This window comes from Paenarthrobacter sp. TYUT067, assembly GCF_023656375.1.
Classification (GTDB): Bacteria; Actinomycetota; Actinomycetes; order Actinomycetales; family Micrococcaceae; genus Arthrobacter.
This window is the reverse complement of record NZ_JAMOIT010000022.1, coordinates 1-57,527: the sequence shown is the minus strand read 5'-3', so window position 1 is coordinate 57,527 and position 57,527 is coordinate 1. Positions and strand designations below refer to the sequence as shown.

Below are 57,527 nucleotides of genomic sequence, written 5' to 3'. Positions count from 1 at the left end.
TCAGCGCAGCACCGGCACCCTTGCCCACCGGTCCGGCCACGGGCATGATGATGTCCGCGCCCTGGTCCAACAGGTTGATGGTGACCTGCTTGCCGGTGTCCTGCTTCTCGAAGTCGCCCGTGAAGGAGCCATCCTGGGTGGTCTTGTCCCAGCCGACTACCTGGACAGTCTTGTTTTTGGCCTTGTTGTAGGCCTGAACACCGTCGTAGAAGCCATCCATGAAGATGGTGACCGTGGGGATCTTAATGCCGCCGAAGGTACCTACCTTGCCGGTCTTGGTGGTGGCCGCGGCCGCATATCCTGCGAGGTAGGCCGCCTGTGCCGTGTCATAGACAATCGGCTTGACGTTGGCGATCGGGGTCTCGTACGTGTAGTCCACGATCGCGAAGTGCTTGTCCGTGTTCTTCTCCGCGGCGGCCTTGGTGGCGTCGCCCAGGAGGAAGCCCACCGTCACGGTGAGGTTGCAACCGGCCGAGATCATGCCGTTCAGGTTGGTCTCGAAATCGCTGTTGGCCTTGGATTCGGCCGACTTTACGGTGATGCCGAGGTCGGTTTCAGCCTTCTTGAGGCCCTCGAAGGAGGACTGGTTGAAGGACTGGTCATCGAATCCGCCGGAGTCAGAGACGATGCAACCCACAAAGTCGCTCTTGGTGGCCGCGCCGGATCCGGCGTCGGGAGCCTGGCCACAGCTGGTCAGCAGGAGCGCGGCTGCACCGAGGGTGGCAACACCGGCCATTGAACCGCGCTTCAGGGTGGCACGCAGTGGTTTCTTCAATTTTCCTCCAGGAAGAAAGTGATGGCGCTACGACGGATGGTCAATGAGTGTCCGTTTCCTATACCTGAGGCAGAAACTCTGTTTTCACTGATGCTCGCAGCTGCGCCGAAGCGCATTGATGAAACCAACACTAGTGGCCTGGAACACACCCAGCTACCACAAATGATCCCTCCAGGTCAGATTGTTGACCTTTTGTTACCAAGCAGTAGCCGGGTGCGCAAGTCACGTGGCGCTGGGCTCTAAATTAGAGCCGGACCAGCATCTTGCCGGTGTTGGCACCGTCCAGAAGGTCCATGAATGCCTGCGGCGCATTCTCCAGACCGTCAACGATCGTCTCGTCATAGCTCACTGAGCCATCGGCCAACCAGCCGGCCATCTTCTGGGCGAACTCGGCAGCGTGCTGACGCTGGCCGCCCACCAGGAATCCGCGCATGGTCAGCTGCTTGCCGATTGCCTGCATGAGGTTGCGGGGAGCTGCGGGAGGCTCGGTGGAGTTGTACTGTGCGATCGCACCGCACATGGCAATGCGCCCGCCCACAGTCAAGGTTGCCAACGCAGCCTCAAGGTGCTCGCCACCAACGTTGTCGAAGTACACGTCGATCCCGCGCTCCCCTGCTGCTTCACGCAGCTGGTCAAGGACCGGACCATCGTTGTAGTTGAAGGCGGCGTCGAAGCCGAGCTCCAGCAGGCGGGCAACCTTTTCCGGCGATCCGGCACTGCCGATGACCCTGGAAGCGCCCATGGCCTTGGCAATCTGGCCCACCATGGAACCCACGGCACCTGCGGCGCCGGAGACGAACACAACTTCGCCTTCCTTGAACTCCGCCACTTTGAGCAGACCGGAGTAGGCAGTGAGGCCGGTCATGCCCAAGGCGCCAAGGAACGCGGAGGTGGGAGCAAGCCCACTGGGGACCGGGGTGGTGGCTGCGGCATCCACTACTGCGTGCTCGCGCCATCCGAGTGAATGCACGACGACGTCACCCACCTCGTGCGCGTCCGAACGGGACGCGATCACCTCGCCCACCGCACCGCCGTCGAGCGCTGCATCGATCTGGAACGGAGCCGAGTACGACTTGACGTCGTTCATGCGCCCACGCATGTAGGGGTCAACGGACATGAATTGGTTCTTGACCAGGATCTGTCCGTCGCCGAGCTCAGGCAGCTGGGCCTGGGTGAGCCGGAAGTTATCTGCCACCGGGCGGCCCTTGGGGCGGGAAGCGAGCTGGATTTCGCGGGTTTCTACGGGCATGGAAACGGCGCTCATGCTGCGAACTCCACGAGCTTGAGGTCTACGGCCATGTTGCCGCGGGTGGCGTTGGAGTAAGGGCACACCTGGTGCGCTTTGTGCATGAGTTGCTCAGCCGTTTCGCGGTCCAGGGCAGGCAGGGCGATTTCCAGTTCGGCAGCGAGGCCGAAGCCTTCGCTGTCGGTCAGCGGGCCGATGTGGATCCTGGCGGCGACGGCCGAATCGGTCAGGTCAACGCGCTCCTTGCGCCCTACCAACCGCAAGGCGGAGTGGAAGCAGGCTGCGTAACCGGCGGCGAAGAGCTGCTCCGGATTGGTGCCTTCGCCGTTTCCGCCGAGCTCCTTGGGGCTGGCAAGTGCGACATCCAGCTTGCCATCATTGGTGCGGGCGTTGCCGTCGCGGCCTTCGCCGGAGGCCAGTGCCTCAGCAGTGTAGAGAGTCTTCATGGTGTTTCCGTTCTCTTAGGGAAGGGATGTCCCGGGATTTTCCGGGAGGTCTGTTCAGAGTGAGCTGTTCAGCGCTGCCGTGAGCTTGCCGAGCGTGGCGTGCAGCTGCCCGATTTCCTCGGCCGAGAGGCCGGCAGCGTCAGCGAGGCGCTGGGGTACAGCCTGGGCGTTGGCGCTCAAGGCGGTGCCTGCGTCGGTCAGGACTACATCCACCCGGCGCTCATCCTCGGCCGAGCGGTGGCGTTCCACCAGTCCCATGGCCTCCAGGCGCTTGAGCAGGGGGGACAACGTTCCGGAATCCAAGCCCAGTTCCGAACCAAGGTCACGGACACTCCGTGGCTCCTGCTCCCAGAGGACCAGCATCACCAGGTACTGCGGATAGGTCAGGCCGAGCTCCTCCAGCACGGGGCGGTAGACCGCCGTCGCCGCTTTGGACGCCGAGTACAGCGCAAAGCAGACCTGGTGGCGGAGGCGGGGTGCATCACTCATGACTAAAACGATAGTGCACAATTCAATTGTGCACAACTCATCCCATCCACAAGAACCCAACTGAGTCGCAGTTAAGCGCGTTTTGAGGGGTCAAAACGCGCTTAACTGCGGACTTAGTTGGGTTTACTGCTCGAGGTCGCGGATGGTGCGGAGGGCGGCGGCGGTCAGGACGCGGATGGCGTATCCGAGGGCGCGCTCGTCAACAATGAAGTCACCGCGGTGGAGGTCGTACTCTTCGCCGCCAGGAGTGTGCGTGCCCAGGCGCATCATGGCACCCGGAATGTCGGCAAGGAACCAGGCGAAGTCCTCGCCACCCATGGACTGCGGCGTGAGGACCACTGCGTTCTCACCCAGCTCAGCGCGGGCAGAGGCTTCAATGAGGGCGGTCTCATGCTCAGAGTTCACCACGGGCGGCACACCGCGGGTGTGTTCCAGGTGCACATCAACGCCGTAGGGCGCGGCAACCTGCCGGACCACGTCGTCCAGCAACTCCCCCGCGCTATGCCAGGCATCACGGTCCAGGCAGCGCATGGTCCCGGCCATATAGCCGGAGCCCGGTATGGCATTCGGCGCGGAACCAGCGGAAATTTGGCCCCACACCACCGACACACCGCTGCGGACATCCACCCGGCGGGAAAGCACTGCCGGCACATTGACCGCAATCTGGGCCAACGCGAACACAAGGTCCTCGGTCAGATGCGGCCGTGATGTGTGGCCGCCGCGGCCGGAAAGCTCAATTTTGATGGTGTCCGAGGCCGAAGTGATGGCACCAATGCGGGTGCCGATCTGCCCCACATTAATCCTCGGATCGCAGTGCAGCGCAAGGATGCGCGGCACGCCCTCAAGCACACCCTGCTCAATGCAGGACAGGGCGCCGCCCGGCATGGTTTCCTCGGCCGGCTGGAAGATGATCCGTACCGTGCCACCCAGCGGGTTGTTCTTGTGCATCCGCTGCAGCGTCAAGGCGATGCCCAGCATGGCGGTGGTGTGGACGTCATGCCCGCACGCATGCGTAACGCCATGGTTCTTCGACGCGAAGGGCAGGCCGGTTTCCTCAATGATCGGCAATGCGTCGATGTCCCCGCGAAGGGCAGTGGCAATGGGGCCCTCACCCACGTCAACCGTCAGTCCGGTCTCATCCAGACGCCGCGGCTTCAGCCCGGCTGCTTCCAGCCGCTCCACGAGCTTGTCCGTGGTGCGGAATTCCTTGAAGGACAACTCCGGGTGCGCGTGGAGGTCCCTCCTGAACTCGATCAGTCCGGGGAGCAGTTCATCAACCCAAGGACTCACAACGGGAGCGGGCTCGGTTTCAGTCGTGTAATTGCGCACGTCACAACTCTAGCCATGCGCGGCACCTGAAGAACGAAAGCCACCTCTTGGTTACGCTGCGTTCAGACGCAGGACAACCAAAGAGGTGGCTCACGGTATAAGCAGATGTACTACAGCACGTCCGTATCGCCGCTGGCCTTCAGGGCGTCAACAGTGCCCTTGACCAGTTGCGCGTGTTCCTTGGTGGTGACAAGGAGCGCGTCCGGCGTGTCCACAATGACCACGTCCTTGATGCCGATCAAGGCAATAACGCGCTTGGTATCGGAGACCACCACGCCGCTGGCGTTCTCGGCGAACACACGGGCCCCCTCACCCAGCACCGTCACTTCGTCGACGTCGCCTGCGTTGTTAAGGCGGCCGATCGCGGCGAAGTCGCCAACGTCGTCCCATCGGAAAGTACCAGGCACGACGGCGACATCGCCGGCTTCCGCTGCTGGCTCCGCCACAGCGTAATCAATGGCGATTTTCGGCAGTGTTGGCCACACGCGCGAGGTCACTTCGGCGCGCTGCGGCGTATCCCAGGCCTCAGCGATTTCCTGAAGGCCCTTGAACAGTTCAGGCTGATTGGCCTCAAGGTGCCGGAGCATAAGCGCCACGGGGGCAACGAACATGCCCGCGTTCCAGACGTAATCCCCTGCCTCGACGTATTTGTTGGCCACTTCCTGGCTGGGCTTTTCCACGAATTCCGCAACAGCAAGCGCGTTCGGGGCGCCTTCCACGTTCAGGGCCGCACCGGAGCGGATGTAACCGAATCCGGTAGAGGGGTGGGTGGGCTTGATGCCGATGGTGACGATCTTGCCAGTGGCCGCGGTAAAGATTGCCTCGCGCACGGTCTCCAGGAAGAGATCGTCCGGGCTGATGACCTGGTCTGCAGCGAACGAACCCATGATGGTGTCAGGATCGCGGCGGTAAAGGATGGCGGCGGCAAGGCCGATTGCAGCGCCGGAGTCCTTCGGCTCGCTCTCCAGCACCAGTTCGTCGTCACCTATTTCGGGGAGTTGGCGGCACACGGCGGCGCGGTGCGCCTCACCGGTAACAACAAGGACCCGTTTACCGGCCAGCGGTTCCAGGCGGTCATAGGTAGCCCTCAACAACGTGCTGCCGGAACCGGTCAGGTCGTGGAGGAACTTGGGCGCAGCGGCACGCGAGAGTGGCCATAGCCGGGTCCCCACACCGCCCGCCGGAATAACCGCATGGAAGCGGTTCAATGGCGATTCCGGGTATTTCGCGTCTTCTGTACTCACCGCAACACTTTATCCTGTGCCGGCGGGAAGCCCTGCAGCAGGACACACGTGTGGCGTTCGTCTCAGCCAGTTCCCAAAAATCGCCTGAATATCGGCAGGAAACATGGAATTAACAAGGAGAGAAGCCCGTCCTAAATTGAATATGCTGTTAGCGAAGCCTAGATTTAGGCGTGAGCTACGAGTGCTCTCGCAGCAGGCGTTCCCCCCGCGTGGATCCCATGCCAGCGCCGCTGTGTTGCAGGAAGGTTTAATCAGTGCCGACAAAACCAGCTGGCACCTTGTACCGCGGCCGTGAAGGCATGTGGTCCTGGGTTGGACACCGCATTACAGGTGTAGTGATCTTTTTCTTCTTGTTGGTCCATGTGCTGGACACCTCATTGGTGCGCGTGTCCCCTGAGGCCTACACCGCCGTCATTGGCGCCTACAAGAACCCCCTCATGGCCCTGGGTGAAACGGGCCTGGTCGCCGCGATCATCTTCCACGCCTTCAACGGCCTGCGTGTGATTGCCATCGACTTCTGGAAGAAGGGCGCGAAGTACCAGCGCCAGCTGCTGTGGGTCGTGCTTGCACTGTGGCTTGTCACGTTCGCAGGCTTCGCTATCCGCCACCTTTCCCTCGCGCTGGGAGGCCACTAAGCCATGACAACCATCGAATCCCCACGCAGTGGAAAAATCGGGAGCGGCAAGATCGCACCGAAGTACAACCGCACCGGCACCAGCCGTGGCAACTTCGAAATGATCGCCTGGCTCTTCATGCGCCTCTCCGGCATCGTCCTGGTGGTGCTGATCTTCGGCCACCTGTTCGTGAACCTGCTGGTAGGCGAGGGCATCCATGCGATCGACTTCGGTTTCGTAGCCGGCAAGTGGGCCGATCCTTTCTGGCAGTTCTGGGACCTGGCCATGCTGTGGCTTGCCATGCTGCACGGCACCAACGGTGTCCGCACCATCATCAACGACTACGCCGAGAAGGATTCCACGCGCTTCTGGCTGAAGATGGTCCTCTACGCGGCCACCTTGGTCATCATCATCCTTGGCACGCTGGTGATCTTCACCTTCAACCCGTGCCCCGTCGTCGACGGCGTTCAGTTGCCTGGCGGTTTCTGCCCGGCCCCGTAGCGGCGCCTTCCGGGTTACTCCCCCGAGTGAACCGGTTCGCCTGACGTAGCGGAGCAGCCTCCGCCGACCATCTGAATTTTTGAAAGAGAGAGCATCTGGTATGCAGGTCCATAAGTACGACGTCGTCATTGTCGGTGCAGGTGGCGCCGGCATGCGCGCCGCGATCGAATCCGGTCAGCGAGCACGCACCGCGGTACTGACCAAGCTCTATCCCACCCGCTCGCACACAGGTGCAGCCCAGGGTGGAATGTGCGCAGCACTGGCCAACGTCGAAGAGGACAACTGGGAGTGGCACACCTTTGACACCATCAAGGGTGGCGACTACCTGGTTGACCAGGATGCCGCCGAGGTCATGGCGAAGGAAGCCATTGACGCCGTGTTGGACCTGGAAAAGATGGGCCTTCCGTTCAACCGCACGCCCGAGGGCCGGATTGACCAGCGCCGCTTCGGTGGCCACACCCGTGACCACGGCAAGGCTCCAGTCCGCCGTGCATGTTACGCAGCTGACCGTACCGGTCACATGATCCTCCAGACGCTGTACCAAAACTGCGTCAAGCACAACGTTGAGTTCTACAACGAGTACTACGTCCTTGACCTGCTGATCGTCGAAGAAGACGCAGTGCGCGAAGACGGTACCCCGTACAAGCAGAAGCGTGTTGCCGGCGTTGTCTCCTATGACCTGGCCTCCGGTGAACTGCACGTCTTCCAGGCCAAGTCCGTAGTGTTCGCCTCCGGCGGCGCCGGCAAGGTCTTCAAGACCACGTCCAACGCCCACACCCTCACGGGCGACGGCATGGGCATTGCGTTCCGCCGCGGTATCCCCCTGGAAGACATGGAGTTCTTCCAGTTCCACCCGACCGGCCTTGCCGGCCTGGGCATCCTCCTGACCGAGGGTGCACGTGGTGAAGGTGCCATCCTGCGTAACTCCGAGGGTGAGCGCTTCATGGAGCGCTACGCCCCCACCATCAAGGACCTTGCACCCCGTGACATCGTGGCCCGCGCCATGGCCAACGAAGTGCGTGAAGGCCGCGGTTGTGGCCCTAACAAGGACTACGTCCTCCTGGACCTGACGCACCTTGAGCCTGCCCACATCGAGGCCAAACTTCCGGACATTACGGAGTTCGCCCGCACCTACCTTGGTGTGGAACCGTTCACGGATCCCGTCCCCGTGTTCCCCACCGCGCACTACGCCATGGGCGGCATCCCCACCAACATCACCACTGAGGTGCTCCAGGACAACGACACCATCGTCCCGGGCCTCTACGCAGCCGGTGAAGTTGCTTGTGTCTCCGTACACGGTTCCAACCGCCTCGGCACCAACTCGCTCCTGGACATCAACGTCTTCGGTAAGCGCGCCGGTATCGCCGCTGCGGAGTACTCCAAGACAGCTGACTTTGTTGAGCTCCCCGAGGACCCCGAGGCAATGACCCGTGGCATCCTCAGCGGCTTGCTGGAAGGCAACGGCACCGAGCGTGTGGCGCAGATCCGCAAGGAACTGCAGGACACCATGGACGCCAACATGCAGGTGTTCCGCACCAAGGAATCCCTGGAACAGGTCCTCCGCGACATCGCTTCCTTCGAAGAGCGGTACAAGCACGTCACGGTTCAGGACAAGGGCAAGCGCTTCAACCTGGATCTCCTGGAAGCAGTGGAGCTGGGCTTCCTCCTGGACATGGCCAAGGTCATGACCGTTGGTGCACTGCACCGTGAAGAGTCACGTGGTGGCCACTACCGCGAGGACTTCCCGGACCGCAATGACGAAAAGTTCATGAAGCACTCCATGGCTTACCTGGACACTTCCGTCACCGTCGACTCCTCGGCGGAATCTGTTGCGGGCATCCGTCTTGAGACGAAGCCCGTGATCTTTACCCGTTACGAGCCGATGGAGCGTAAGTACTAATGACCACCGAAATGGCAGAGCCCGCTTCCAAGATCGAGCTCCCGGCAAGCGTTGCCGGCGACGGTGAAATCCCCACATTCCACATCACGCTCCGCGTGCGTCGCTACGATCCCGAAATCTCGGAAGAGGCACGCTGGGATGATTACAAGCTGACCATGTACGGCACGGACCGCGTGTTGGATGCCCTCCACAAGGTCAAGTGGGAGATTGACGGCAGCGTTTCCTTCCGCCGTTCCTGCGCCCACGGCGTGTGTGGCTCGGATGCCATGCGCATCAATGGCCGCAACCGCCTCGCCTGCAAGACGCTGCTGAAGGACCTGGACACCTCCAAGCCCATCACCGTCGAGCCGATCAAGGGCCTCCCCGTGGAGAAGGACCTGATCGTGGACATGGAACCCTTCTTCCAGTCCTTCCGCGAAGTCATGCCGTTCCTGATCAACAAGGGCCACGAGCCCACCAAGGAACGTCTGCAGTCCGTTGAGGACCGTGAGCGCTTTGATGACACCACCAAGTGCATCCTTTGCGCTGCCTGCACCTCGTCCTGCCCGGTCTTCTGGACCGACGGCCAGTACTTTGGTCCGGCCGCGATCGTCAACGCCCACCGCTTCATCTTTGATTCGCGCGATGACGCTGGCGACATGCGCCTTGAGATCCTGAACGACAAAGAAGGCGTGTGGCGTTGCCGCACCACCTTCAACTGCTCGGAAGCATGCCCCCGCGGCATCCAGGTGACCCAGGCAATCGCCGAGGTCAAGCAGGCCATCCTGGCCCGCAAGATCTAGTTCAGCAGTTTCTTTCAAGAACAGCACGACGACGGCGCCGCTCACCACTGATGGTGAGTGGCGCCGTCGTCGTTAATCCAGTGCCGTACCAGTCCACAGACGCCCATCCACCACCGCAACCGGTGCTGGCAAGACAAGGAGACCAGCGTGTCACGCTCTGAGAAGATCAGCTTCACGGGAAGCACCGGCGACACCCTGGCCGGCATCATCGACGTCCCGGAAGGTCCTGTCCGCGGCTGGGGCTTGTACTCGCATGGCCTGACCCTTGGCAAGGACAGCCCTGCAGCATCGCGCATCTGCAAGGGCCTGGCGGACCAGGGAATCGGCATGCTTCGCTTTGACAACCTGGGGCTGGGTGGCTCTGCCGGTGAGTGGTCGGCTGGATCCTTCAGCGTCAAGGTGGCCGACACCATCCTCGCTGCCGGGTTCATGCAGGAGCAGGGCCGGGGCATTTCTTTGCTGGTTGGCCACTCGTTCGGGGGTGCCGCTGTATTGGCCGCAGCGCGCGACATTCCCGGACTCAATGCCGTGGTGACGGTTGCCGCGCCCTACGAACCCAAGCATGTGGAGCACATGTTCGACACCGAGATCGAGGACATCCTCCGGGATGGCAGCGCCGTGGTGGACCTTGGTGGACGCCCCATGGAGGTTCGGCGCCACTTTGTGGAGGACGTGGAACGCGCTGACCTGCGTGACTGCATCCGCACCCTGCACAAGCCCTTGATGGTGATGCACTCCCCCACTGACAACACCGTGGGGATCGATAACGCCAGCGAAATTTTCCAGACTGCCCGCCATCCCCGGAGTTTCATCTCCCTCGAGGGAAGCGAGCACCTCCTGACCGGTAGGGGCCAGGCAGCACGGGTAGCGCGCATCATCGGTGCATGGGCAGACCCCTACATGGAAGTCCGCGACTCCAACTAAAGGCCCGTACCCGTCCAAGTAGGTAGCAGCAGAGCGCGTTCTGAGCCCTCAAAACGCGCTCTGCTGCGACTGAGTTGGGTGCTACTTGCCGATGGCTGCCTTGCTCTCGCTGAGCCATTGGTCGGCAGCCTTTTCCGGGGAAAGCCGCTTGAAGAGAACTTCGGTATTGATGCGGGCCGTGATCTCCGATACGGCGGTGGAACCCGTAGGACCAATGAAGGTGGGAGCGAAGTCCATCTTGCCGATCTGGTCAATGTAGGCAGCTTCAACCTTTCCCTGCGGTGTCAGCAGATCCTGGATCGCCATGCGCATTCCGGCGTTGCTGGGTACGCCACGGTCACTCTGGATGATCTTGGCCGCGGCCTCGTTGTTCACCATGAAGCTGACCAGCTTGGCGGCGGCCTCCGTGTGCTTGCTGCGGGCTGAGATCGTGTAGAACTGCGAGGACTGCAGCCAGATGCCGGGGGTCGGTTTTTCACCGGGAAGCTTAAGCAGCTTCAGCTCGGCCCCGGAAGCTTTGCTGAGGGCCGTCAGGGAGTTGGTCCACGTGAGCATCATGCCCGCCTGCCCCATACCCATGAGGGTTTGCTCAGTGCTGACATTGAGCTTCTCAACTGTCTCGGAGGCGCTGGGGGCTGCGCCTGATTCACTGAGCCTCAGCGAGAAGTCGAAATATTCCTTGACGGTGTCCTTGTCCAGCCCCAGCTGACCGTCCTGGGTGTACAAGGACTTGCCGCGTTGTCGGGCGAAGGCATCCAGGGAGTCGTGCGTGAGGACGGTGGCTGTCCCATAGGTGCCCTTGGGGCTTTTTGCCGTGATGTCCGCGGCGGTCCGGGCGAAGTCGTCCCATGACCAGGTGCTGTCATCGGGAAGGGCAACACCGGCGGCCTGGAACACTGCTGGGTTTACAACGATCGCCAATGCATTGGCCCCCGTGGACACACCGTACTGCTTGCCTTGGACCTGCCCGTTTTCCAGCGCTCCCTGGTCCATTTTGGAGAGGTCCAGTGCGCCCTCCACCGTAGACAGATCCAGGAGTGCGCCACGGTTGGCGTATTCGGCAGGGTACGCACCACCCATGGTGATGACGTCGGGAGCATCGTTGGCAGCCACTTGGGTGGCCAGTTTGTCGAAGTAGCCGCCAATATCACCGTATTCCGGCTTGACCTTGATGTTGGGGTTGGCGGCCTCGAATTCCTTGATGGCCTTGTTGGTCAGTTCGGCCCGGGTGGCGTTGCCCCACCAGGAGAACCGGATCTCCACAGGGCCGTCTTCGGACTGGTTGGAGGAGGGACCCGAGCAGGCCACAGTCATGCCGAGCATGCCGACGGTGGCCAGGATAGCTATGGACTTTCGCATACGACGGAGAGATTTACGCGCCATTGGGTAAGCTTCTTTCAAATCATGAGAAAACGGTTCCTGAAACGTATCAAGGGTCATAGGAACCGTCAATAGTTTTGACCATGAACTATTTCGTAGCCCCAAGGAGTACGCCATGTCCCCACGCCTGGACGACATCCAGATCCGCGACCCGTTTGTCCTCACCCAAGCGGACTCAGGGCAATACCTCCTCTTCGGCAGCACTGATAAGAACATCTGGTCCGGACAGGCCACCGGATTCGACTGCTACCGCAGCACTGATTTGTTGAACTGGGAGGGCCCCATCGAAGCCTTCCGCCCCGCCGCCGACTTCTGGAGCCAGGAGCAGTACTGGGCACCCGAGGTCCACGAGTACCATGGCCGCTTTTACCTGTTTGCCACCTTCACTGCCCCGGGACGCCTTCGTGGAACGCAGATACTCTCCGCCGAAAAACCGGAAGGACCCTACACGCCGTGGAGCGATGGCCCCGTCACTCCAGCCCATTGGCAATGCCTGGACGGCACCCTCCACGTGGACGCGGAAGGAAACCCCTGGATGGTTTTCTGCCATGAGTGGAAGCAGGTGCACGACGGCGCCATGCTGGCCCAGCGGCTCAGCCCGGACCTTCGCACGGCCGTGGGCGTGCCGGTCTTCCTCTTCAGCGCCTCGGAGGCACCGTGGTCGCGTGCGCTGGACGCCCCCTCCGCCAGTGACCGCGAGTTCCCCGTCTACGTCACCGATGGGCCCTTCCTGTTCCGCCTCGCTAGCGGAAACCTCATCATGCTGTGGTCCAGTTTTGGCGACCATGGCTATTCCATGGGCATCGCCCGCAGTGAATCAGGAACCGTGCTTGGCCCGTGGGCCCAGGAAGCCGAACCACTGTGGGGCACTGACGGCGGCCACGGAATGATCGGACGGCACTTGGATGGCAGCCTCTTCCTAACCCTCCATCAGCCCAACAAAAGCCCCCATGAGCGCGCATCCTTCTTTCGGCTGATCGAGCGTGAGGACACGGTGACCCTGGCCCCTTGAGAGCAGGACATCCCGGACTCCGCCATGTGGGGGGGTTGACAGCCACGTACACCACGACAAGGATTGAATCGTTTCGGAAAACGGTTTCTCATGTCGGCTGACCGCTGACGGAGACCTGCACCGGACGCCATTTGACCGGATTGTCCCCAGCAGCAGTCAAAGCAGACAGCATCAGGAGGGCGTGCAGAGTGCACAGCCACAGCAAGAGTCCGCAATCCCCCGCCATCGACCGCAAAGCGCTGGTCCAACGGCACAACGTCCGCCAGCACCAGTTGGACCCGCGCAGTCCGGTGTCCGTTGGCAATGGCGAGTTCGCGTTCACCATGGACCTCACCGGGCTGCAGTCGCTGCCCGCCGAGTACCCTGTGGGTGCGCGCGACGAACTGCCACCGGGAACACTCCTGGGAACGCAGTCGCAATGGGGCTGGCATTCCGTTCCACCTCCCCGGCCCTACGATCTGGCCGGCTCTACGGTCCTCTACGATTCACCGCGCGGCCCAGTCCCCTATGTGGACATGGTGGGCGGAATCGTCAACGACAGGGAAACCGGTACCTCCCGGGCCGAAACTTGGCTGCGGGCCAACGCACACCGACTTGATCTGGGACGCATCGGCTTCCGTTGGACCGAAGAGGGAACTGACCGCCCCCTCACCGCGGCAGACATCTCCGGAACCGCGCAGACACTGGACCTCTGGACTGGAACGGTCACCAGCCGTTTCGTCCTTGCCGGGCACCAGGTCACAGTGACGACGGCGTGCCACCCCTACCGTGATGAGCTAGGCTTCCGTATCGAGTCGACGGCGGTTGGCGCCGGCTTAAGTGTCAGCATCGGCTTTCCCTACGGATCCGAAGCCTGGCATGACGCGGCGGATTGGAACCGTCCAGAAGCCCACACCACCACCCTCACCGGGCCCTCCACCACCACAACATCTCCCGGAACAACGTCCTGGCAGGCCCACCGCTCGCTGGACGACTCCCGGTACCAGGTGGTGGTTACCGGGCAGGGCCTGGAGGTGGAACAGCCAGAGGAACACCGGCTGCGCATAGTTCCCGGCGCCACGGGTGATGCCGGCCCTGCAGGGGTGCTGGACTTCACCGTCGCCTTCCACCCTGCCGGCGACGGCGACTGCATCCCCCGCGGAACCACCAAGCCTGCCAGCCACGCGGACCAGGTGAGTGGACAGGCAGCGGCCACTGACGGCGTCGAACGTTCCACCGCGCAGTTCGTGATCACGGCCTCCGGGACCTACTGGCCCGCATTCTGGACCTCAGGCGGGGCGGTCGAACTGGACGCCACGGACGACCCCCGCGCCAAGGAGCTGGAACGCCGAATTGTGCTCTCCCAGTACCTCACGGCGGTCAATTGCTCGGGCTCGTTGCCACCCCAGGAAACCGGGCTCGTGTGCAATTCATGGCGAGGCCGCTTCCATCTGGAGATGCACTGGTGGCATGGGGCGCACTTTGCCCACTGGAACCGGGTGGAGCTGCTCCTGCCCTCATTGCGCTGGTACTCCAGCGTGCTGGAAACCTCCCGTCAAACTGCCAAAGCGCAGGGATTCGACGGCGTTCGCTGGCCCAAGCAGGTGGGACCGGACGGGCGGGAGAGCCCCAGCCCCATCGGGACCTTCCTGATCTGGCAGCAGCCGCACCCCATCCACATGGCCGAACTGGTGTACCGGGCCAACCCCAGCCGCGAAGTCCTGGCGGAATTCGCGGAAATCGTGTTCGAGTCAGCAGCCTTCATGGCCTCGTTCGCGCACCCCACCTCCCGCGGTTTCGAACTGGGGCCACCCTTGATTCCCGCCCAAGAAAGCTACGGGTCAATTCGCGCCAAGGTCACCAACCCCACCTTTGAGCTTGCCTATTGGCAATGGGGCCTGCGAACGGCAGCGACCTGGCGGGAACGCCTCGGGCTCGAACCTGTGGCGGAGTGGTCCGAGGTGGCAGAGGGCATGGTGCCGCCCCGTGTGGTGGATGGGGTCTACGCAGCAATCGACGTGGAGCCTTTCACCATCCGCACTGACCACCCCTCCATGCTGTGTGCCCTCGGCGTTCTCCCCCTGACCGACATCATCGATCCGGAGATCATGCGCGCCACCTTGGCCGGTGTTCTGGCCGATTGGGACTGGGGCAGCACCTGGGGCTGGGACTACCCCGTGATGGCCATGACCGCAGCACGGCTCCAAGACCCGGAAACCGCGGTGGATGCCCTGCTGCTGAGCGCCGGCAAGAACACAGTCCTTGCCAACGGGCACAACCGCCAGACCGACTCGTTGCCCCTGTACCTCCCCGGCAACGGCGGTCTGCTCTCAGCGGTGGCCCTCATGGCAGCAGGCTGGGACAACGGACCGGACCGCCACGCACCCGGCTTCCCGGCCGACTGGACCGTGGCGTGGGAAGGGCTGGTGCAGGCGCCATGAGCCACACTGCAGAATCTCCTCGCCGCTACGCCATTATCGGGACGGGCAGCCGCTCCGAAATGTACGTCAGGGCACTGCTGGGAAGCCATTCCGACGTCGGCACTCCGGTGGCGTGGGTCGATTCCAACCCGGTACGGATGGCTTACTACGACCGCCTCTTTAGCCAGTTCCGGCCAGGAGCCGCCCTGCCGTCGTCGTATGCACCCACAGAGTTGGAGCGCATGAGGGACGAGACGGGTGCCGACGCGGTGGTGATCACCACCCCGGACTTCACGCACCACGAGTACGTGATGGCTGCGCTGAAGCTGGGCATGGACGTCGTGGTGGAGAAGCCCCTGACCGTCAATGCGCAGAACGCCGCGGCGATCGCCGAGGCCGCCGCAGCCTCGTCCGCCAATGTCACCGTCACTTTCAATTACAGATACTCACCGAGGAACACCCTGGTCCGCCAACTGATCGACGCCGGCGAAATCGGCAGCGTGACCTCAGTCCATTTCGAGTGGCTTCTGGACACCGGACACGGCGCGGATTATTTCCGGCGCTGGCACCGGGAGAAAGAGAAGTCCGGCGGCCTCCTGGTCCATAAAGCCACCCACCATTTTGACTTGGTCAACTGGTGGACATCCGGCGTGCCGGAGACAGTTTTTGCTGTGGGAGGGCTGCGGTTCTACGGGGAAGGCAACGCCGGCGCTTCCTCCCCGGGAGCACGCGACGGACGATTCGACCTCGATCTTGGCAACGACCCCAGGATGCGGCAGTTGTTCAAGGATGCCGAGCACGTGGATGGCTACCGCCGCAACCAGGACGTGTTTGCCCCCGGGGTCACCATAGAGGACAACATGAGTGTCCTGGTGGGCTACCGGAGCGGGGCCAGCCTGGCCTACACGCTGCACGCACACGCGCCGTGGGAGGGGTATCGGGTGGCCATCAACGGAACACGTGGCCGGTTGGAACTGGACGTGGTGGAAAAGCCCCACCGTGCCCGGGGAGCGGACCAAACGGTGGACCCGAGCGCGCAAGACGATGGGACAGCTGACGGGGCGGCACGGGACTCGCTGCGCCCGCGATCCAGCAGGCTGCTCCTGCAGAAGCACTTTGAACGGCCCGTGGAGATTCCCATTCCCGAAGGCGTGGGCGGACACGGTGGCGGCGACCTGAAACTGCTCGACGACGTCTTCCGTGGTGGGGTGACTCCGGGCACGTATGGATCCCTCGCCGGCGAAGAAAAGCTTTCACGCCGCGCCGGTTACCTGGACGGATTGCGGAGCATCGCGGTCGGGATCGCAGCCAACGCGTCCATTGCCACCGGCGAGGTGACACGCATCAGCGAGTTGGGCTTCCCCATCGACCAGCCCGCCCTTCACGACTCCTGACACCAGGAAGGCCCGCTGTGACGCCCTGGGTCAGGGGCTGTCACAGCGGGCCTGCCTCGTTCCCGAGCCGGGAACCGTGCTGATGGGTCCTCAGGCCTTGCTGGCCGCGAGCGCTTCTTCAAGCTCCGAGCGGATCTTGTCACCACCGCCGGATCGCCATTCCTTGACGGCGTCGTCCCAGGCGGCGACCGGCTGGCGGCCCTGGAGGATGTCATCGCGGACGGAGCGGAGCTTCTTCTCCAGCTGGCTTCCCTTCCTGACCTCGGTCTCGGAATACAAGCCCTCCACCGGGCTTGCCGAACCATCGGGCAGGACGCGGTTCATTTGCTCATACTGGGCTTTCACCACGTCTTCCTCACCGGGGAGGTACAGCACCGTGGGGGCGTCTGCCAGGTATTGCTGGCCCAACTGGGTTTGCCCTACTCCGGAGTCCAGGGGCACAGGATCGGTCCCTGAGAGTTGATAGTGGACTCCCTTCACTCCGTATTTGCGGAACAGATACTCTTCAGTGCCGAACGGAGCCGCCAGCCAGTTGGCCACCTGCAGGAATGTCTCCAGCCTGTCCCCGGCGTTCTTGTTGAAAGCCACCACACTGTGGGTGGGTGAGCCGATCCATAGCGAGCCCTTGCCGCCGTCGAACCCTGGAACGTCCAAAGCGGAGATCTTGAAGCCCTCCTGCCCTGCGGCCTGTTGGTAGTACGCCGGCCAGGCGCTGTAGGAGTCGCCGGTGAAGTATGCAGTCCCGGCCAGGAACCACTGTTTGTACTGGCCCGCGTTGGCTGCGAAGGCGTCCGGATTTACCACGCCTTCAGCAAACATTCTCCGCCCGGCTTCCAATGCTTCCTTCATCTCGGGTGTTTCATCCTTGTTGGTGAGCTGCCCGTTTTCCTCACGCCAGCCGTTGGGCACGTTGAGGGTCTGGGCGATGAAGTTGATGGGAACCTGGGTCAGCGCCCAGGTGTTGGCCTTAGGGTCGCTGAGCTCTTTGCAGAGTGAGAGGTAGTCCTGGAAGCTGGCCGGTTGGGCTGTGATGCCTTTGGCTGCCAGCAGGTCCTCCCGGCGGTATTGGATGGTGCTCTGAAGGACACCGCGGGGAATGGGGATGGCAAAGATTTCGCCCCCGAACATGGCCGCAGACCATGACTCCGACGGGATGTTGGCCAGGAAGGGGTAGTCCTTGATGGCATTGCCGGAGAGGTGTTCGGTGAGGTTTGCAGCTTTGGCCCGGAGTAGTTGCGGGACGGAGTTTGCACCGCGTGCCACTTGGAAGATGTCCGGCAGGGTGTCTCCTGCCACCACGGTGGCGAACTTACTGGGATAGTCGGTGGCCGGCGTCATGGAGATCTGGAGGTCCGAGCCCAACCGTCGGTTCAGTTCCTGCCAGTAGGCGTTCTTATCCACCCCCGGCGGAATGGGCGAGGACGTCTGCACCATGGAGGTGATGGCCTTCCCGTCACCGGGAGCCTGGGCCAGTGCTTTCACGGGCTGCGCCGGGTAGCGGTAAAAGACGTCAGGGATGCCAAGGTCGGTGCCTTTGAGGTCCGGGGTCACTCCCTCATAGCGGATGAAGTCCGGCAGTGCACCTTTGCCCTGGGCGCCTGCGGCTCCCCCTTGGGCACCGGGTGAGCAGGCGGCCAGCAGGGGGCTGCCCAACGCCGCGAGGGCCAATATTCCCAGGGAACCGCGAGCAAAACTCCTGCGGCTGAACTGTTTCTGTGAGACGGCTTCGTGCATGACCGTGACCTTTCTAACCTTTGACGGCGCCGGTGAGGACGCCCTTGGCGAAGTGCTTTTGGAGGAAGGGAAAGACAATGAGGATCGGGACAAGCGAGAGGACCAGGATGGCCATTTGGATGGAGGGCTGCGGTGGCATGCTCTCCATGACCCCGCTCAGGTCTCCTTGATCCAGTTGCGCGTTGTTGACCACGTAGGTTCGCAGCACCAGTTGGAGCGGCCATTTGGCACTGTCATTGAGATACAGCAGGGCATTGAAGAAGGCGTTCCAGTAGCTGACTGCATAGAAGAGGCCGATCACGGCGAGCACTGCTTTGGAAAGTGGCAGGCAGATCCGGCTGAAGATCTGCCACTCCCCTGCGCCGTCGATCCTCGCCGATTCCAGCAGCTCTGAAGGGATCTGACTGAAGAACGCACGGATCACGATCACGTTGAAGCCGCTCACCATGGACGGAACGATCAGGGCCCACAGGGAGTCGATGAGGCCCACTTCCTTGACCACCAGATAGGAGGGAATCATGCCCGGGGAGAACAGCAGGCTGAAGAGCACTAACAGCAGCATGGTCTTCATCCCGAAGGCCCCGGGCCGCGCCAGGGCGTATCCGAGCAGGCTTGTCACCAGGAGGGATAACAACGTCCCGGCGATGGTGACAAAACCAGAGACGGCCAAGGCCTGGGTGACCACGCCGCCGGACAGGATGGACTGGTAGGCGCCGAAGTTCAGGGTGTCGGGCAGGATCACGAACCCGCCGTTGCGGGTCACGTGTTCGGGACTGGAGATGCTGGTGGACAGGATTCCAAGGAAGGGAAGCACGACGGCGGTACACGCCACTGTGAGGAGCACACCTTTGAACGCACGCATCATCAGCCCTGGCGGCTCGACTCCGTTAACGGTCCTGCGTTTCCTGCGCTCGGCGGGTATCCCCCTTTCGGCAACGCTGGTTCCGGACGTGCTTTGACGAGTGGCGTCCTGGGTGGTGGTCATGCTTTGTACACTCCGTTCTCGCCGAAAGCGTGGGCGATCTTGTTGGCTGCCAGGACAAGGACCACGCCGATGAGTCCTTTGACCAGTCCGACGGCTGTGGAGACACCCCAACTGCCTCCGACGATTCCGTTGTTGTAGACGTAGGTGTCCAGCACCTCTGAGGCCTGGACGCCCACGGCGGCCTGCTGCAGGATGATCTGTTCGAATCCCACACTGAGCGAGTCACCGAGCTTCAGGATGAGGAGCAGGATGATGATGCCCCGCAAGCCGGGGAGCGTTATGTGCCATAGCTGGCGCCATCGTCCTGCACCGTCCACCGCGGTGGCTTCGTACAGTGACGAATCGATCTGGGACAGTGCAGCCAGGAACAGAATGGTTCCCCAGCCGGTGTCCTTCCAGATCACCTGTGACGTCAGGAGTGCGAAGAAGGTATCCGGGTTGCCCAGGATGTCCAGGGCAGCCCAACCATTGGATCTGAGGAAGTTGTTGACCATTCCCGAGCCACCGAACATCTGCTGGAAGATGGCCACCACGATCACCCACGAGAGGAAATGGGGAAGGTACAGGATGGACTGGACGAGTCTCTTCACCCGCTCTGAAAGCAGGCTGTTGAGGAGAAGCGCCAGGACGATGGGCACCGGAAAGACGAAGACCGTCTGGATCAAGGTCAGGACCAACGTGTTCCGGAGTGCGTTCAGGAAATCGGGATCGCCATTGAACAGCACCTGGAAATTCTCCAGGCCGGTCCACATCGACTCCCAGATGCCCAGGAACGGCTGGTAGTCCTTGAAGGCTATGACATTGCCCAGGAGGGCAACGTAGTGGAACAGCAGCAGAAGGATCATTCCGGGTAAGGCGAACGCCAAGAGCATCCGGTCCCGCCACATCCGCTGCCACCAAGGCTGTTTCCGACGCCCTTCCGGCGCTTGGGCCACAGCCGGCGATCCGGGCGGTTTCCTGCTGGTTTCGATCGTCATGCAACACCTTTCACGGGCTCGTTGGCTGGGAAGGCGAGCAGTTGTTGATACGTTTCAGAAATGGTGTGACCGGAGCGGACACCAGCGTCGGCAAGTTCCCAGCAACCCCGACGCGGCCGGTAAGGAGCCCTGCCCGTGCCCGCTCCGGAGCTTTTAGTCCAGCTCGAGCCTGATGGCGTCGTAGGCGGCCTGATTGACGGCCACCGGGTCCGCCCCCTCGTTGATGGTGAACGTCACCGTATTGACTCCACGCTTGAGCAAAGCGGCGTCAAAGCGGAACTCACGGGAGTAGTTCCGCCCGGCATGGGAGCTGCGGTACGTGGCGCCCTTGGCATCGGATGGCTGAAATTCCCACACGAAGGGTTGCCCATTGATCCGGATGGTGAGGTTGGTGGTCACATTCGGAACAGGAACAGCGGACCCCATGGCCCACGCAGCCAAGGCCACCGTCAGCGTGGCCTGCTGCCCTTTCCGTGAGGCTTTTTCCGCGTCGAAGGTATCAAGGGTGAACGACACCGACCACGGAGCCTGCGTTTTTCCGTCCAGGACCTGGTGCTGGATGTAACCCCAGTCCTCAGTGCCGCTTTCGCCCACCACATAGTGCACACCGTCCGGGAAGTCGCCGGCGAAGAAGGTGAAGGCATCATAGCGCCGGGATTCCTGGCCCCGCCGGAATTCAGCCGACGTCCTGTCCGGGGTGCCGAGCTGCCATACGGTCCTGCCGTGGGCAACGGGCTTCCACACCATGTTGGCGAGCCTGACGACACCCTGGTCCACCACAACGTCGTCGATGACGTGCTCACCCCAGACTCCGGGCTTGACCACGGTCACGCGGTAGATGCCGGGACGGACATTCTTGAGCTCGAAAGACCCGTTGCGATCCACCTCGGCCCAGTACTGGAAGCCTTCGGTGGTGTCCTGTGCCGGCACCCGGTTATCCGACAGGATCACCAGCGCGCCCTCCATGCTCTTTTGCCCTGGCACCTTTGCCTTGCCGGACACTGTGACGCGGGCAGCGGTAGGAACCCATCCTTCCAGCGCCACCCGATCATAGAATGCGGCATGTTTGTCGAAGCGGGCATACGAGACCGCTTCTTCGCGCATGCGCTGCGGATCGCTTCCCCGGGTGAGCAGGACGAAGTATGGTCCGTAGGTTTTCGCCCAGTCGCCGTAGGTGTCCACGGGCATGGCCCCGAAGTGCGTGGCATGCGGCTCTACGAGCAACACGGGCGCTTCAGTGGTTTGATGCAGGGTGAGATCCTGCCGGAACGGACCACCGTTGAAGGACTCGCGGTTGGGCGTGACGGACCAGATTCCGTAGCCATTACCGTACAAGCCGTGCACCGAGTGATCCTTCATGGAAACAGCCCAGTCGTACTTGGTGTAGTACCGGCGGGCATAGGCGCTTCGGGTTCCCGCCAGATCATGCGTGGCGTCCATGACCATCGGACCGGCCTGGAGGTCCTGCGGTGTGGGCATCCGCGCCGCGTCAGCTCGCCACGGCTGGCCAAAGGTGTCCTCCTCCACGCTGGCGTGCGTGAAAATCTCCGGGTCCACCCATGCGACGAAGCGGTGTTGTTCCAGATGCACCCCCGCGTGCTTGGAACTGTGCGAGAAGCGGGGCGCCAGATGGAATCCTGGCTCTCCTGAGCGGAAGATGAAGTTCCATTGCCGCGCATAGGGACCCGAAGCCGAGGCATTGAGGACAGCCGATACCACCACAAAGTCCTGCTCCTGGCGCACGGCGAAAGTGGTTCCCGGCGTGTAGTCGCCACCGGGCGCCCCCAGGACGCTGGCTACCTGATCGAACCGGCCGCGACCGGTGGTGCCGAGCAGTTCCTGCCCGTCCAGCTTCAGGGAGACGAGGCGGGCGTTGCTGGCTTTGTCGAAAACGGCTTGGACACGGCCGTTATCCACGGTGATCTGGGCGGAGTTCTCGGTGAATGACGGGGCCGGGCCACTGGAGGGAGCCTCCTCAGCGGCTACGGCTACGGCTGGCGTTTGCACTGTAGCGACGGCGGCCAGTGCCAGTGCGGTTCCTGCGGCGCTGAAGGCGTGGAATTCCCTGCGGGAGATCATCGTCGATCCTTTCGAAGGCGGAGGGGTCAACAACATTCATCCACCGCATGACAAGACCGTCAAGATCTTTGACACGTTTCAGGATGCACTGAGAAACCGGTTTCCGCAGAATGACGCGTAAAAACTGACATCGGATGTTTAATTCTCTATCTCACGATGTGAGACGAAAAGCGTTGCCTGAAGGAAAATGGGAGCGCTTACATCCGATCAATTGGTCCTCAAGGTGACTCGCAGCTCCCTCATGGACGGAGGGGACTTCAGTTTTTCCGGGGACCCATCGACGCCCCGACGAGTGCGCCAAGCCCCACCCCGATGAGGATGCCCAGAAAGGGTGACTTGAACACCAACTGGCCAACGATGAGTCCGGCCGCGGCTCCGAGGAGGCAAGCGATCCACAGTGGGTTGTTCATGGCGGCCTCCAGATCAGGTGCGGGGCGCTACTCGACGCGAGCCGAGGACTTTCTTGTGCGGGGAACCCCCCGACTCCGTGTCAGCCTCGCGGATTGCTGACCATGACGCCGAGACGAGATACACCTGGCTCACAAGGTTGAACCAGATGAGCAGGCCGATGATGATGGCAAACGACGCCAGCACCGGATTGTTTCCGGAACGTGCCAGAAGTTCGGTGCTGAAGAACTGCAGGACCGTGGTGCCGACACCCGCCAGCACCACGCCCTCCAGGAACGCGCGGCGCCCCAGCTTCAGGCCACCGGCAATCCTGAACAGCACGGCCGCCGTCGCGCAGTTCAGCAAGAGCGGAACCACAATCTTCACGGTGGCCGCTATGGGCTCGGTGACGCCCTCGTCCAGGTTGAGCAAAGCGATGAACCAGTCGGCCGCCGTACCAAAGACGAGCGAGACGCCTGCGCTGATGACAAGGATGACGCCGAGGAGCAGCAAGGTGCTGGCATCAATGAGTTTTTGAAGGATGGGGTTGCGTACCAAAGGGTCAGCTTCCATGACCCCCCGGAGCCCTTCCCTGATGCTGGCGATCCAGCCCAGGGAGACGAATATCGTCACAACCGCTGCGATGAGGGCCGTCCATCCAAGTCCGGACGGGTTGAGCAAGGATTGTGGATCCACCAGTCCTTCGCCGCCGTCCACCTGCAGGAGTCCGGGGGCAGCCGCTGCAACACTGTCGATGACGGCGTCCTGCAGGGCAGGGTTGCCACCCAACACGATCCCTGCGATGGCGAAGCCGGTGGTGAGCAAACCAGTCACGGAGAAGAACATGTTGAAGCCGATACCGGCCGCCAGGAGTGGCCCGTGCTGGCGCGTGTAGTGCTGAAAGGAGCGCAGGGCACGGATCGTGTTAAGCCTGGCGAGGACGAGCGCAAAGAATGCGCCGGCTTTCTTTGGCAGTCCCCCGCCCGTGCGCTTCGCAGAGCCCCATTCCTGCCTCTTGCGGAGAAGCTGGAGTTTGAGTTTTGCCAGCTCAGTGGGCAGCGGAGGAACGTCCGCCTCTGTGGCTTGGATCCGTTTGTTGTTCCTCGTCAGTATCGCCGCCAAAGTCGAGCTCTTCCCGTAGCTGCCAAATTCCATTGGTGTCGTGCTCGTAAAGTCCCATGCTAACCACAGGGAAGGTCGCGCGGTAATCTCTGAGAACCGTTTCGGCCTCGTCAAGGTTTTCCTGGGCAACATCGTGAGCCACAGTGACGTGCGGGTGGTACGGGAAAGGGAGCATCCGTTCAAGCGGACCGCTTTGAAGTTTCTCGTGCAATTGCACGCACTCTTCAAAGCCTTCTTCCACGTTAACGAACACCACCGGCGAGATGGGACGGAAAGAACCCGTGCCGGAAATGGTGATGTTGAACGGCTCCTGAGTCCGCGCAACTTCCCTGACGTGTTCGCGGGTAGCGGCCCAGTCCTGGGTGGGTGTGGTGGTGATCAGGGTAATGTGCGCAGGAATGACCTCTGCCATCGGATCGCCGAAAGAGGCCCTCCATTCCTGGAGTTCACGGGCGATCTCGGGCGGGAACCCCAGGATGACACCGACGCACATGGTGTCACCGGTGCCGCAATCGGTCCCGGTAGCAGCGGGCTGGCGGGAGTCGTCCGGACCGGCACCCTGACGGGTGCCGGTGGTGACATTGAGCTGGCCAGCGGAGCACATGGGCTTAGCGGACTCCCTGGATTCCGTGGGAGGCCTGGCCGCGGTACGGCAGGAATCCGACCTTGGAGTAGACGTCCGCGAGGGTTGCGGCAGCGATTTCACGGGCCTTGTCCGCGCCGAGGGCCAGGAGCCGATCCAGTTCCGCAGGATCAGCCAGGAGTTCGTTGGCACGCTCCCGGATGGGCGCCAGGTGACCGGAGACGAGTTCAGCCAGGTCGACCTTCAGGTGTCCGTACATCTTGCCCTGGTAGTCCGCCACGATCTTTTCCACCGGTGTGCCGCTGATGGCTGAGTAGATGGTCAGCAGATTGGAAACGCCCGGCTTGTTCTCGCGGTCGTACCGGATCTCCGTCTCGGTGTCCGTGACGGCTGACTTGATGCGCTTGGCGACGGTCTTGGGATCGTCCAGGAGGTTGATCAGACCGGCCGGCGACTCCGCAGACTTGGACATCTTGGCGTTGGGATTCTGGAGATCGTAGATCTTGGCCGATTCCTTCTGGATGAAGGCCTCGGGCACTTGGAATGTCTCGCCGAAGCGGCTGTTGAAGCGGTTGGCAAGGTCCCGGCTGAGCTCAACGTGCTGACGCTGGTCCTCGCCCACCGGAACACCGTGCGGCTGGTAGAGGAGGATGTCTGCAGCCTGCAGGATGGGGTAGGTAAACAGGCCAACACTGGCGTGGTCCGAACCCTGCTTCTGGGCCTTGTCCTTGAACTGGGTCATGCGGGCGGCTTCACCCATGCCCGTGATGCAGTTCAGGACCCACGCCAGCTGGGCGTGCTCGGGAACCTGGGACTGGACGAAGAGGGTGCACTTATCCACGTCCACGCCACCGGCGATGTACTGGGCTGCGGTGACCCGGGTGCGCCGGGCGAGTTCTGCAGGGTCCTGCGGCACTGTGATGGCGTGCAGGTCAGGAATGAAGTAGACGGCGTCGTACTCTTCCTGCATCCGGACCCAGTTGACCAGGGCGCCGAGGTAGTTGCCAAGGTGCAGGGAGTCGGCGGAAGGCTGCATACCGGACAGGACCCGGTGCTTGGCGCCCACGGGGAGCTTGGTGGACGTTACGGGCTGCGGTTGGGCCGCAGCATCAGCCGATGCGCCGGTTTCAGTCGTGGTGGAACTAGTCATGGAGCAATACCTTAGGAAGCTTAGAGCCGGTAGTCGACTACCAGCGGTGCGTGGTCAGAGAAGCGGGTGTCCCACGAAGGCGCCCGGTCAACCACAGCCGAGAAGGCGGCTGCCGCGAGGTCCGGTGTGGCCAAGTGGTAGTCGATGCGCCAGCCCGTGTCAGTGTCAAAGGCCTTACCGCGCTGGGACCACCAGGTGTAGGGGCCGGCGACATTTCCTGCCAGGCCCCTGTGGACATCCCTCCATCCGATTTCTTCGCCGAGGAAGCGGTCAAAGTAGGCACGCTCCTCCGGGAGGAAGCCGGCACGTTTGACGTTGCCCTTCCAGTTCTTGATATCGAGTTCAGTGTGCCCGACGTTGAGGTCGCCAACAACCAAAGCATGGTCACTGTGTTTGGCGAGCTCAGGCAGTCGAACGGTCATGGCATCCAGGAAACGGAATTTGTCGTCCTGTTTAGGGGTTCCCACTTCACCGGAGTGCACATAGGCGCTGACAACGGAGAGAGTGGTGAACTCACCGGCAGCATTTTGCACGGTGTAGTCGGCTTCAACCCAGCGCCCGGACGTATCGAAGTAGTCGTCGCCAACGCCAATGCGGGTAGCGGTTGGCTCCTCACGGGATGCGATGGCCACGCCGGCACGGCCCTTGGCTTCGGCTTCGGTGTGGAGGATGTGCCACCCTTCACCGATGAGTTTCCTGACGATGTCATCAGGCGCCCGGACTTCCTGCAGGCAGAGAATGTCTACCTCGCGCGGCTCCAGCCATTCCGCCATGCCATTCTTGTAGGCAGCCCGGAGGCCATTGACGTTTACTGATGCGATGCGAAGGAAGTCCTTCTTCAATGCCGTACTCACCCGGTCCACTCTAGTCGATGATGGTGCCGGCCACGGGCTCGTCCGAGCCGCCGGAAGACTTGATCATGTCCCGCGCATTCGTCGCCGTAATGGCAATGGTTTCCAGCGCACGGTTGATGGTGTCCTGGTCCGCTGTTGCGCCCTTGGCCCGTTCCTCATCCACCACGCGGACCTGCACCTGGACAATCTTGAACGAATGGTCCAGTTTGAGGTCCCGGACCTCATCAGCTTTGCTGCGTTCGGCAACAACGCGCGTGCCTCCACTGTCAGCAGCGGACGACGACGGCGCGCGGCCGGCTGCGGCATTGAACGCATTTTGCGCTTCGGTCAACTTGGCACCGGCCCGCTGCGCGGCCTTGCGAATACTCACCACCACAAACGTTGCCAAAGCCAGCCAGCCGAAAGCGATGACAGCAACAACCCAGCCCACCACGTCATTCTGGTTGGCCGCGAAGATGACGGCCACCAGGAAGGCAATGATGACAACTGTCATCCCCAGGCCACCGATGCGGAAGCCCTTGAAGATGCCTTTGCCGGCGGGAGACGTGGACGGGTGCGGGTCACCGAGAGATTGCATGTACCCATTGTCTCAAATGAGCAACGGTGCCCTGTCCGCTTCCACGGACGGCGAACAAGGGCTCCAAGGGCCACCAAACGCTGCGGGCGCCCCTCTATGGCTATGCCCTTCCTCTGGGTATGCTCGCCTCATGAGCACCGTTGAAGATCGCCCAGATGTACAAATCCTCAAGGTTCACGAGTGCTGGAGGCTGCTGCGTTCCTCGTCGTTGGGGCGCTTGGCTTTGACCACCGGGGACGGCCCCGAGATCTTTCCGGTCAACTATTTTCCGGAGGACGGCACTCTCATCCTCCGTACCGCTCCTGGGACAAAGATGGATGCATTGTTGGGCAATGAGCCTGTGGCTTTGGAAGCGGACGGCTTCAACGCCTATGGAACCATCGCGTGGAGCGTGATAGCCAAGGGGCTTGCGGAAGCGATTCCCGCGGATGACCCCAGCCAGCAAAGTGCGGCCCACGAGCTCACGCCCTGGGAGCCCGGGACCAAGGATCACCTTTTCCGCATCACACCAACAGTGTTGTCAGGGCGGCGTTTTGTCATCAACGATTCACAACGATGGTGGCCTGCCCGGGAACCGTAAGAATGTGCCTCGCGCCAGTCCATACTTCAGCGACCGTACATGAGAGGAAACCATGACAGATTCCACGGAAACCACCGGTTCTCCCCAGCACCAAGGCGACCCGACCTTGGCATTCGATGACTGCTGGGACTTGCTGGCGGCTGCAACCATCGGCCGCATTGGCTTGGTGGTGGATGACCACCCGGAGATCTTCCCTGTAAATTACGTGCTGTTTCAAAGGCATCTCGTATTCCGCAGCAGCCCTGGCAGGAAGCTGTGGGGAGCATTGGCTTCCCGGCCGGGGGTTCTGGAAATCGATGGGTACGATGCCCCCAGCGGGGAAGCATGGAGCGTGGTTGCCCGGGGCGAAACGGAGCTCATGACAGACCCCGACGAGATCGCACAGGTGAACGCATTGGGTCTTGAACCCTGGCAACCCGGAGCCAAGGACAACTACATCCGGCTGGCGCCCCGGGCTTTGACGGGACGAAGGTTCAAAGTCAACGCACCGCATGTGTGGAAGACCAGGACCAACGACCCCCGGCGGGCCTCGTTCGAATAAGGTCCTCACTTGAGGAACAGCTGGCGCAGCCTTCCCGTGGTCAGCATGATGCCGAGGGCGATCATCACCACGTAATACCCCACATGAATGGCCGTGGCCGGGCTGAACGAGCCCACGCTGATCTGCCGCAGCAGCTCCACTCCGTGCCACAGGGGCATGGCCTGAATGAACCACTGGATGACCTGCGGGTACACGCTGAGCGGGTAAAAGGTGGCACTGAAAAGGAACATGGGCAGCAGGAAGAAGTTGATCCAGTCCATCTGCTGGAAGGTCTTCATGAAGCTGGTGATACCCATCCCGAAGCTCGCGAAGCCGAAGGCGATCAACACCGAGGCTGGAATGACCAGGATGGCCCACCAGGTGGTAATCAGTCCCATCACTCCCATGACAGCGGTGAATCCCGTGGCGTACAACAGCCCCCGAAGGAGGGCCAGGAAAATCTCGCCGATCGCCACGTCAAGTGGCCCCAAGGAGGTGTAGAGCATCCCTTGGTACAGCTTGGCGAAGTTCATCTTGAAGAAGACATTCCACGTCGAGTCATAAATGGCCCCATTCATGGCGGAGACGGCCAACAGTGCCGGGGCAATGTAGGCGGCGTAGCTGATTTCCTCACCACCTGGGCCCTGAACCGTTCCCACAATCGAGCCCATGCCCACACCCATGGCAAGCAGGAACAGCACAGGTTCGAAGAATCCGGAGACCATCACCAGCCACGTACTGCTCTTGGCCGCCATGAGCCCACGACCCACAACAGCCTTCGCATTGCGCGAGTACAGCGAACCGAACTTACGTTCGCGGGCAAGGTCGGTGGCGCTGTGGCCACCTGTCAGGACACTCATGAACCCATCCTTTTCACAAACTGGCGGCGCACCAGAACCCAGCCCACCGTTGCCGTCGCCACCAGGTACACCACGTGGGTGATGGTCAACAGCGGGTTCTGGTCCATCCCGTAGGTGAATACCCTGCCCAGCTCAGTTCCATGCCATACCGGTGAAATCCAGCCGATCCAGCGGACCGCTACCGGCAGGGAATCCAGCGGAAAGAATGTCCCCGAGAACAGGAACAGCGGCATCACGATGAAGCGCTGCACCAAAGCGAACTGCCCTTTGTCCTGTTTGATGCTGGCCGCATAAGCCATGAGCGGGAGCCCGAAGGACAACGCCGCCACCGTGGCCACGATGGCTGCCACCCAACCCCATGGGCTGGGTGAAGCCCCAAACAGTGCCACCACCACGAAGTAGACCACCGACTGCAGCAGGAACCTCACCGTGCTGGCCATGATGTGGCCGCTGGCAATCTGCTGCGGAATCAGTGGCGAGGCATGTGGACCGTAGAACACGCGGCGCCATTTGAAGCCATCCATGATGGGGTAGGAAAATTCTCCGGACGCGGTCATCACTGCCGCTGAGACCAATAGGGCCGGAGCCACGAATTCCAGGTAGCTGACGCCACCGAACGCTGCCTCGCTGTTGGCATCCACCAAGCTGGCGAGACCGACTCCCATGGCGAAGAGGTACGCCACCGGCTGGCCCACGCTATACAGGACGACGGACCAGCCGTAGTTCCGCATGACACGGAGGACCTGCTCCGCGTAGAAGAACGAACCCCAGCGTCGCGCCCTGGCAGCCGAAACCTCAGGTGAGTGGGCTCGCAAGGGACGCTCCGCCGTCGTGATCGGTTTGTCGGTGCCGCTAGTCAACAAGGCTCCTCCCCGTCAGCCGCAGGAACACGTCCTCCAGCGACGAGCGGCGCACCAACGATGTCATTGGCCGCAGCCCACGCGCAGTGACCTGCTCCAGCGCGGCCTCGCCGTCATGCGCGTAGATAAGTACGCGGTCAGGCAGCGTCTCCAGCCGCTCACCGATGCCGTGAAGTTCGACGCCGATTGTCGCGTTCCGCTCGGACCCGAACCTAAGCTCCAGTACTTCGCGCGACGAGTGTTCACGGATGAGGTTGGCCGGGGAGCCTTCGGCCATGATGCGGCCTTTGTCCACCACAATCAGGCGGTCGCACAGTTGCTCGGCCTCATCCATGTAATGCGTAGTGAGGATGAGCGTCACACCACTTTCCTTGAGCCGGAACAGCCGGTCCCAGAGGATGTGGCGGGCTTGGGGATCCAGGCCGGTGGTGGGCTCATCCAGCAGGAGGATCCGTGGCTCGTTGATGAGGGAACGGGCGATGGTGAGGCGGCGCTTCATGCCACCGGAGAGGGCGTCCACCTTGGAATTGGCTTTGTCCGTCAGCTGCGCGAATTCCAGGAGCTCGTCCGCTTTGGGCCGCAGGTAGCTCAGGGGCAGGCCGAAGTATCGCCCGTAGACGATCAGGTTTTCGCGGACTTTGAGTTCTTCATCCAGATTGTCCTGCTGCGGTACGACGCCCAGGTGCGCCCTCACTTCAGGGCCGTGGGAGTCGGGGTCCAGGCCCATGATGGTGAGCGATCCTGAGGTGCGCTGGGAGACGCCGCCGATCATTTTCATGGTGGTGGACTTGCCCGCGCCGTTGGGGCCCAGCAGCCCGAAGGACTCCCCCGCCGGTACGTCGAAGGAGATGTTGTCCACGGCGGTGAGGTCACCGTAAGCCTTGGTGAGATTCCGCGCGCTGATGACGGTGGGTCGGTTCATGTCGAAGCTGACTTGCGACGATTCTGACGGTGTTGGCGACGGTGTAGGAGAGCGGGTTGCTTCATTGTGCACCCTCAGCAGACTAGTAGCACCCACTGACATGTGAAAGGGCTCTTGCAGATATTTTGCAAGAGCCCTCTCATTTAGAACGTATGAATTTAGGCGATGCCAGCCTGACGCTCAGCGCTCTCCACAACATTCGCGAGCAGCATGGCGCGGGTCATCGGACCTACGCCGCCCGGGTTCGGGGACAGCCAAGCAGCGACGTCGGCAGCTGCCGGGTCCACATCTCCGGTGACAACCGCCTTGCCGTTGCCATCGTCCACGCGGCTGACGCCGACGTCGAGCACTACTGCGCCCGGCTTGAGGTCTTCAGCCTTGATCATGTGCGGCACTCCGGCGGCGGCAATCACGACGTCGGCCTGCTTGAGTTCCGCGGGCAGGTCCACCGTGCCGGTGTGGGCCAGGATCACCGTGGCGTTGACTTCCTTGCGGGTCAGCAGCAGACCGATGGGGCGGCCGATGGTGACGCCGCGGCCAACCACCAGGACACGCTTGCCCTTGAGTTCGATGTTGTGGCGCCGCAGCAACTCCACACAGCCCTTGGGCGTGCAGGGCAGCGGAGACTTCATCTCGCCGTTCACATTGGCCACCAGGCGGCCAAGGTTCATGGGGTGCAGTCCGTCGGCGTCCTTTTCCGGGTCCATGGCTTCCAGGATGACGTCCTGGTCAATGTGCTTGGGAAGGGGCAACTGGACGATGTAGCCGGTGCATTCCGGGTTGTCGTTGAGCTCACGGACAACCTCCAGGAGGTCCTCCTGGGAGATGTCTTCGGGGAGGTCTCGGCGGATGGACTGGATGCCAACCTCGGCGCAGTCCTTGTGCTTGCCGCCGACGTACCAGGTGCTGCCGGGGTCCGAGCCCACCAGGATGGTGCCCAGGCCGGGGACGATTCCCTTGGCGGCCAGGACGGAAACGCGAGTGGTCAGTTCTGCCTTGATGGCTGCGGCGGTGGCCTTGCCATCGAGGATCTGTGCGGTGGACTGTGTCATTCCATCTGCTCTTTCTGGTGGGTGACCGGTGTGGGGAAGCCTCATAGGTGGCTCATGCCAACGGGACCCGCCGCCGTAGGTGTGGCGGCGGATCCCGTCGGCTCCGGTTCAATGACCGGGTATTGCTTGTTGATCCGCGGGAGCGTGGGTTACCACTGCTCGTGCTGCGGGTACAGCGGGAAGTCAGCGGCCAGTTTGTCGACGCGGGCCTGGAGGCTTTCGACGTCGGCTGAGGAACCTGCCTTGAGCGCCGTAGCGATGATCTCGGCAACCTCGGTGAACTCGGTTGCACCGAATCCGCGGGTAGCCAGGGCAGGGGTGCCGATGCGGAGGCCGGAGGTGACCATCGGCGGGCGGGGGTCGAACGGAACAGCGTTGCGGTTCACGGTGATGCCCACCGAGTGCAGGAGGTCTTCTGCCTGCTGACCGTCCAGCTGCGAGTTGCGCAGGTCCACCAGGACCAGGTGAACGTCGGTACCGCCGGTGAGGACAGAGACGCCGGCCTCGGCAACATCGGACTGGTTCAGGCGGTCAGCGATGATCCTGGCACCTTCGAGGACACGCTCCTGGCGCTCCTTGAACTCTTCGCCGCCGGCGATCTTGAAAGCAACAGCCTTGGCGGCGATCACGTGCATGAGCGGCCCGCCCTGCTGGCCGGGGAAGACGCTGGAGTTGAGCTTCTTGGCCCACTCCTGCTTGCCAAGGATCACACCGGAACGGGGGCCGGCCAGGGTCTTGTGGACCGTGGAGGTGACGACGTCGGAGTACGGCACCGGGTTGGGGTGCAGTCCTGCTGCAACCAGGCCGGCAAAGTGCGCCATGTCCGTCCAGAGGAGCGCGCCGACTTCGTCAGCGATGGAGCGGAAGGCAGCGAAGTCCAGCTGGCGGGGGTATGCGGACCAACCGGCAATGATGACCTGCGGCTTCTCGGCAATGGCCTGCTCGCGCAGCTTGTCCATGTCGATCCGGAAGTTGTCCTCCTCAACCTGGTAGGCAGCTACGTTGTAGAGCTTGCCGGAGAAGTTGAGCTTCATGCCGTGGGTCAGGTGTCCACCGTGTGCAAGGGACAGGCCCAGGATCTTGTCGCCCGGGGTGATCATCGCGGACAGCGCAGCAGCGTTTGCCTGCGCACCGGAGTGCGGCTGGACGTTCGCGTACTCGGCGCCGAAGAGTTCCTTGACGCGGTCGATCGCAAGCTGCTCGGCGACGTCGACGTACTCACAACCGCCGTAGTAGCGGCGGCCCGGGTAGCCCTCGGCGTACTTGTTGGTCAGGACGGAGCCCTGGGCTTCCATGACGGCGCGGGGAGCGAAGTTCTCCGATGCGATCATTTCCAGGGTGCCGCGCTGGCGGCCAAGTTCCTGGTTGAGGACTGCTGCAATCTCGGGATCGAGATCGGCGAGCGACTGGTTGCTGACAGACGCGGAAGTGGTTGTGGTAGTCACGGAATTCTCCTGGCTAGGCAACGGGTGGTGCTACAGGTCAGGCTACCGGCAGCAGCATTCCCGCGTCCCCTTTTTTGACGGAGGGATCGGTCACGTGCGTGCAGCGGTAAGACATGACCCTCGGCCCAGGCGTACGATCCGTGGTCTTCATGATTGCCGCTCCCTGGTGGTAGTCCACCCAACGCCAGTTGCGACCCGTTAACAGTACAACAACGCGGCACAGGTAGGCTTGATCGTGTGACTGACTCCACCGCTTTCGTTGTAACACTCTCCTGCCCCGACCGCCCCGGCATCGTCCATGCCGTCGCGGGAGCATTGCTTGAGGCCGGCTGCAATATTGCCGACTCCCAGCAGTACGGAAGCCCCAGCACCGGCAACTTTTTCATGCGCGTGGAGGCAACGACGTCGAACTCCCAAGCGGAACTGACGGCCGCACTGAAGCCGGTGGCCGAATCCTTCGGAATGACCTGGCAGATCAACCCTGTTGGCGAAAAGGTCCGCACCATCATCCTGTGCTCCAAAGACGCACACTGCCTCAACGATCTGTTGTTCCAGCAGCGCACCGGCACCTTGCCTATTGACGTTCCGGCCATCGTGTCCAATCACCGTGACCTTGAGCCGTTGGCAGAGTTCTACGGCATCCCGTTCCACCACATTCCGGTGACCCCCGAAACCAAGCCACAGGCCGAGGCTCAGCTGCTGAAACTGATCGCCGAACACGATGCTGAACTCACCGTCCTGGCACGCTACATGCAGGTGCTCTCCAACGATCTGTGCACGGAACTGAACGGTAAGGCCATCAATATCCACCACTCGTTCCTCCCCTCATTCAAGGGCGCCAAGCCGTACCACCAAGCCCATGCGCGCGGCGTGAAGATCATCGGTGCGACGGCCCACTATGTGACCGCAGACCTCGACGAGGGTCCGATCATCGAGCAGGAAGTCATCCGCGTTGACCACGCCCGCACGGCCGCCCAGTTCGTCCAGATGGGCCGCGATGTGGAGGGCCGCACGCTGGCTCAGGCGGTCCAGTGGCACGCCGAACACCGGGTTCTCCTGGACGGCACCCGCACCGTGGTGTTCAACTAACACCGCTCCTATGCTGGGTGTATGCGGGGCATCCATGACGCCGACCACGAGGCTGACCTGGCTGTCTTCTACGACCGGCAGGCGCCCGTCCGGAATACCCGCGCGCTGACCCCTCACAGGGTTGACTCCCGGGAGTGGTTCATTCGTCTCTTGAAGGCCGAGCACCGGCACTCGGTGTTCGAGTTGGGCTGCGGAACCGGTGTAGAGGGTGTGGAGTTTGTCCGCGCCGGGCTGCATTACACCGGAGTTGACCTGTCCCCGGCGAGTATTCGTCTTGCCCGCTCCCACGGTCTTGACGTGTCGGTTGCCAGTGGGCGGGACCTGCCCTTTGCCTCTTCCGTTTTCCCGGCGGCATGGTCCATGAGCACCCTGCTTCATGTGCCCAACACCCGGATACACGACGTCGTCCGTGAACTTGTGCGGGTCACCGCACCTGGTGCGCCGATCGCCGTCGGACTCTGGTCAGGGGAGGATTGCGAGGTCCTGAACCCCGAGGACTTGGAGGAACCGCGGCGTTTCTTCAGCCGCCGTAGCGACGAAACCGTGCAGCGGATTTTTGGCGAACACGGCGCGGTGGAGCACTTCCGGACCTGGCCCGAGGGCGCGGGCGCAGAGTCCGGTCCCGGCGCAGGCCAGTGGAATCAGCACTACCAGTTCCTGGTCCTCCGCACCCCCTCACCCAACTAGCTCGCAGCTGAGCGCGTTTTGAGCCCTCATAACGCGCTCTGCTGCGACTCAGTTGGGTGCGGGGGTGACTTAGGCTGGCTTTATGGCTCCCTCATACACTTTCGCCGGGGACACTCCGGCCATCCATGAATCCGCCTTCGTGGCGCCCACCGCATCCATCATCGGCAAGGCCACGTTGGCCCAGGACTCCAGCGCCTTCTATGGCGTCTCCGTCCGCGCAGATACATCTGCGATCAGTGTGGGCGCGGGGTCCAACCTGCAGGACAACGTAGTCCTGCATGCCGACCCCGGTTTTCCCTGCACAGTCGGCGAGCGCGTTTCTGTAGGGCACAGCGCGGTGGTCCATGGGTGCACTGTGGAGGACGACTGCCTGATCGGCATGAGTGCAACCATCCTCAACGGCGCGGTGATCGGATCAGGCTCGCTCATTGCTGCCGGGGCGGTGGTTCTGGAAGGCACAGTCATTCCCCCGCGATCCCTAGTGGCAGGCGTGCCCGCGAAGGTCCGCCGGGAGCTGACTGATGAAGAGTTCGAGGGCGTGAAGCACAACGCCGCGCACTACAAGGAGCTCGCTGCTGCGCACCGGGACATGCACGCCTAAAGTCGAAATGCGGGGCCCGCTCTGCGCACTAACCCGGGGGTTTAGTGTGCAGAGCGGGCCCCGCAACGTAAGAGACTAGTCCAGGGAGATGGGGCCGAGCTCGTCCAGCAGGTCTCCCGGTCCGGGGTTGCCGGCAGCGGACGTGCCACCGAGGTGGTTCACCACTCCCCACACGGCGTTAAGGCCAGTGGTCACGGCGCCCTCTGCCCAGCCCGCGGTAAAGGACACGTCGTCGCCAGCGAGGAAGATGCCGCGCTGGTGCTCCGGCAGCTGGTCCTGCTTGAAGTGGGTGAAGAGCCTCTGCTGGTACCGGTAGTGGCCGGGCAGGTTTGCCTTGAAGGCGCCCATGAAGTTGGGGTCGGCTTCCCAAGACACGGTGATCGGCTGCCCCACAATGTGGCTGGCAATGTCCACGCCCGGGTAGATCTGCTCCAGCGAGTGCAGCATGAGCTTCACGCGTTCCTCGGCGCTCAGGGCCAACCACTTCAGGGCGTCATCATTCCATGTGTAGGACAGGAGCATCACGGCGGGCTTGTCCGGGCCGTCGTCGAGCAAATACGTCGCCCGGTTGAGGCGGTCGGTGAGCGTCATGGACAGGACTTCGCGGCCCGTTTCCGGGTCGATGTCCTTCCAGAACGGCCGGTCCACCATGACGAATGTCTTGGAAGACTGCATGTAGTGCGAGCGCTCGATCGCCGTCCACAGTTCTGCAGGGAACAGCGCTTCCTCGGTGTGGATGCGTGTGGACAGCAGCCAGGACTGGCAGGTGGTCACTACGGCCTGGTACGTGGCCTCGCGCCCCCAATTTTCGCGAACCAGGAGGTCTCCGTTATCCGCCCGGCGGATGTTGTCCACGGCTCCGCGCGGCGAACCGGAGTGCAGGGATGCCAGCGAGGTGCCTTCCGGCCAGTATCTAAGGCCCGACGGCGCGTGGTTCCAGAGTGCCTCGGGGAGCCTTTGCGCCCCTCCCGCGATGGAGCGGTGCTGGTCGTCGGCGTCGGTGTACACGACGCGGAGGATTTCGAGGATGGAGTTGGGGAAGTCGGTGTCCCAACCACCGGTGCCGAAGCCCACTTGCCCGAACGCCTCGCGGTGCGCAAAGCCGGCTTCCTTGAAGGACTTGCTGGCGGCAATGAAGCCATAGAAGGTCTGCTCATCCAACTCTGGAAGGAGTGCGTTCCACAGTTCCTTGATCCGCTTGGTGTCGCGGGCCTTGATGGCTTCCTGCATTTCGGCGAAGGCCGCGCCATCGTTCACGGCTGCCTTCCAGGCGTCGGCCACTTCGAGGAAGAACTCCGGCAGCTCATCAGCCGTGGTGGCGTAGTGCTTCTTGCCCGCGAGTTCAATCACGGTGGAAGAAGTTGCCGGCGCCATGGGATTAGGGAACTCGTTGGTATCCAGGCCCAGCAGGTCCACGTAGTGGTAGAAAGCCTTGCCGGACACCGGGAAGCGCATGCCGCCAAGGTCGGCCACAACACCGGGAGCAGACGGGAAGCTGGCAGTCCGCAGACGTCCACCGATCTGGTCGGCCTCGTAGATGACCGGCTTGAGGCCAAGCTTCATGAGTTCGTACGCGGTCACTAGGCCGGACAGTCCGGCGCCGATGATGGCCACTTCCGTTCCGTACAGCTCTTCGGGGACTGAGCCCAACCCGTCGGGGTGTGCCAGGTAATGGTCGTAGCTGAACGGGAAGTCCGGGTTCAACATGGTGATGGGGGCAGCGGCGGCCTCACCCGAAGTGACCTCGGCGAGAGGGAGTTCTGTGGCAATGGTCATGAGTTGTCTGCTTTCACAGGTTCCGGGCTCACGGCCCTGGTGGTTAGATCACGGTAGTCCTGCTCGCTGAGCGCGGCTACCTTGGAGTTTCGGCGTCCATAGCCGAAGTAGATGGCGATGCCCACGAGCATCCAGACCCCGAAGGTGATCCACGTGTCGGCGCCGAGGTTGAGCATCAGATACGCACACATCAGCGTGCCCAGGATCGGTGTGATCGGGTACAGCGGAACCCGGAAGCTCCGCTCAAGATCGGGGCGGTTGCGGCGCAGGTAGATGACGGCCACATTGACCAGGGCGAAGGCAAAGAGCGTGCCGATGCTGGTGGCGTCCGCCAGCGCACCAAGCGGCACCAGGCCTGCGGTGAGGGCGACGGCGGTACCTATGATCAGCGTGCCGGCCACCGGGGTGCCGGTTCGGCGGGAAACGCGGCCAAAGATTTTGGGCACCATTCCGTCGCGGGACATGGAGAGCATGATGCGCGTTTGGCCGTAAAGCACCGTAAGTACGATGCTTGCGATCGCCAGCACAGCGCCGACAGAGAAGACCAAGGCGATCCAGGGCTGGCCGGTGATCTCGTGAAGGATCTGTACCAAGGCAGCTTCGGTACCGTCGAACCAGTTCCAGGGGCGGGCGCCGATGGCTGCTACAGCAACCAGGACGTAGATGCTGGTGACGATCACCATGGAAAGCATGATGGCCCGGGGCAGGTCACGCTTAGGGTTCCGGGCTTCCTCACCAGCTGTGGAGGCGGCGTCAAACCCGATGTAGGAGAAGAAGACGCTGGACGCTGCGGCGGAAACACCGGCAGCACCCATGGGCAGCAGCGGCTCGAAGTTGCCTGCGTTGAAAGCGGTGAAGGCGACGGCGCAGAAGAAGATCAGGATGCCCACCTTGATGATGACAACGGCGGTGTTGATCCATGCGCTCTCGCGGGCGCCCCGGACCAGCAGAACCATGGCCAGGACTACGATCACCATGGCCGGTACGTTCACCAAGCCCCCGTCTCCTGGCGGCTGGCTCATGGCATCGGGCAGGACCTGGCCGAACGCGGCAAGGGTCTCGTTCACGTATTGCCCGGCGCCAACAGCAACGGCCGCCACAGAAACGGCGTATTCCAGCACAAGGCACCAACCGCAGATCCAGGCCATGCCTTCGCCCATGGTGGCGTAGGAGTAGGAGTAGGACGAGCCTGCCACCGGAACCAGCCCGGCCATTTCGGCATAAGACACGGCGGAGAGCAGCGCAGCCACACCGGCGATCACGAAGGAAATCCAGATGGCAGGTCCTGCCAGCGGCACGGACTCGCCAAGGATCACCAGAATGCCGGTGCCCAGCGTGGCACCAACGCTGATCATGGTCAGCTGGAGAACTCCGAAGCTGCGGACCAGCGGTGTTCCGCCCTCGCCGCTTCCAGCCTCGCTGACCATCTGTCCGATCGGCTTGCGGCGCAGGAGCTGCGCACCCAGGCTCGGCCTGGCAGTGCTTGCCGCTGCCAGGTTTTTAGTGTTCACAGGCACAGTCACCCTTGACGTCCCTTCAAAGTAGTTTCGATTTCCCCTCCACAAGACTGGCATGTGAGCCACCTCTCACCGTGGTGCAAAATGACCTATAGTGTTCAACCATGAGACGTAATGCACACTATCAAGAGGCGGCTCCGGCGGCTTTGTCCGGACAGGTCAACGTTGACCTGACCGCCATTTCAGAGAATGTCAGAGCCCTGAAAAAGCGCAGCAAAGCGCCGTATTTCATGGCCGTGGTCAAGGGCAACGCCTACGGCCACGGACTAGTTGAAGTAGCACGAACAGCAATAGACGCAGGCGCGGACTGGCTCGGGACAGCCCAGCTCAGCGAGGCCATAACGCTGAGGCAGGCAGGCATCACAGTGCCTATACTCTCCTGGCTGTATCTGGCATCCCAGACAAGCGCCACCATCCTTGAAGCACTGGAAAACGACATCGATGTCTCCCTCGGAAGCGTCAGCCAACTGGAGGCGCTCGCAGGTATCGCCCAACGCCTGGGCCGCCCCGCCGTCGTTCATCTGGAACTGGACAGCGGCCTGAGCCGCGGCGGTGCACGCAAGGAGGATTGGCCTGAACTCGTGGCGCAGGCCCGGCAGGCTGAGCTCGACGGCAACCTTTCCGTACGCGGCCTGTGGACGCACTTGGCCTGGGCCGATGTTCCTGCGCACCCGGGAAATGCCACGGCGGTAGCCGAGTTTGAGGACGCCGTCCGCCAGGCACACGAAGCCGGCCTTAGCCCCGAACTCCGGCACGTCTCCAGCTCCGCGAACATCCTGGACCGCCCCGAATTCCATTTCGACATGGTCCGCGCCGGGCTGGCCATCTACGGACTCGCTCCGGCCGACCACCTGAACCCGGCCGATTTCGGCTTGCGTCCGGCACTGAGCGTGACGGCGCCCCTGGTGATGGTCAAGAAGGTCCCCGCCGGAACCGGCGTTAGCTACGAGCACCAAGCGATCACCTACGAACCGCGGTACCTCGGGCTCATTCCGCTCGGTTACGCGGACGGCATCCCCAAGGGCATCAGCGGCCGTTCGGTGGTGAACATTGCGGGCCGACGGGTGCCGGTCATCGGCAAAGTGTGCATGGACCAGTTCATGGTGGATCTTGGCCCGGACGCTTTGGGAATCGGCGTGGGTGACACCGCGGTGTTGTTTGGCGATCCGGCAGACGGGGCGGCGAGCGCCGACGATTGGGGTGCCGCGATCGGCAGCCACGGCGACGAGATCATCAACAGGATCGCGCCCCGGCTCCCCCGCGCTTACGCAACTACCGCTTACCAGTGCCCCGACTACCAGGAGCCGGCCACCGCCGGGCAGGGCGATGTCGCCTGAGCCCGCCACCGCCCGCCTCAGTTTCGTCACGCTCGAACAGTTTCTGGAGCAGCTGCCGCCGGAGTTGACAATGCTTCACGACGGCGGCAGCGGCGCCTCGCTGTTGCGGTGGGTGGAACCGAGTGAGCTCGAAGACCCCACACCGTACCTGCCGGAGGGTGAGTTCCTCCTTACCGCCGGGTTGCCTTTCCTTGGGGAGGGCGGCTCGGCGGCCAAGGTGGATGCCTATGTCCAGCGGCTGGTGGAAGCCAAGGTTGCGGCGCTGGGGTTCGGTGTCAGGCCGTATTTCGACGCCGTCCCGGACGTCTTGCTCGACGCCTGCCGGAAGCACAACCTCACCCTGTTCGAAGTACCGGAGTCCGTGCCGTTCGCGGCTATCGGCCTCGAATTCTCACAACTCTTGGAGACCGACAACGCCAGGGTTTTCCGGCAGCTGGCAGAGACCAACCGGCAACTCATGCGGGCGGTCCTCTCCCCCAGGCCGGAACACGAACTGCTGGCCGCCTTGGTGCAGAGGGTGCCCGTGTGGGCTGTTCTGGTGGGCGCTGACGGGCGGGTCCGGGCGCGCGGGCATAATGCCGGCGGCAGCAACGGCGTCGAACATTCATTGCTCTCCCCCATGTTGGAGCGGTTGCTGTCCGGCAGCGGTCCGCGGGTGGAGATGGACGGTTTTGAGCAGCCAGGTTCGGCACTGGTGTTCGGGCATCCGCTGCGCAGCACCAAGGACGCCAACCTGGGCGCACTGATTCTCGGCTCGGATGGGCCGCTGACGCCCGCCCAGAACAACGTGGTGCAGTCGGCCGTTGGGCTGTTGGAGCTGCTGTTTCGGCAAAGGACCAGTGGCTCGCTGGCCCCAAGTCAACTGGCTACCGCGGTCCTGCTGCATCCTGACTCGCTGGCCTCCGGCTCAACCAAGCACGTCAACGGTCTCAAGGACTTACTGGCTCAGAGCATATCCTCCACCAGGTCCGGGCAACTGAGGGTGGTCCTGGGCATCAGGGTGGACGGCGCCGCGGACGACGGGCCTGTTCGTGAGCTGCTGCAATGGCGCAGGCTTTTCGACACCAAACTGGTGGAGATCACCGACTACGGCTTCGCTGCGATCACGCGCTTCAAGGTGGACGATTCGCTGGTATCCGATGTGGAGAAACTCGGCTGGCGGCTGGTGATTGGCGAAGCGACCGAACTTCTCGGGCTCCAGGCAGCCTACAAACGTGCGGACTCCCTGCGCAGCCGTGTGGTGACAACCGGCAAGAGCGCACGTGTTGACGAGGTGACTTGGTCCGTCGCCGGACTTTTGGGGCGCGAAGCCGGGACCCTCCTGGCCGAACGACTATTGGCGCCCATACTCGCATTGGAAGCGGATCGGCGGGACCCACTGTTGACGGTGCTGCGGGGTTGGCTCAGTGAAAACGGCAGTTGGGACGGTTCTGCCAAGCTGCTGGGATTGCACAGGAACAGTGTGCGGCGGCAGATCGGCGTGCTGGGGGAACTTCTGGACATGGACCTCAATCAGGCGCAAGTGCGGGCCGAGCTCTGGTTCGCCCTGCAGTATGTGGACGAGTTGGTGGCGGCGCTTCCTGTTGATGCCGGCAGCACCAACTAGTGCTCCCACTCCTTATACAGTTCCGGCCGGCGTTCGCGCAGGTACGGGACCTCATCGCGAGCTGCCTTGACTGAATCTGTACCCACCTCGGCGAACAGCAGGGCGGCCGACTCCCCCGCCGCCGCCAGCAAGGAACCGTCCGGACCTGCCACCACACTGCCGCCCAGGAAGTTGTACACGTCCTCATGGCCGGAGTGGTTGGCGTAGGCCACGTTCAGCTGGCTTTCCAGCGCACGGGCGCGGATGAGCACTTGCGGAACGTTGTCGAATCCGGCAGAAAGGGCTGTTGGCACCAGGAGGAGTTCGGCGCCGCGGGTGGCCGCCGCGCGGACTGCCTCAGGGAACTCGACGTCGTAGCAGATCAGCATGGAGGTGCGGATCCCGTTGAAATCCACGACGGCGGGAGGTTCTTGGGCGGCCACGAACGCCTTGTGCTCCTCCGGGCCAAAGAGGTGAACCTTTGCGTAGTTGAGGACTTCGTTGCCTGTGGCGTCCAGCAAAGTAGCCGTGATGTTCCAAGCGCCTTCAGCGCGAGGGGGCTGTGCGCCGTCGTCGTGACCTGGTGCATCCTGAGCCGGGGCCGGAAGGCTGTAGACCAAGCCAATGTTGTGCCTGCGGGCGATGCCGGCCAAACGTTCACGTATGCCCGGAAGCGTGGCAGGGTCCAACTCGGCGTGCAGACGCAGAGGGGCATATCCCACGGGGAACAACTCTGGAGTCAAGAGCAACCCGGCCCCCGCGTGGGCGGCGCGCTGCGCGGCGTCGTCGATTGTGCGCAGGTTCGCCTCAACGTCCATGACGGAAGCGTTCGCCTGCAGGACTGAGAGCAGCATCATTACCACCTTGGTTTCGCCTGTTCCCGGCTACCTCACACAGGCCCGGGGTTTCTTCTTCAAGCGTAGGCCGCGCCCGGGTATCAAGGGCCGGGCGTTTGGACCCGCCGGTAGCAAAATCGGGACACATTGCCCCCAACCTCCCGTTGTGAGGCCCGCTCTGCGCCCAAAAGCGTGGTATTACCCTGCATAGCGGGCCTCACAACGGGTACATGTCAAGTGTTCTTGCGTTGGAGTATGTCGGCAATGATTGACTCCTTGTGTTCACTTCTTGACTACAAGCTCGCTTGTGGGGCAATCTTCTTGTCATGTCCGCAACGCAGCGCTCAACGAAGAGCCATCCAAGAAAACCCGGCTCGCAGTCCGCACTGCGCCACCTCAATCAGCAACGCATCATCGAATGCCTGCTGAGCGGGCCCTCCACGCAAGCAGAGCTCTCGCGGCAGACCGGGCTATCCACGGCAACGGTTTCCAACATCGTCAAAATCATGCAGGACGCCGGTCTGGTATCAACGGAGCCCACCACAAGCTCCGGCCGCCGGGCAACCAATGTGCGGTTGAACAGCAACGGTGCCGTCGCCGTCGGAATCGACTTCGGACGCCGCCACCTGCGGGTAGTCCTGGCCTCGCTGGGCTATCACGTCATTGCCGAAGATTACATCGAATTACCCCTTGGTCACCAGGCAGAAGAGGGCATTGCTGCTGCAGTCCTGCTGCTGGAAAAACTGCTGCAGGAAAACGGGATCGACCGTACCGCGGTAGTGGGCGCGGGCGCAGGCATCCCGGGCCCCATCGATCGGCGATCCGGCACGGTGGCCCAGGGAGCAATCCTCCCAGAATGGGTGGGCATCGACATCCTCCATCGGCTGGAGGAAGCACTGAACTGCCCCGTGTTTGTTGACAACGACGCGAACCTGGGCGCCCTGTCGGAAGTGACGTGGGGCCCCCACAGCGGTGTCTCAAACCTCATGTTCCTCAAGATCGGCTCGGGCATCGGCGCGGGCCTGATTCTCAATGGATTCCCCTATTACGGCAACGTGGGAATCACCGGGGAAATCGGCCACGCCACCATTCACGAACACGGCCTGGTGTGCCGCTGCGGCAACAGGGGTTGCCTGGAAACGATAGCGTCCACCACCACCATGATCGAGTTATTGGGGCGCGGCCAGGAGGCACTGCTGACGCCGCAGGACATTGTCCGTAATTGCCTCGCCGGCGACTCCGCAACCCAGCGCGTAGTGGACGACGCCGGACTGGCGGTGGGCCGCGCCTTGGGCAACGTCTCCAATCTGATCAACCCGGAAGTCATTGTGGTGGGCGGCCCGTTGGCGGGCCTGGGCGACCTCCTCCTGGACCCCATCCGGAGGGGCCTGGTGCGCCACGCGGTGCCCGTGGTGGGCGAGACGACGCACCTGGCCATGTCCTCCCTCGGGGCACGTGCAGAAGCGCTGGGAGCAGCTGCTTTGGTGTTCCAACACGCCGGCATTACCGGTAGGTAACGAAATCGTTAGCTGGATCATGCGTTCAAGTCTTGACGACAAGACGGGTGATCCAGTTTACTTTTTCATCAGACAGCCTCGCCATTGCGGGGCCGACAACGAAGTCATGCATTGGAGGCGTAAGGGCTGATGACATCCCTCGACACGCAAGGTGATCCCATCCTCTTGGAGATGCGCTCGATCACGAAGGAATTCCCAGGCGTGAAGGCCTTGTCGAATGTGAGCCTGCGCGTGATGGCCGGCGAAATCCACGCCATCTGCGGTGAGAACGGCGCCGGCAAATCCACGCTCATGAAGGTCCTGTCCGGCGTCTACCCCTACGGCAGCTACACAGGCGACATCGTGTACCAGGCCCAGACGCAGCAGTTCAAGGACATCCGCGCAAGCGAAGCCGCGGGCATCGTGATCATCCACCAGGAACTGGCGTTGATCCCGGAATTGTCCATCATGGAGAACATCTTCCTGGGCAACGAACCCACCAAATGGGGCGTCATTGACTGGGCGGAAGCCCGCAAGCGCTCCCTCGAACTCCTGGCCCGCGTTGGCCTCCGTGAGGATCCCGATACCCCCATCAAGGAAATCGGCGTCGGCAAGCAGCAGCTGGTGGAGATCGCCAAGGCACTGAACAAATCCGTGAAGCTCCTGATCCTGGACGAGCCCACGGCGGCACTGAACGAATCCGACTCCCAGCACCTGCTGGACCTGATCCTTGGCCTGAAGGGCAAGGGCATCACCTCGATCATCATTTCCCACAAGCTCAACGAGATTGAACAGATCGCGGACGAGATCACCATCATCCGCGACGGCAAGTCGATCGAAACCCTGAACGTCAAGCGGGATGGTGTGGACGAGGACCGCATCATCAAGGGGATGGTGGGCCGGACGCTCGAGTCCCGCTTCCCGGATCACGAGCCGAAAATCGGTGAAGTCTTCTTCGAGGTCAAGGACTGGACCGTGGGTCACCCCCAGATTCAGGACCGCCTGATCTGCAAAGGCTCCAACTTCTACGTCCGCCGCGGCGAAATCGTTGGCTTCGCAGGTCTCATGGGCGCCGGACGCACGGAACTTGCCCGTTCCCTGTTCGGCCACTCCTACGGACGCTTCATCAAGGGGCAGGTGTACAAGGACGGCAAGGCAGTCAACCTCCGCAGCGTCCGTTCAGCGATCGACGCCGGACTCGGTTACGTCACTGAGGACCGCAAGTCCTTGGGCCTGAACCTGCTGGATGACATCAAGACCACCACAGTGTCGGCAGCGCTGGACAAGATCAGCAACTACTCCGTGGTGGACACCCGCAAGGAATTCTCCGTTGCAGAGGAATACCGGAAATCCCTGCGGACAAAGACTCCCTCGGTTGAGGAAGGCGTTGCCAAGCTCTCCGGCGGTAATCAGCAGAAGGTGGTGCTGGCCAAGTGGATGTTCACTGATCCGGACCTCCTGATCCTGGATGAGCCCACCCGCGGTATCGATGTTGGTGCCAAGTACGAGATCTACGGCATCATCCAGAGGCTTGCCAACCAGGGCAAGGGAGTGATTGTCATTTCCTCGGAGCTTCCTGAGCTCCTGGGCCTGTCCGATCGGATCTACACCATTTTTGAAGGCGCCATCACCGGTGTCCTGGAAAAGAACGAAGCAACCCAGGAAAGCCTCATGAAGCTCATGACTTCCGCCCGCAAGACAGCCTGACCGTTGGCCCAGCCTTACCCCTTCCTGACACAAGGACCAAAACAATGAACGCGCTCAAGAAGCTATTTGGTGGCAATACCCGCCAGTTCGGCATGATCTTCGCCCTGGTGGCACTTATCGTCTTCTTCCAGATCTTCACCGGGGGCCGCACGTTGACCCCGGGCAACGTGATCAACCTGTTCAACGGCAACTCCTACATCCTGATCCTGGCTATTGGCATGGTGCTGGTCATCATCGCCGGCCACATCGACCTCTCGGTGGGTTCCGTGGCCGCATTCGTGGGCGTATCGGTTGCCCTCGCCATGCGTGACTGGGGCCTGCCTTGGTGGGCAGGGGTGCTCTTCGGCCTGCTTCTGGGCGCGGTGATCGGCGCCTGGCAGGGACTTTGGACAGCGTATGTGGGCATCCCGGCCTTCATCGTGACCTTGGCCGGCATGCTCCTGTTCCGTGGCTTCAACCAGTTCGTGGGCAAATCCAACACCATCCCGGTGTCTAAGGAATTCCAGTTCATTGGTTCGGGTTACCTGCCCGAGATCGGCCCGAACACCGGATTCAACAACCTCACACTGCTCATTGGCATTGTGGCGGCAGCCTTCGTTGTGATCATGTCCCTGCGTGCCCGTGCAGCAGCAAAGGCCCTTGGCGCCGACGTTCCCGAGCTCTGGGTGGAGGTCACCAAGCTGGTCCTGATCTGCGGTGCCATCCTCTACGCAACGTACCTGTTCGCCACCGGCCGCCCCGGAACGTCCTTCCCCATCCCCGGCCTGATCCTGGCCGTTCTTGTGCTCATCTACGGATTCATCGCTGACAAGACCGTCCTTGGCCGTCACGTCTACGCCGTGGGTGGTAACCGCCACGCAGCCGAGCTGTCCGGCGTTCAGTCCAAGAAGGTCAACTTCATGGTGATGATGAACATGTCCATCCTGGCTGGCCTGGCAGGCATGATCTTCGTTGCCCGCTCCACTGCTTCCGGCCCGTTCGACGGCGTCGGTTGGGAACTGGATGCCATTGCAGCCGTCTTCATCGGTGGCGCCGCCGTTACCGGTGGTGTTGGCACCGTGATCGGCTCGATTGTAGGTGGCCTGGTCATGGCTGTCCTCAACAACGGCCTCCAGCTCCTGGGTGTTGGCGCCGACCTCACCCAGATCATCAAGGGCCTGGTGCTCCTGGCCGCAGTCGCCTTCGATGTCTACAACAAGTCCCAGGGCAAGCGGTCCATCACGGGCATGCTGATCAAGGGATTCCAGCGAAACAACAACGAGATCAAGCCGGACGAAACCACGTCCACCAAAGAGGTCATCTCCAAGGAAGCGTAAACCGCTTCCCCACGACTCGCTCCACCCCACCCACACAGAAAGTGAACCAAGATATGCGAATGTTTGGTAAAGCAGGAAAGGCAGCAGCAGTCGCTGCCATCGCGGCACTGGCGCTGACAGCCTGCGGCCGCACTGACAGCGGCTCAAGCACCAGCACGGCAGGCGGGGAAGCGTTCCCCAAGGACTCGCTGATCGGCGTCGCACTTCCGCAGAAGACCAGTGAAAACTGGGTCCTCGCGGAGAAGCTGTTCAATGATGGCCTCACCGGCGCCGGCTTCAAGGCCGACGTCCAGTTCGCCAACGGCGGCGTATCCGAGCAGCAGAACCAGATCAGCGCCATGGTCACCAAGGGTGCAAAGGTCATCATTGTGGGAGCCATCGACGGCGCCCAGCTGGGTACGCAGCTTCAGCAGGCCAAGGACTCCGGCGCTACAGTGATCGCTTACGACCGCCTGCTTCTCAACACCGAGAACGTGGACTACTACGTGGCGTATGACAACTTCAAGGTTGGTGTCCTTCAGGGCGAGGCCCTGTTGAACGGCATGAAGGCCAAGAAGGCGTCCGGTCCGTACAACATTGAGCTCTTCGCCGGCTCTCCCGATGACGCCAACGCGAAGGTCTTCTTTGACGGCGCCATGAGCGTCCTGAAGCCGAAGATCGACGACGGAACCCTCAAGGTCCTGTCCGGCCAGACCACGTTCGAGCAGGCTGTGACCCAGGGCTGGAAGGCTGAGAACGCCCAGCGTCGTGCTGACACGCTGCTCACCGGCAGCTACGGCAGCGCGTCCTTGGACGGCGTTCTCTCCCCGAACGACACTTTGGCCCGCGCAGTGCTGACGTCCGTCAAGGCCGCCGGCAAGCCGCTCCCCATCGTGACCGGCCAGGACTCCGAAGTTGAGTCTGTGAAGTCGATCATCGCCGGCGAGCAGTACTCCACCATCAACAAGGACACCCGCAAGCTCGTTGAGCACGCCATCACCATGGTGAAGGACCTCCAGGCCGGCAAGGAACTGGAGATCAACGACAAGGAATCCTACAACAACGGCGTCAAGACCGTCCCGGCTTACCTTCTCCCGCCGCAGATCGTGACTCTGGAGAACGTCAAGACGGCTTACGTTGACGATCCGGTACTTGGCCCGCTCACCAAGTAACTGATTATCAAGTAACACCTCAAGCCCCGGTCCGCCATTGGCGGGCCGGGGCTTTCGCTTGCCCTCCACCTTTCACAGCCCACGCATAGCTTCGGCAGGCTTGCCGCACAGCAGCACTTACGAGTCTTGGATCTGCAGCCCACGTCCAGTGGGCCCACCAAGTGTGCAGGTCAAGAGGAGAAATGTGAGCGTCCTTGCCCGAAGCGTAGGCAATGCCTTCCGCAACAAGATCAGAACGGCGGCGGTTGTTGCCGTCCTGGCCGTAGCCATCGGCCTGGCGTTGGCCATGCTCGTGGCCAACCAGGCCGTGGGTGCCAAGGTTCAGGAGCTCAATGCCTCCGTGGGCACCACCCTGACGGTGAATCCAGCTGGTGGCCAAGGCTTTGAAGGCGGCGGTGAACCACTTACGACGGCGGAGGCTGAGACTGCGGCTTCGGTCGCCAATGTGACCTCTGTAATTGGCACTAAGGCCTTGCGCCTCCAGACGGCAACGGCGGGGACCACCGGGACCACGGATTCAACGGCCGGCACCACGCAGCAGGGACCGGGCGGTGGCTTCGGTCCCGGCGGGCAGCAGGCGACGGTCAGTACCAACCTGACGGCCGCCGTCGACGCCGGTACGCTCGGCAACCGCAACAACGCCAGCGGTTCAACCGGAACCACCACCCAGCCTGCACGCACGCTCCCGATCACGGCGACGGGCATCGGCGCCGAGGTGGACACCACCGGCAAGGCCCTGGACATCACCAGTGGCACCGGCCTGGGAGACTACACGGCGTCGGAGGCGAAGGCCTTGGTAGGCACGTCCCTAGCTGAGAAGAACAGCCTGATGGTGGGCTCCACATTCACCATCCAGGACAAGACGTTCACCGTGGCGGGCATTTTCGACGCCGGAACCACTTTCGGCAACAACGCCGTCTACGTGACCCTCCCGGAAGCCCAAACACTGGCCGAGACCCCGGATGAACTCTCAACCATGATCGTCACGGTCAACAGCATGGAAAACGTGGACAGCACCAAAACTGCCGTCCAGGACGCCCTCGGCACGGACAAAGCAGACGTCACCCAAGGTCAGCGCAACCTCGAAACCGCCGTCAGCTCACTGGACAGCGTCAAAAACATCTCGCTGATCGCGTTCATCGCGGCACTGGCCACTGCCGGGATCATCATCCTGCTCATCATGGTCATGCTGGTCCGCGAGCGCCGCCGCGAAATCGGCGTCCTGAAAGCCATCGGTGCCCGGGACCGTACCATCGGGTTGCAGTTCGTCCTTGAGTCGTTGGTCCTGGTTGCCCTCGGCAGCGTTGTGGGTGCCGTGATTGCTTCACTGGCCAGCGGCGGTATAGCTTCGGCCCTCATCAGTTCGAACAGCACCACGACGGCGGCGCCCACCACCCAGCGTGGCGGCGGGCTCGCAGGCGCCATGCCCAACGGCGCAGTCCCCGGCGGGATGCCCAGTGGCGGGATGGGCGGTGGCCAGGGCGGGCCGTTCGGTGGAGCTTCCCAGTTGCTGACCTCCGTGACAGCGAGCGTCTCCCCCGGGGTCCTCGCAGCAGGTATCGCAGCCGTGTTCGCAGTAGCCATCATCGGCGCGTTGGTCCCGGCGTTGCTGACCGCCCGCATCCGTCCCATCGAAGTACTCCGAGGAGAATAGCCGTGATTGTAGTCAAGGACCTGGTCCGTCAGTTCAAGTCCGGTGACCGGACCATCAAACCCGTCAACGGCGTGAATTTTGAGCTTGAAAAGGGCTCGCTGGCATCCATTGTGGGCAAGAGCGGCAGCGGCAAAAGCACACTGTTGTCCCTCCTGGGTGCGCTGGACAAACCCACCTCAGGGGACGTCGTCGTGGATGGCGTCAGCCTGGCCGGTCTGCCGGACGGCAAGCTGACCGAGTATCGCCGCCGGGACATCGGATTTGTTTTCCAGCAGTTCAACCTGATCCCCAACCTCAGCGCAGTGGACAACGTGATGCTGCCCATGGAGTTCGCCGGTGTCCGCAAAGCGGCCAGGCTGCAGCGGGCCAAAGAGCTGTTGGTGCAGGTGCAGTTGGACCCGGAGAAGCACTCACGCCGCACCAACCGATTGTCCGGCGGGGAGCAGCAGCGTGTGGCGATTGCCCGGGCTTTGGCCAACGAGCCCAAGCTGATCCTCGCCGATGAGCCCACCGGAAACCTGGATGAGCAAACCGGTGAGCACATCATTGAACTGTTGAGCTCCCTGAGCCGCGATCACAACACCACCATCCTGGTAGTCACGCACGACCGCAGCCTGGCCCGGAAAACCGAGCGTTGCTTCCGGCTTCAGCAGGGCAGGCTTACCGAGGAGGTCAGAACCGGATCGCGTCGATGACCTTGACGCGCACCGCCACGAGCGCAGGAATGGCTCCGGCGAGTGCGCCCACAAGGACTGCTGCGCCGAACCCCATCAGGGCGGCCTCGATGGGGACGGCCGGGCTGTGTCGGACCCCGGCCTGCCCTCTTCTGCGCACCCGTTCCCGCCCGGCGCACCCCACGTTCCCCAGGGCGCACCCTTTTACGCCAGGCGCACCAGAGGTTACGGCAGCGAACGGCGCGAAAGGGTGCGCACCACGTCCCTGTAACCGCTAAGACCTGCCCGAAATGAGAGGATGAACGGCATGACACTTCCTATCGCCGTGCCGTGGCTCTTCACCCAGACCAACCAGGATCCCCGGGCCGCAACCGGTCGGCCGCTGCGGTGGGGAGTGGTGTCCACCGGCAACATTGCCAACAGTGTGTCTCAAGACTTGGCACTGCTTGAAGATGCGGAATTGTATGCAGTGAGCTCCCGCACCCAGGCGGCCGCAGATACGTTCGCCCGCGCGCTTGGCTTCACCAAAGGTTACGGGGACGACGGCGACGTACCCGGCTACCAGCGTCTGTTCGAGGATCCCGCCGTGGACGTGGTCTACGTAGCGACGCCGCATGCCCAACATTTTCAGATTGCCTCGGCCGCTTTGCGGGCAGGGAAGCACGTATTGTGCGAGAAAGCCCTCACCATCAACGCCCGCGAAGCCACCGAGCTGGTTAAGCTCGCCCGGGAGCAGAACGTGTTCTTCATGGAAGCCGTCTGGAGCCGTTTCCTGCCGAGCATGCAGCGTGCTTTTTCCATAGCTGCCTCCGGCGAACTCGGGCAAATCCAGTGGGTCAGCGCCGATCTCGGTTTCCCTGCACCCTACGATCCCGCCGCACGGATTTGGGCTCTGAACGACGGCGGCGGAGCGCTCCTGGACATCACCGTCTACCCGCTGCTGTGGGCGCTGGGTACACTGGGCTTCCCGCAGTCGGTCACCGCAATCGGCACGCTCAACGACGACGGCGTGGACAGCCAGAACGCCCTGACCCTCGGCTATGACACGGGTGCGCAGGCGCAGCTGACGTCCTCGCTGATGGCGCACGGACCCCGGACAGCCACGGTAGCCGGCGGCCTCGGTTTCCTGCAGGCTGTGGGTTCCGTGAACAACCCGCGCGAGCTGCTGATCCGGATTGGTTGGGACGAGCCGCGGCGCGAACAGTTTGACGTTGTAGGTATTGGCTACACGTACGAACTCCGTGAAGTGACCCGGTGCATCCACCAAGGCCTGACAGAAAGCCCGGTGATGCCGCTGGAGGACTCCATCAACGTCATGCGTCTCTTTGACGGCGTGCGGTCACAGCTTGGAATCCGGTACCCCAACGACGCGCGGTGAACTGACCTACGGGTGAATTGAGCACTCGCGGCTGCGTTGCGAGGCCCACTATGCGCCGTAAAACCCAGGGATACCCCGCAGAGGAGGCCTCGCAACGAAAGGCCAGTGCCGCCGTCGTGATTTAACCCAGGTGCGTTAACGGCCTTGGCGAGCTGGTTGCCGTGCCAGCTTACGGTCAAGCGACAGCGCACCCGGCCCGAGGAAAACGAACGCTGTGGAAATAGCGACGTATACGATCAGGAGCTCGGCCGTGACACCGGACTTGTCTGTGAGCAGGGGTTTGCCCGCCTCGGTCACGAACCAGATCCCCGCGAACATAATCGCCGCCAGAAAACCAGCCACGCGGGTCAGGGCACCGAGAACCAGGAGCAGCCCCAGGCCCAGTTCACCGGCGATCACCAGCCACGCCACAACCTCGGGCTTCTGCACACCCATGGCAGCCACGGACGCGGCAAAGGCGGCGTGCCCGGCCAGGAACTTCTGGAAGCCATGGACCATGAGGAGCGCACCGAACACCACCCGCAGGATGGTGACGCCGCGGGAGGAAGACTTGGGAGACGGGTGAAGGAATTTCACGGATTCCAATCTGTCATGCCTTCGTCCCCACCGCCAACCCGTACCCGCCACCAACCCAACTGGGTCGCAGCTGAGCGCGTTTTGACGGCTCAAAACGCGCTCTGCTGCGACCTAGTTGGGTGAGTGGGGGCAGAATGGGAGGTGCCCCTCTTTCGGGGGGCACGTTTTTCAAGAGGGCCATTGTGGATGGAGCAGGCATGCAGGTTGACGTTGTAGTTGTTGGCGGAGGAGCCATGGGATCGGCGGCCGCTTGGCAACTGGCCCGGGCGGGTCGCTCAGTGGTCTTGTTGGAGCAGTTCGAGGCCGGCCACCACATCGGCGCTTCGCACGGCGCCACCCGCAACTTCAACACCGCCTACGCCGAGGCTGACTACCTGGACCTCCTCGCCGAGTCCAAGATCCTGTGGGACGAGCTGGCGGCAGAGCACGGCGCACCGCTTCTGGACATGGTGGGCCTCGTGAACCACGGAAACGTCCCCCGCCTTCAGGAGGTCCGGGAAGCCCACGAGGCACGGGGCATCGAGAGCTACTTCATCTCCCCCGACGAAGCTGCCAACCGGTGGCTGGGCATGAACTTCGCCACCGACGTCCTCTTTGTTCCAGGCTCCGGCCGGATCCGTTCGGCCGACGCCCTGGTGGCGCTACGGAAATCAGCGGAAGCACACGGTGCCGTCTTTAAATACTCGACGCCGGTCCATGACATCCGGATCGACGGCGGCGAATCCGTGGTGGTAGTGACCGAGGAGACCGAATACACCGCCAGCCGCGTGGTGGTCACGGCAGGTGCATGGACCAACAAGCTGGTCAGCAAGCACGTGAAACTGCCCGCCTTGGTGGTGACGCAGGAGCAACCGGCCCACTTCACTCCCAGGGACAACACGCTGGTGTGGCCGAGCTTCAACCACAGCCCGGACCCGGATCCGAACAACGAAGCCTACGAGTACTGGTATAGCCCCGTCTACGGCATGCTCACTCCCGGCGAAGGCGTCAAGGCCGGCTGGCACGGCGTCGGCCCGGTCATGGATCCGGACGAGCGCACGTTCGAGCCCATCCCCCACCAGATGGAAGCGTTGGTGCGGTACGCCGAAGAGTGGCTTCCCGGCGTCGACCCGTCCACAGCGGTTCCCATCAGCTGCACTTACACCACCACGCCCAACGAGGACTTTGTGTTGGACCGTTTCGGTCCGCTGGTTGTGGGTGCCGGCTTCTCGGGTCACGGTTTCAAGTTCACGCCCGCTATAGGCCGGGTGCTGAAGGACATCGTCGACGGCGGCTTGGCACCTGAGCGGTTCCGCGCGGACCGCTAGGAGTTTTTGTACAGATAATGCCCCCAAGACCGCGTCTTGGGGGCATTAGCTGTACAAAAACTCGGAGCTCGGGCGCCCGTGAAAGGCACCCGAGCTCGAGGGACTACTTCAGGGTCGCGAGGACCTTGTTGAACGTAGCTGACGGGCGCATGATCTCTGCGGCCTTGGCGGCGTCCGGACGGTAGTAGCCGCCGAGGTCGACGCCGGTACCCTGGACTGCGGCCAGCTCGCCGACGATTGCCTCTTCGTTGGAGGTCAGGGCGTCCGCGATTGCCGCGAAGTCCTTGGCCAACTCGGCGTCTTCGGTCTGCTTTGCCAGTTCCTGTGCCCAGTACGTGGCCAGGTAGAAGTGGCTTCCACGGTTGTCCAGGTCTCCCACGCTGCGCTTCGGGGACTTGTTCTCCAGCAGGAAAGTTCCCGTGGCGCGGTCCAGCGTGTCGGCCAGGACCTGTGCGCGGGCGTTGCCGGTGGTGGTGGCAAGGTGCTCGAAGCTGACGGCAAGGGCAAGGAATTCGCCCAGGCTGTCCCAGCGGAGGTGGTTTTCCTTGACCAGCTGCTGGACGTGCTTGGGAGCGGAGCCACCGGCGCCGGTCTCGAACAGGCCGCCACCGTTGATCAGCGGAACGATGGAGAGCATCTTGGCGCTGGTGCCGAGCTCGAGGATCGGGAACAGGTCCGTGAGGTAGTCGCGGAGGACGTTACCGGTGACGGAGATGGTGTCTTCGCCCTTGCGGATGCGCTCCAGCGTGAAGGCCGTGGCCTCAACCGGGGAAAAGATTTTGATCTCCAGGCCCTCGGTGTCGTGGTCCTTGAGGTACTCGTTGACCTTGGCGATCAGGTTGGCGTCGTGGGCGCGGGTCTCGTCCAGCCAGAACACAGCCGGAGTTTGGGATGCGCGGGCACGGGCGACGGCCAGCTTGACCCAGTCGCGGACCGGGATGTCCTTGGTCTGGCAGGCGCGCCAGATGTCACCCGGGAAGACCTGGTGCTCGGTGAGGACGTTGCCCTTGCTGTCCACGAGCTGGACGGTGCCGGCTGCCTGGATCTCGAAGGTTTTGTCGTGGCTGCCGTATTCTTCGGCTGCCTGTGCCATGAGGCCAACGTTGGGAACGGTGCCCATGGTGGTGGGGTCGAACGCACCGTTGGCGCGGCAGTCGTCCAGGACAACCTGGTAAATGCCGGCGTAGGAGCTGTCCGGAATGACGGCCAGGGTGTCGGCTTCCTTGCCGTCCGGGCCCCACATGTGGCCGGAGGAACGGATCATGGCCGGCATGGAAGCGTCAACGATGATGTCCGAGGGAACGTGCAGGCTGGTGATGCCCTTGTCCGAGTCCACCATGGCCAGTGCGGGACCGTCTTCGAGGCCCTTGGTGATGGCTGCCTTGACGCCTTCGCGAACGTCCTCCGGCAGGTCTTCCAAGCCGCTGAGGATCGCAGCGAGGCCGTTGTTCGGGCTGATGCCTGCGGCTGCGAGCTGCTTGCCGTAGGTCTCGAACAGCTCGGAGAAGTAAGCCTTGACCACGTGGCCGAAGATGATGGGGTCAGAGACCTTCATCATGGTGGCCTTCAGGTGCGCGGAGAAGAGGACGCCCTCTTCCTTGGCGCGGGCAACCTGTGCCTTGAGGAACTCGTCCAGGGCGTCGGCGCGGAGCACGGTGGCGTCCACAACTTCGCCGGCCAGGACGGGGAAGTCCTTCTTGAGGACCTTGGTGGTGCCGTCTTCACGGACCAGCTGAATGGTCAGGGAATCGTCAGCCGTGAGGACAACGGACTTCTCGTTGGAGCGGAAGTCGTTCTCACCCATGGTGGCAACGTTGGTCTTGGACTCCGGGGTCCAGGCGCCCATGGAGTGGGGGTTCTGGCGGGCGTAGTTCTTCACCGACAGGGGTGCGCGGCGGTCAGAGTTGCCTTCACGCAGGACCGGGTTCACGGCGGAGCCCTTGATCTTGTCGTAACGCGAGCGGATGTCCGTCTCGGTGTCCGAGGAAGGGTTGTCCGGGTAGTCCGGGAGGGCGAAGCCCTGGGCCTGGAGCTCGGCGATGGCAGCCTTGAGCTGCGGCACGGAGGCGCTGATGTTGGGCAGCTTGATGATGTTGGCTTCCGGCTGCTTTGCCAGTTCACCAAGTTCAGCAAGGGCGTTGCCCGTGCGCTGTTCTTCTGTCAGGAAATCACCGAAGACGGCGATGATGCGGCCGGCCAGCGAGATGTCGCGGGTCTCCACCTCTACCCCTGCGGTGGAGGCGTACGCTTCCACGATCGGCAGGAATGAGTACGTTGCCAGCATCGGCGCTTCGTCTGTGTGGGTATAGATAATCTTGGCCATTGGCGGGGTTCTCCCTGAAAGTCTGCAGATTTCAACATCTCCTAACTTACCCGAGTAGACCGTTTTGACGGCTCTTCGTGTCCGGGATCACTCTCCGCATTACCGTCCGGGAAAGCGATTTACGTCCGACGGCGGCCTACCGCCGCCGCTGCCCCGCCGCCGTCGTGCGCCCCCTCCAGTAGCTCAACAAGAAGTGACAGCAAAATATCACAAAATGTGAAACATCTCTTTACAAACTTGTCATACGTTGGGTACCTTCAATCTCGTCAGTCGGCGGTCGCCATCACTGGCCGCCTCACTCCCTCGATAGGTAGGAACAACGTGACAAAAACCAAGACCCTGGCCACAAGCCTGCTGAGTCTGTCCGCTGCCGCAATCCTGGCGCTGGTTGGAACCACCAGCGCCAACGCGGCACCGGTCAACACCACAGACTCCGGCAGCGCTGCGGTCAGCAGCCATGTAGTGTCCGACGCCGGCGCTGCAGACTACTGGACCCCGGAACGCATGAAGAATGCCAAGTCCGGCGAAATCCTTGCCGCGAAAGCCCTCGAACGCGGCAAGCTCCTCAACCTCGGCAAAGCCCCGGTCACTGAAGCCCCGGGCGCCGTCAGCAGCATCGCAGGCCAGCAGGCCTCTGCTGATTCCAAGGTCATCGATCGCAAAGTCAACCAGAGCGAAACCCCGGTCAAGCACATCGGCAAGATCTTCTTCACCCTGGGCGGATCCAACTACGTCTGCTCAGGCAACTCCGTCACCGCGGCCAACAAGAGCACCGTCTCCACCGCCGGACACTGCCTCAACGAAGGCCCCGGCGCCTACGCCACCAACTTCGTCTTCGTCCCCGCCTACCTCAACGGCGCCGCACCTTACGGGAAGTGGACGGCAAAGGCGCTGTACGCCCCCACCCAGTGGGCCTCCAACGGAAACATGCAGTACGACACCGCATTCGCCGTCATGAACACCCTCAACGGTCAGCGCCTCGCCGACGTCGTCGGGTCCTCCGGCGTCCAGTTCAATGCTGCCCGCGGCCTGAGCTACAAGGCCTTCGGATACCCGGCCGGCTCGCCCTTCAACGGTGAATCGCTCAAGAGCTGCTCCGGCAAGGCCACCAACGATCCCTACAACCCGCAGTTCAACAGCCAGGGAATCCCCTGCAACATGACCGGTGGATCCTCGGGCGGCCCCTGGTTCATCGGCACCAGCTCCACCGGCTACCAGAACTCCGTCAACAGCTACGGATACGGCAGCAACTCCACCTCCATGTACGGCCCGTACTGGGGCACCGTGATCCAGTCCACCTACAACACGGCTTCGGCTTCGTAGCGGACCCTCTTATATAGGCACGTCCCTGTTAACTACGACGGCGGCCGTCCCCTTCCGGGGGCGGTCGCCGTT

General features: G+C 62.5%; 52 protein-coding genes (1 of these 52 running past the window's edge). 24 read left to right on the top strand and 28 right to left on the bottom strand.

Annotation, left to right across the window (positions count from 1 at the left end; genetic code table 11):
• From MOD31_RS18260 to MOD31_RS18235, 6 genes are all read right to left on the bottom strand, one after another.
• A protein-coding gene (locus MOD31_RS18260) for a BMP family protein (RefSeq protein ID WP_142939974.1) crosses the window boundary here: on the bottom strand, positions 1-736 show its 5' portion. 332 nt of this gene lie to the left of the window's left edge; only the first 736 of its 1,068 coding nucleotides appear in the window; its start codon is at positions 734-736; its stop codon lies off the left edge, out of view.
• Positions 737-1,019: 283 nt separating this feature from the next.
• On the bottom strand, positions 1,020-2,039 hold the full coding sequence (locus tag MOD31_RS18255) for an NADP-dependent oxidoreductase (protein ID WP_250821294.1): 1,020 nt from the start codon (positions 2,037-2,039) through the stop codon (positions 1,020-1,022).
• Positions 2,036-2,467 (bottom strand): organic hydroperoxide resistance protein, encoded by a 432-nt coding sequence (locus MOD31_RS18250; protein WP_142939915.1) that lies wholly within the window; start codon positions 2,465-2,467, stop codon positions 2,036-2,038. The genes MOD31_RS18255 and MOD31_RS18250 overlap by 4 nt, the downstream gene beginning before the upstream one ends.
• Before the next feature lie 54 nt (positions 2,468-2,521).
• Positions 2,522-2,956: a MarR family winged helix-turn-helix transcriptional regulator gene (locus MOD31_RS18245; protein ID WP_166841458.1), complete on the bottom strand. Its 435-nt coding sequence runs from the start codon at positions 2,954-2,956 to the stop codon at positions 2,522-2,524.
• Between the two features lie 123 nt (positions 2,957-3,079).
• Entirely contained in the window at positions 3,080-4,285 is a 1,206-nt protein-coding gene (locus MOD31_RS18240; protein WP_166841459.1) for an amidohydrolase, read from the bottom strand.
• 110 nt (positions 4,286-4,395) lie between these two features.
• On the bottom strand, positions 4,396-5,529 hold the full coding sequence (locus MOD31_RS18235; protein WP_250821293.1) for a mannose-1-phosphate guanylyltransferase: 1,134 nt from the start codon (positions 5,527-5,529) through the stop codon (positions 4,396-4,398).
• Between the two features lie 254 nt (positions 5,530-5,783).
• Between MOD31_RS18235 and sdhC the strand changes: the two genes are divergently transcribed.
• The 5 genes from sdhC to MOD31_RS18210 all read left to right on the top strand — a co-directional run bounded on the left by sdhC (position 5,784) and on the right by MOD31_RS18210 (position 10,250).
• A complete protein-coding gene (sdhC, locus tag MOD31_RS18230; RefSeq protein ID WP_011773978.1) occupies positions 5,784-6,164 on the top strand; it encodes a succinate dehydrogenase, cytochrome b556 subunit in 381 nt (126 codons plus the stop codon).
• A 3-nt stretch (positions 6,165-6,167) separates the two neighbouring features.
• A complete protein-coding gene (locus MOD31_RS18225; protein WP_142939919.1) occupies positions 6,168-6,644 on the top strand; it encodes a succinate dehydrogenase hydrophobic membrane anchor subunit in 477 nt (158 codons plus the stop codon).
• Positions 6,645-6,744: 100 nt separating this feature from the next.
• Positions 6,745-8,544 (top strand): succinate dehydrogenase flavoprotein subunit, encoded by a 1,800-nt coding sequence (gene sdhA / locus MOD31_RS18220; RefSeq protein WP_142939920.1) that lies wholly within the window; start codon positions 6,745-6,747, stop codon positions 8,542-8,544.
• Positions 8,544-9,326 (top strand): succinate dehydrogenase iron-sulfur subunit, encoded by a 783-nt coding sequence (locus MOD31_RS18215; RefSeq protein WP_142939921.1) that lies wholly within the window; start codon positions 8,544-8,546, stop codon positions 9,324-9,326. Before sdhA ends, MOD31_RS18215 begins: the two co-directional genes overlap by 1 nt.
• 147 nt (positions 9,327-9,473) lie before the next feature.
• A complete protein-coding gene (locus MOD31_RS18210; RefSeq protein WP_142939922.1) occupies positions 9,474-10,250 on the top strand; it encodes a S9 family peptidase in 777 nt (258 codons plus the stop codon).
• Between the two features lie 81 nt (positions 10,251-10,331).
• Here the strand turns inward: MOD31_RS18210 and MOD31_RS18205 are convergent, their stop codons facing one another.
• Positions 10,332-11,633: an ABC transporter substrate-binding protein gene (locus MOD31_RS18205; protein WP_250821292.1), complete on the bottom strand. Its 1,302-nt coding sequence runs from the start codon at positions 11,631-11,633 to the stop codon at positions 10,332-10,334.
• A 112-nt stretch (positions 11,634-11,745) separates the two neighbouring features.
• Between MOD31_RS18205 and MOD31_RS18200 the strand changes: the two genes are divergently transcribed.
• The 3 genes from MOD31_RS18200 (at position 11,746) to MOD31_RS18190 (ending at position 16,435) form a co-directional block, all read left to right on the top strand.
• Complete coding sequence (locus MOD31_RS18200; RefSeq protein WP_250821291.1) at positions 11,746-12,642, top strand: glycoside hydrolase family 43 protein; 897 nt, start codon at positions 11,746-11,748, stop codon at positions 12,640-12,642.
• A 323-nt stretch (positions 12,643-12,965) separates the two neighbouring features.
• Positions 12,966-15,062: a hypothetical protein gene (locus MOD31_RS18195; protein WP_284705509.1), complete on the top strand. Its 2,097-nt coding sequence runs from the start codon at positions 12,966-12,968 to the stop codon at positions 15,060-15,062.
• Positions 15,059-16,435 carry a Gfo/Idh/MocA family protein gene (locus MOD31_RS18190; protein ID WP_250821289.1) on the top strand — a complete coding sequence of 459 codons (1,377 nt, stop codon included), beginning with the start codon at positions 15,059-15,061 and terminating at the stop codon, positions 16,433-16,435. Before MOD31_RS18195 ends, MOD31_RS18190 begins: the two co-directional genes overlap by 4 nt.
• A gap of 90 nt (positions 16,436-16,525) precedes the next feature.
• On the opposite strand, the gene MOD31_RS18185 is transcribed toward MOD31_RS18190, so the two are convergent.
• The 10 genes from MOD31_RS18185 to MOD31_RS18140 form a co-directional block, all read right to left on the bottom strand.
• Positions 16,526-18,169: an extracellular solute-binding protein gene (locus MOD31_RS18185; RefSeq protein WP_250821288.1), complete on the bottom strand. Its 1,644-nt coding sequence runs from the start codon at positions 18,167-18,169 to the stop codon at positions 16,526-16,528.
• Between the two features lie 13 nt (positions 18,170-18,182).
• Positions 18,183-19,154, bottom strand: coding sequence for a carbohydrate ABC transporter permease (locus MOD31_RS18180; protein ID WP_250821287.1), 972 nt, complete (start codon positions 19,152-19,154; stop codon positions 18,183-18,185).
• The gene (locus tag MOD31_RS18175) at positions 19,151-20,131 is read right to left on the bottom strand and encodes a sugar ABC transporter permease (protein ID WP_165450211.1); all 981 of its coding nucleotides are present in this window, start codon (positions 20,129-20,131) and stop codon (positions 19,151-19,153) included. The genes MOD31_RS18180 and MOD31_RS18175 overlap by 4 nt, the downstream gene beginning before the upstream one ends.
• Before the next feature lie 153 nt (positions 20,132-20,284).
• Positions 20,285-22,210 carry a polysaccharide lyase family protein gene (locus MOD31_RS18170; RefSeq protein ID WP_250821286.1) on the bottom strand — a complete coding sequence of 642 codons (1,926 nt, stop codon included), beginning with the start codon at positions 22,208-22,210 and terminating at the stop codon, positions 20,285-20,287.
• A gap of 257 nt (positions 22,211-22,467) precedes the next feature.
• Positions 22,468-22,620 (bottom strand): glycine zipper domain-containing protein, encoded by a 153-nt coding sequence (locus tag MOD31_RS18165; RefSeq protein WP_142939928.1) that lies wholly within the window; start codon positions 22,618-22,620, stop codon positions 22,468-22,470.
• 13 nt (positions 22,621-22,633) lie between these two features.
• Complete coding sequence (locus tag MOD31_RS18160) at positions 22,634-23,719, bottom strand: YihY/virulence factor BrkB family protein (protein ID WP_250821285.1); 1,086 nt, start codon at positions 23,717-23,719, stop codon at positions 22,634-22,636.
• Positions 23,646-24,323, bottom strand: coding sequence for a 2'-5' RNA ligase family protein (locus MOD31_RS18155; RefSeq protein ID WP_166841463.1), 678 nt, complete (start codon positions 24,321-24,323; stop codon positions 23,646-23,648). The genes MOD31_RS18160 and MOD31_RS18155 overlap by 74 nt, the downstream gene beginning before the upstream one ends.
• Before the next feature lie 4 nt (positions 24,324-24,327).
• On the bottom strand, positions 24,328-25,452 hold the full coding sequence (trpS, locus tag MOD31_RS18150) for a tryptophan--tRNA ligase (RefSeq protein WP_250821284.1): 1,125 nt from the start codon (positions 25,450-25,452) through the stop codon (positions 24,328-24,330).
• A gap of 20 nt (positions 25,453-25,472) precedes the next feature.
• Positions 25,473-26,306, bottom strand: coding sequence for an exodeoxyribonuclease III (locus tag MOD31_RS18145; RefSeq protein WP_142939932.1), 834 nt, complete (start codon positions 26,304-26,306; stop codon positions 25,473-25,475).
• Between the two features lie 10 nt (positions 26,307-26,316).
• Positions 26,317-26,883, bottom strand: a complete 567-nt coding sequence (locus MOD31_RS18140; protein WP_142939933.1) for a hypothetical protein — start codon at positions 26,881-26,883, stop codon at positions 26,317-26,319.
• A gap of 130 nt (positions 26,884-27,013) precedes the next feature.
• On the opposite strand from MOD31_RS18140, the gene MOD31_RS18135 reads away from it, so the two are divergent.
• Entirely contained in the window at positions 27,014-27,463 is a 450-nt protein-coding gene (locus MOD31_RS18135) for a pyridoxamine 5'-phosphate oxidase family protein (protein WP_142939934.1), read from the top strand.
• Between the two features lie 52 nt (positions 27,464-27,515).
• Positions 27,516-28,004, top strand: a complete 489-nt coding sequence (locus MOD31_RS18130) for a pyridoxamine 5'-phosphate oxidase family protein (RefSeq protein ID WP_250821283.1) — start codon at positions 27,516-27,518, stop codon at positions 28,002-28,004.
• A gap of 5 nt (positions 28,005-28,009) precedes the next feature.
• Here the strand turns inward: MOD31_RS18130 and MOD31_RS18125 are convergent, their stop codons facing one another.
• The 5 genes from MOD31_RS18125 to glyA all read right to left on the bottom strand — a co-directional run bounded on the left by MOD31_RS18125 (position 28,010) and on the right by glyA (position 33,122).
• Positions 28,010-28,843: an ABC transporter permease gene (locus tag MOD31_RS18125; protein WP_142939936.1), complete on the bottom strand. Its 834-nt coding sequence runs from the start codon at positions 28,841-28,843 to the stop codon at positions 28,010-28,012.
• Positions 28,840-29,679, bottom strand: a complete 840-nt coding sequence (locus tag MOD31_RS18120; RefSeq protein ID WP_187697261.1) for an ABC transporter permease — start codon at positions 29,677-29,679, stop codon at positions 28,840-28,842. The genes MOD31_RS18125 and MOD31_RS18120 overlap by 4 nt, the downstream gene beginning before the upstream one ends.
• Before the next feature lie 16 nt (positions 29,680-29,695).
• Positions 29,696-30,625 (bottom strand): ABC transporter ATP-binding protein, encoded by a 930-nt coding sequence (locus tag MOD31_RS18115; RefSeq protein ID WP_250821282.1) that lies wholly within the window; start codon positions 30,623-30,625, stop codon positions 29,696-29,698.
• 158 nt (positions 30,626-30,783) lie between these two features.
• Positions 30,784-31,677 (bottom strand): bifunctional methylenetetrahydrofolate dehydrogenase/methenyltetrahydrofolate cyclohydrolase, encoded by an 894-nt coding sequence (locus MOD31_RS18110; protein ID WP_250821281.1) that lies wholly within the window; start codon positions 31,675-31,677, stop codon positions 30,784-30,786.
• A 149-nt stretch (positions 31,678-31,826) separates the two neighbouring features.
• Complete coding sequence (gene glyA / locus MOD31_RS18105; protein WP_142939938.1) at positions 31,827-33,122, bottom strand: serine hydroxymethyltransferase; 1,296 nt, start codon at positions 33,120-33,122, stop codon at positions 31,827-31,829.
• 237 nt (positions 33,123-33,359) lie between these two features.
• Between glyA and purU the strand changes: the two genes are divergently transcribed.
• The 3 genes from purU (at position 33,360) to MOD31_RS18090 (ending at position 35,499) form a co-directional block, all read left to right on the top strand.
• Positions 33,360-34,211 (top strand): formyltetrahydrofolate deformylase, encoded by an 852-nt coding sequence (gene purU, locus MOD31_RS18100; RefSeq protein ID WP_223942057.1) that lies wholly within the window; start codon positions 33,360-33,362, stop codon positions 34,209-34,211.
• Between the two features lie 21 nt (positions 34,212-34,232).
• Positions 34,233-34,898, top strand: coding sequence for a class I SAM-dependent methyltransferase (locus tag MOD31_RS18095; RefSeq protein WP_250821280.1), 666 nt, complete (start codon positions 34,233-34,235; stop codon positions 34,896-34,898).
• Positions 34,899-34,980: 82 nt separating this feature from the next.
• Positions 34,981-35,499, top strand: a complete 519-nt coding sequence (locus MOD31_RS18090) for a gamma carbonic anhydrase family protein (protein ID WP_250821279.1) — start codon at positions 34,981-34,983, stop codon at positions 35,497-35,499.
• Positions 35,500-35,574: 75 nt separating this feature from the next.
• Here the strand turns inward: MOD31_RS18090 and MOD31_RS18085 are convergent, their stop codons facing one another.
• Both MOD31_RS18085 and MOD31_RS18080 read right to left on the bottom strand, forming a co-directional pair.
• The gene (locus tag MOD31_RS18085) at positions 35,575-37,275 is read right to left on the bottom strand and encodes an NAD(P)/FAD-dependent oxidoreductase (protein ID WP_250821278.1); all 1,701 of its coding nucleotides are present in this window, start codon (positions 37,273-37,275) and stop codon (positions 35,575-35,577) included.
• The gene (locus MOD31_RS18080; RefSeq protein ID WP_250821307.1) at positions 37,272-38,702 is read right to left on the bottom strand and encodes an amino acid permease; all 1,431 of its coding nucleotides are present in this window, start codon (positions 38,700-38,702) and stop codon (positions 37,272-37,274) included. The genes MOD31_RS18085 and MOD31_RS18080 overlap by 4 nt, the downstream gene beginning before the upstream one ends.
• A gap of 194 nt (positions 38,703-38,896) precedes the next feature.
• Between MOD31_RS18080 and alr the strand changes: the two genes are divergently transcribed.
• Entirely contained in the window at positions 38,897-40,129 is a 1,233-nt protein-coding gene (gene alr / locus MOD31_RS18075; protein ID WP_250821277.1) for an alanine racemase, read from the top strand.
• Positions 40,119-41,735: a PucR family transcriptional regulator gene (locus MOD31_RS18070; protein WP_250821276.1), complete on the top strand. Its 1,617-nt coding sequence runs from the start codon at positions 40,119-40,121 to the stop codon at positions 41,733-41,735. The genes alr and MOD31_RS18070 overlap by 11 nt, the downstream gene beginning before the upstream one ends.
• Here the strand turns inward: MOD31_RS18070 and MOD31_RS18065 are convergent.
• Positions 41,732-42,571 (bottom strand): carbon-nitrogen hydrolase family protein, encoded by an 840-nt coding sequence (locus MOD31_RS18065; RefSeq protein ID WP_223942052.1) that lies wholly within the window; start codon positions 42,569-42,571, stop codon positions 41,732-41,734. The two genes, MOD31_RS18070 and MOD31_RS18065, sit on opposite strands and share 4 nt — an antisense overlap.
• 305 nt (positions 42,572-42,876) lie before the next feature.
• On the opposite strand from MOD31_RS18065, the gene MOD31_RS18060 reads away from it, so the two are divergent.
• The 6 genes from MOD31_RS18060 (at position 42,877) to MOD31_RS18035 (ending at position 50,569) form a co-directional block, all read left to right on the top strand.
• Positions 42,877-44,067: an ROK family transcriptional regulator gene (locus tag MOD31_RS18060; RefSeq protein ID WP_142939947.1), complete on the top strand. Its 1,191-nt coding sequence runs from the start codon at positions 42,877-42,879 to the stop codon at positions 44,065-44,067.
• Between the two features lie 129 nt (positions 44,068-44,196).
• Complete coding sequence (gene mmsA, locus MOD31_RS18055; RefSeq protein WP_142939948.1) at positions 44,197-45,753, top strand: multiple monosaccharide ABC transporter ATP-binding protein; 1,557 nt, start codon at positions 44,197-44,199, stop codon at positions 45,751-45,753.
• Positions 45,754-45,797: 44 nt separating this feature from the next.
• On the top strand, positions 45,798-47,069 hold the full coding sequence (mmsB, locus tag MOD31_RS18050) for a multiple monosaccharide ABC transporter permease (RefSeq protein WP_024820035.1): 1,272 nt from the start codon (positions 45,798-45,800) through the stop codon (positions 47,067-47,069).
• A gap of 53 nt (positions 47,070-47,122) precedes the next feature.
• Positions 47,123-48,220, top strand: coding sequence for a sugar-binding protein (locus tag MOD31_RS18045; protein WP_142939949.1), 1,098 nt, complete (start codon positions 47,123-47,125; stop codon positions 48,218-48,220).
• Positions 48,221-48,404: 184 nt separating this feature from the next.
• Positions 48,405-49,874, top strand: a complete 1,470-nt coding sequence (locus MOD31_RS18040) for an FtsX-like permease family protein (protein WP_250821275.1) — start codon at positions 48,405-48,407, stop codon at positions 49,872-49,874.
• A 2-nt stretch (positions 49,875-49,876) separates the two neighbouring features.
• Complete coding sequence (locus tag MOD31_RS18035) at positions 49,877-50,569, top strand: ABC transporter ATP-binding protein (RefSeq protein ID WP_250821274.1); 693 nt, start codon at positions 49,877-49,879, stop codon at positions 50,567-50,569.
• Here MOD31_RS18035 and MOD31_RS18030 read toward each other — a convergent pair.
• Entirely contained in the window at positions 50,547-50,708 is a 162-nt protein-coding gene (locus tag MOD31_RS18030) for a hypothetical protein (protein ID WP_250821308.1), read from the bottom strand. The genes MOD31_RS18035 and MOD31_RS18030 overlap by 23 nt on opposite strands.
• 147 nt (positions 50,709-50,855) lie before the next feature.
• On the opposite strand from MOD31_RS18030, the gene MOD31_RS18025 reads away from it, so the two are divergent.
• Positions 50,856-51,926, top strand: coding sequence for a Gfo/Idh/MocA family protein (locus MOD31_RS18025; RefSeq protein WP_166841476.1), 1,071 nt, complete (start codon positions 50,856-50,858; stop codon positions 51,924-51,926).
• A gap of 135 nt (positions 51,927-52,061) precedes the next feature.
• Here the strand turns inward: MOD31_RS18025 and MOD31_RS18020 are convergent, their stop codons facing one another.
• The gene (locus MOD31_RS18020) at positions 52,062-52,502 is read right to left on the bottom strand and encodes a DoxX family protein (protein WP_166841477.1); all 441 of its coding nucleotides are present in this window, start codon (positions 52,500-52,502) and stop codon (positions 52,062-52,064) included.
• 197 nt (positions 52,503-52,699) lie between these two features.
• On the opposite strand from MOD31_RS18020, the gene MOD31_RS18015 reads away from it, so the two are divergent.
• Positions 52,700-53,809 carry an FAD-dependent oxidoreductase gene (locus MOD31_RS18015; protein ID WP_142939954.1) on the top strand — a complete coding sequence of 370 codons (1,110 nt, stop codon included), beginning with the start codon at positions 52,700-52,702 and terminating at the stop codon, positions 53,807-53,809.
• A gap of 103 nt (positions 53,810-53,912) precedes the next feature.
• Here the strand turns inward: MOD31_RS18015 and MOD31_RS18010 are convergent, their stop codons facing one another.
• Positions 53,913-56,132: an NADP-dependent isocitrate dehydrogenase gene (locus tag MOD31_RS18010; RefSeq protein ID WP_250821273.1), complete on the bottom strand. Its 2,220-nt coding sequence runs from the start codon at positions 56,130-56,132 to the stop codon at positions 53,913-53,915.
• 216 nt (positions 56,133-56,348) lie between these two features.
• Here MOD31_RS18010 and MOD31_RS18005 point away from each other — a divergent pair, with 216 nt between their 5' ends.
• Complete coding sequence (locus MOD31_RS18005; protein WP_250821272.1) at positions 56,349-57,455, top strand: hypothetical protein; 1,107 nt, start codon at positions 56,349-56,351, stop codon at positions 57,453-57,455.
• Positions 57,456-57,527: the final 72 nt, after the last annotated feature.

What these genes read in the sequence shown, in the direction of transcription:
- MOD31_RS18255 (WP_250821294.1), bottom strand. Translation starts at nt 2,039, where the DNA reads ATGAGCGCCGTTTCCATGCCCGTAGAAACCCGCGAAATCCAGCTCGCT.
- MOD31_RS18250 (WP_142939915.1), bottom strand. Translation starts at nt 2,467, where the DNA reads ATGAAGACTCTCTACACTGCTGAGGCACTGGCCTCCGGCGAAGGCCGC.
- MOD31_RS18245 (WP_166841458.1), bottom strand. Translation starts at nt 2,956, where the DNA reads ATGAGTGATGCACCCCGCCTCCGCCACCAGGTCTGCTTTGCGCTGTAC.
- MOD31_RS18225 (WP_142939919.1), top strand. Translation starts at nt 6,168, where the DNA reads ATGACAACCATCGAATCCCCACGCAGTGGAAAAATCGGGAGCGGCAAG.
- sdhA (WP_142939920.1), top strand. Translation starts at nt 6,745, where the DNA reads ATGCAGGTCCATAAGTACGACGTCGTCATTGTCGGTGCAGGTGGCGCC.
- MOD31_RS18215 (WP_142939921.1), top strand. Translation starts at nt 8,544, where the DNA reads ATGACCACCGAAATGGCAGAGCCCGCTTCCAAGATCGAGCTCCCGGCA.
- MOD31_RS18205 (WP_250821292.1), bottom strand. Translation starts at nt 11,633, where the DNA reads ATGGCGCGTAAATCTCTCCGTCGTATGCGAAAGTCCATAGCTATCCTG.
- MOD31_RS18200 (WP_250821291.1), top strand. Translation starts at nt 11,746, where the DNA reads ATGTCCCCACGCCTGGACGACATCCAGATCCGCGACCCGTTTGTCCTC.
- MOD31_RS18195 (WP_284705509.1), top strand. Translation starts at nt 12,966, where the DNA reads ATGGACCTCACCGGGCTGCAGTCGCTGCCCGCCGAGTACCCTGTGGGT.
- MOD31_RS18190 (WP_250821289.1), top strand. Translation starts at nt 15,059, where the DNA reads ATGAGCCACACTGCAGAATCTCCTCGCCGCTACGCCATTATCGGGACG.
- MOD31_RS18185 (WP_250821288.1), bottom strand. Translation starts at nt 18,169, where the DNA reads ATGCACGAAGCCGTCTCACAGAAACAGTTCAGCCGCAGGAGTTTTGCT.
- MOD31_RS18180 (WP_250821287.1), bottom strand. Translation starts at nt 19,154, where the DNA reads ATGACCACCACCCAGGACGCCACTCGTCAAAGCACGTCCGGAACCAGC.
- MOD31_RS18175 (WP_165450211.1), bottom strand. Translation starts at nt 20,131, where the DNA reads ATGACGATCGAAACCAGCAGGAAACCGCCCGGATCGCCGGCTGTGGCC.
- MOD31_RS18170 (WP_250821286.1), bottom strand. Translation starts at nt 22,210, where the DNA reads ATGATCTCCCGCAGGGAATTCCACGCCTTCAGCGCCGCAGGAACCGCA.
- MOD31_RS18165 (WP_142939928.1), bottom strand. Translation starts at nt 22,620, where the DNA reads ATGAACAACCCACTGTGGATCGCTTGCCTCCTCGGAGCCGCGGCCGGA.
- MOD31_RS18155 (WP_166841463.1), bottom strand. Translation starts at nt 24,323, where the DNA reads ATGTGCTCCGCTGGCCAGCTCAATGTCACCACCGGCACCCGTCAGGGT.
- trpS (WP_250821284.1), bottom strand. Translation starts at nt 25,452, where the DNA reads ATGACTAGTTCCACCACGACTGAAACCGGCGCATCGGCTGATGCTGCG.
- MOD31_RS18140 (WP_142939933.1), bottom strand. Translation starts at nt 26,883, where the DNA reads ATGCAATCTCTCGGTGACCCGCACCCGTCCACGTCTCCCGCCGGCAAA.
- MOD31_RS18135 (WP_142939934.1), top strand. Translation starts at nt 27,014, where the DNA reads ATGAGCACCGTTGAAGATCGCCCAGATGTACAAATCCTCAAGGTTCAC.
- MOD31_RS18130 (WP_250821283.1), top strand. Translation starts at nt 27,516, where the DNA reads ATGACAGATTCCACGGAAACCACCGGTTCTCCCCAGCACCAAGGCGAC.
- MOD31_RS18125 (WP_142939936.1), bottom strand. Translation starts at nt 28,843, where the DNA reads ATGAGTGTCCTGACAGGTGGCCACAGCGCCACCGACCTTGCCCGCGAA.
- MOD31_RS18115 (WP_250821282.1), bottom strand. Translation starts at nt 30,625, where the DNA reads ATGAACCGACCCACCGTCATCAGCGCGCGGAATCTCACCAAGGCTTAC.
- MOD31_RS18110 (WP_250821281.1), bottom strand. Translation starts at nt 31,677, where the DNA reads ATGACACAGTCCACCGCACAGATCCTCGATGGCAAGGCCACCGCCGCA.
- MOD31_RS18095 (WP_250821280.1), top strand. Translation starts at nt 34,233, where the DNA reads ATGCGGGGCATCCATGACGCCGACCACGAGGCTGACCTGGCTGTCTTC.
- MOD31_RS18090 (WP_250821279.1), top strand. Translation starts at nt 34,981, where the DNA reads ATGGCTCCCTCATACACTTTCGCCGGGGACACTCCGGCCATCCATGAA.
- MOD31_RS18085 (WP_250821278.1), bottom strand. Translation starts at nt 37,275, where the DNA reads ATGACCATTGCCACAGAACTCCCTCTCGCCGAGGTCACTTCGGGTGAG.
- MOD31_RS18080 (WP_250821307.1), bottom strand. Translation starts at nt 38,702, where the DNA reads ATGGTCAGCGAGGCTGGAAGCGGCGAGGGCGGAACACCGCTGGTCCGC.
- alr (WP_250821277.1), top strand. Translation starts at nt 38,897, where the DNA reads ATGAGACGTAATGCACACTATCAAGAGGCGGCTCCGGCGGCTTTGTCC.
- MOD31_RS18070 (WP_250821276.1), top strand. Translation starts at nt 40,119, where the DNA reads ATGTCGCCTGAGCCCGCCACCGCCCGCCTCAGTTTCGTCACGCTCGAA.
- MOD31_RS18065 (WP_223942052.1), bottom strand. Translation starts at nt 42,571, where the DNA reads ATGATGCTGCTCTCAGTCCTGCAGGCGAACGCTTCCGTCATGGACGTT.
- MOD31_RS18060 (WP_142939947.1), top strand. Translation starts at nt 42,877, where the DNA reads ATGTCCGCAACGCAGCGCTCAACGAAGAGCCATCCAAGAAAACCCGGC.
- mmsA (WP_142939948.1), top strand. Translation starts at nt 44,197, where the DNA reads ATGACATCCCTCGACACGCAAGGTGATCCCATCCTCTTGGAGATGCGC.
- mmsB (WP_024820035.1), top strand. Translation starts at nt 45,798, where the DNA reads ATGAACGCGCTCAAGAAGCTATTTGGTGGCAATACCCGCCAGTTCGGC.
- MOD31_RS18045 (WP_142939949.1), top strand. Translation starts at nt 47,123, where the DNA reads ATGCGAATGTTTGGTAAAGCAGGAAAGGCAGCAGCAGTCGCTGCCATC.
- MOD31_RS18025 (WP_166841476.1), top strand. Translation starts at nt 50,856, where the DNA reads ATGACACTTCCTATCGCCGTGCCGTGGCTCTTCACCCAGACCAACCAG.
- MOD31_RS18015 (WP_142939954.1), top strand. Translation starts at nt 52,700, where the DNA reads ATGCAGGTTGACGTTGTAGTTGTTGGCGGAGGAGCCATGGGATCGGCG.
- MOD31_RS18010 (WP_250821273.1), bottom strand. Translation starts at nt 56,132, where the DNA reads ATGGCCAAGATTATCTATACCCACACAGACGAAGCGCCGATGCTGGCA.